Source organism: Kitasatospora sp. NPDC057015 (assembly GCF_042673745.1).
In the GTDB taxonomy this organism is placed as follows: Bacteria; Actinomycetota; Actinomycetes; order Streptomycetales; family Streptomycetaceae; genus Kitasatospora.
Map to the genome: position 1 here is coordinate 56,316 of NZ_JBHUSG010000008.1, position 57,325 is coordinate 113,640.

Annotated in this window: 43 protein-coding genes and 1 tRNA gene (1 of these 44 running past the window's edge); 21 read left to right on the forward strand and 23 right to left on the reverse strand. The window is 73.2% G+C overall.

All coding sequences use genetic code 11. From position 1 onward, the window contains the following. On the reverse strand, nucleotides 1-3,901 hold the 5' portion of the coding sequence (locus tag ACFTWP_RS10400; protein ID WP_380263965.1) for a tetratricopeptide repeat protein. 104 nt of this gene lie to the left of the window's left edge; 3,901 of the gene's 4,005 nt are visible here — the first part of the coding sequence; the start codon lies at nucleotides 3,899-3,901; the stop codon falls past the left edge of the window. A gap of 122 nt (nucleotides 3,902-4,023) precedes the next feature. Continuing rightward, nucleotides 4,024-4,389, reverse strand: a complete 366-nt coding sequence (locus ACFTWP_RS10405) for a hypothetical protein (RefSeq protein ID WP_380263966.1) — start codon at nucleotides 4,387-4,389, stop codon at nucleotides 4,024-4,026. Nucleotides 4,390-4,651: 262 nt separating this feature from the next. Between ACFTWP_RS10405 and ACFTWP_RS10410 the strand changes: the two genes are divergently transcribed. The 3 genes from ACFTWP_RS10410 to ACFTWP_RS10420 all read left to right on the forward strand — a co-directional run bounded on the left by ACFTWP_RS10410 (nucleotide 4,652) and on the right by ACFTWP_RS10420 (nucleotide 9,256). Further along, nucleotides 4,652-5,509 (forward strand): alpha/beta fold hydrolase, encoded by an 858-nt coding sequence (locus ACFTWP_RS10410; protein WP_380263968.1) that lies wholly within the window; start codon nucleotides 4,652-4,654, stop codon nucleotides 5,507-5,509. A gap of 354 nt (nucleotides 5,510-5,863) precedes the next feature. After that, entirely contained in the window at nucleotides 5,864-7,948 is a 2,085-nt protein-coding gene (locus ACFTWP_RS10415) for a glycosyl hydrolase family 28-related protein (RefSeq protein ID WP_380263969.1), read from the forward strand. Between the two features lie 198 nt (nucleotides 7,949-8,146). Further along, nucleotides 8,147-9,256 (forward strand): hypothetical protein, encoded by a 1,110-nt coding sequence (locus ACFTWP_RS10420; protein WP_380263970.1) that lies wholly within the window; start codon nucleotides 8,147-8,149, stop codon nucleotides 9,254-9,256. Between the two features lie 51 nt (nucleotides 9,257-9,307). Here ACFTWP_RS10420 and ACFTWP_RS10425 read toward each other — a convergent pair whose 3' ends face one another. The 4 genes from ACFTWP_RS10425 to ACFTWP_RS10440 all read right to left on the reverse strand — a co-directional run bounded on the left by ACFTWP_RS10425 (nucleotide 9,308) and on the right by ACFTWP_RS10440 (nucleotide 11,348). After that, nucleotides 9,308-10,120 carry an SDR family NAD(P)-dependent oxidoreductase gene (locus ACFTWP_RS10425; RefSeq protein WP_380263972.1) on the reverse strand — a complete coding sequence of 271 codons (813 nt, stop codon included), beginning with the start codon at nucleotides 10,118-10,120 and terminating at the stop codon, nucleotides 9,308-9,310. Nucleotides 10,121-10,253: 133 nt separating this feature from the next. Then, entirely contained in the window at nucleotides 10,254-10,811 is a 558-nt protein-coding gene (locus ACFTWP_RS10430) for a DinB family protein (protein ID WP_380263974.1), read from the reverse strand. Then, nucleotides 10,808-10,990: a hypothetical protein gene (locus ACFTWP_RS10435; RefSeq protein ID WP_380263975.1), complete on the reverse strand. Its 183-nt coding sequence runs from the start codon at nucleotides 10,988-10,990 to the stop codon at nucleotides 10,808-10,810. Before ACFTWP_RS10435 ends, ACFTWP_RS10430 begins: the two co-directional genes overlap by 4 nt. Nucleotides 10,991-11,060: 70 nt before the next feature. Beyond that, nucleotides 11,061-11,348 carry a hypothetical protein gene (locus ACFTWP_RS10440; protein WP_380263977.1) on the reverse strand — a complete coding sequence of 96 codons (288 nt, stop codon included), beginning with the start codon at nucleotides 11,346-11,348 and terminating at the stop codon, nucleotides 11,061-11,063. 296 nt (nucleotides 11,349-11,644) lie between these two features. On the opposite strand from ACFTWP_RS10440, the gene ACFTWP_RS10445 reads away from it, so the two are divergent. After that, on the forward strand, nucleotides 11,645-12,238 hold the full coding sequence (locus tag ACFTWP_RS10445) for an AAA family ATPase (RefSeq protein ID WP_380263978.1): 594 nt from the start codon (nucleotides 11,645-11,647) through the stop codon (nucleotides 12,236-12,238). Continuing rightward, on the forward strand, nucleotides 12,232-13,155 hold the full coding sequence (locus ACFTWP_RS10450) for an alpha/beta fold hydrolase (protein ID WP_380263981.1): 924 nt from the start codon (nucleotides 12,232-12,234) through the stop codon (nucleotides 13,153-13,155). Before ACFTWP_RS10445 ends, ACFTWP_RS10450 begins: the two co-directional genes overlap by 7 nt. A gap of 67 nt (nucleotides 13,156-13,222) precedes the next feature. On the opposite strand, the gene ACFTWP_RS10455 is transcribed toward ACFTWP_RS10450, so the two are convergent. The 5 genes from ACFTWP_RS10455 to ACFTWP_RS10475 all read right to left on the reverse strand — a co-directional run bounded on the left by ACFTWP_RS10455 (nucleotide 13,223) and on the right by ACFTWP_RS10475 (nucleotide 19,220). Then, nucleotides 13,223-13,645 carry a hypothetical protein gene (locus ACFTWP_RS10455; RefSeq protein ID WP_380263982.1) on the reverse strand — a complete coding sequence of 141 codons (423 nt, stop codon included), beginning with the start codon at nucleotides 13,643-13,645 and terminating at the stop codon, nucleotides 13,223-13,225. Between the two features lie 508 nt (nucleotides 13,646-14,153). Next, complete coding sequence (locus ACFTWP_RS10460; RefSeq protein WP_380263983.1) at nucleotides 14,154-15,050, reverse strand: RNA polymerase sigma-70 factor; 897 nt, start codon at nucleotides 15,048-15,050, stop codon at nucleotides 14,154-14,156. A gap of 113 nt (nucleotides 15,051-15,163) precedes the next feature. Further along, entirely contained in the window at nucleotides 15,164-16,369 is a 1,206-nt protein-coding gene (locus ACFTWP_RS10465; RefSeq protein ID WP_380263985.1) for an NAD(P)/FAD-dependent oxidoreductase, read from the reverse strand. Between the two features lie 285 nt (nucleotides 16,370-16,654). Beyond that, nucleotides 16,655-18,073 (reverse strand): hypothetical protein, encoded by a 1,419-nt coding sequence (locus tag ACFTWP_RS10470; protein WP_380263986.1) that lies wholly within the window; start codon nucleotides 18,071-18,073, stop codon nucleotides 16,655-16,657. A gap of 199 nt (nucleotides 18,074-18,272) precedes the next feature. After that, nucleotides 18,273-19,220 carry a helix-turn-helix transcriptional regulator gene (locus tag ACFTWP_RS10475; protein ID WP_380263987.1) on the reverse strand — a complete coding sequence of 316 codons (948 nt, stop codon included), beginning with the start codon at nucleotides 19,218-19,220 and terminating at the stop codon, nucleotides 18,273-18,275. 63 nt (nucleotides 19,221-19,283) lie between these two features. Here ACFTWP_RS10475 and ACFTWP_RS10480 point away from each other — a divergent pair, with 63 nt between their 5' ends. After that, nucleotides 19,284-20,240 carry an alpha/beta fold hydrolase gene (locus ACFTWP_RS10480; RefSeq protein ID WP_380263988.1) on the forward strand — a complete coding sequence of 319 codons (957 nt, stop codon included), beginning with the start codon at nucleotides 19,284-19,286 and terminating at the stop codon, nucleotides 20,238-20,240. A 2-nt stretch (nucleotides 20,241-20,242) separates the two neighbouring features. Here ACFTWP_RS10480 and ACFTWP_RS10485 read toward each other — a convergent pair whose 3' ends face one another. Beyond that, entirely contained in the window at nucleotides 20,243-21,361 is a 1,119-nt protein-coding gene (locus ACFTWP_RS10485; protein WP_380263989.1) for a Scr1 family TA system antitoxin-like transcriptional regulator, read from the reverse strand. Nucleotides 21,362-21,499: 138 nt separating this feature from the next. Between ACFTWP_RS10485 and ACFTWP_RS10490 the strand changes: the two genes are divergently transcribed. From ACFTWP_RS10490 to ACFTWP_RS10505, 4 genes are all read left to right on the forward strand, one after another. Continuing rightward, nucleotides 21,500-21,952: an ATP-binding protein gene (locus ACFTWP_RS10490; RefSeq protein ID WP_380263990.1), complete on the forward strand. Its 453-nt coding sequence runs from the start codon at nucleotides 21,500-21,502 to the stop codon at nucleotides 21,950-21,952. Beyond that, the gene (locus ACFTWP_RS10495) at nucleotides 21,949-22,206 is read left to right on the forward strand and encodes a hypothetical protein (protein ID WP_380263991.1); all 258 of its coding nucleotides are present in this window, start codon (nucleotides 21,949-21,951) and stop codon (nucleotides 22,204-22,206) included. The genes ACFTWP_RS10490 and ACFTWP_RS10495 overlap by 4 nt, the downstream gene beginning before the upstream one ends. Nucleotides 22,207-22,396: 190 nt before the next feature. After that, a complete protein-coding gene (locus tag ACFTWP_RS10500; protein WP_380263992.1) occupies nucleotides 22,397-23,797 on the forward strand; it encodes a histidine-type phosphatase in 1,401 nt (466 codons plus the stop codon). Between the two features lie 149 nt (nucleotides 23,798-23,946). After that, on the forward strand, nucleotides 23,947-24,894 hold the full coding sequence (locus ACFTWP_RS10505; RefSeq protein ID WP_380263993.1) for a 2-dehydropantoate 2-reductase: 948 nt from the start codon (nucleotides 23,947-23,949) through the stop codon (nucleotides 24,892-24,894). Nucleotides 24,895-25,109: 215 nt separating this feature from the next. On the opposite strand, the gene ACFTWP_RS10510 is transcribed toward ACFTWP_RS10505, so the two are convergent. Next, on the reverse strand, nucleotides 25,110-26,249 hold the full coding sequence (locus ACFTWP_RS10510; RefSeq protein ID WP_380263994.1) for a glycosyltransferase: 1,140 nt from the start codon (nucleotides 26,247-26,249) through the stop codon (nucleotides 25,110-25,112). Between the two features lie 176 nt (nucleotides 26,250-26,425). On the opposite strand from ACFTWP_RS10510, the gene ACFTWP_RS10515 reads away from it, so the two are divergent. Continuing rightward, the gene (locus tag ACFTWP_RS10515) at nucleotides 26,426-26,968 is read left to right on the forward strand and encodes a transposase (RefSeq protein ID WP_380263996.1); all 543 of its coding nucleotides are present in this window, start codon (nucleotides 26,426-26,428) and stop codon (nucleotides 26,966-26,968) included. Between the two features lie 44 nt (nucleotides 26,969-27,012). Here ACFTWP_RS10515 and ACFTWP_RS10520 read toward each other — a convergent pair whose 3' ends face one another. Further along, nucleotides 27,013-27,948 (reverse strand): PfkB family carbohydrate kinase, encoded by a 936-nt coding sequence (locus tag ACFTWP_RS10520; protein ID WP_380263997.1) that lies wholly within the window; start codon nucleotides 27,946-27,948, stop codon nucleotides 27,013-27,015. Nucleotides 27,949-28,179: 231 nt separating this feature from the next. Here ACFTWP_RS10520 and ACFTWP_RS10525 point away from each other — a divergent pair, with 231 nt between their 5' ends. Next, nucleotides 28,180-29,907, forward strand: a complete 1,728-nt coding sequence (locus ACFTWP_RS10525) for a TerD family protein (RefSeq protein WP_380263999.1) — start codon at nucleotides 28,180-28,182, stop codon at nucleotides 29,905-29,907. Nucleotides 29,908-29,960: 53 nt separating this feature from the next. Here ACFTWP_RS10525 and ACFTWP_RS10530 read toward each other — a convergent pair whose 3' ends face one another. Further along, nucleotides 29,961-30,698 carry a maleylpyruvate isomerase family mycothiol-dependent enzyme gene (locus ACFTWP_RS10530; protein WP_380264000.1) on the reverse strand — a complete coding sequence of 246 codons (738 nt, stop codon included), beginning with the start codon at nucleotides 30,696-30,698 and terminating at the stop codon, nucleotides 29,961-29,963. 147 nt (nucleotides 30,699-30,845) lie between these two features. On the opposite strand from ACFTWP_RS10530, the gene ACFTWP_RS10535 reads away from it, so the two are divergent. From ACFTWP_RS10535 to ACFTWP_RS10545, 3 genes are all read left to right on the forward strand, one after another. Then, the gene (locus ACFTWP_RS10535; protein ID WP_380264001.1) at nucleotides 30,846-31,550 is read left to right on the forward strand and encodes a hypothetical protein; all 705 of its coding nucleotides are present in this window, start codon (nucleotides 30,846-30,848) and stop codon (nucleotides 31,548-31,550) included. A gap of 160 nt (nucleotides 31,551-31,710) precedes the next feature. Beyond that, nucleotides 31,711-32,391: a DUF6445 family protein gene (locus tag ACFTWP_RS10540; RefSeq protein WP_380264002.1), complete on the forward strand. Its 681-nt coding sequence runs from the start codon at nucleotides 31,711-31,713 to the stop codon at nucleotides 32,389-32,391. Nucleotides 32,392-32,705: 314 nt separating this feature from the next. Continuing rightward, the gene (locus tag ACFTWP_RS10545) at nucleotides 32,706-34,091 is read left to right on the forward strand and encodes a serine hydrolase domain-containing protein (protein ID WP_380264004.1); all 1,386 of its coding nucleotides are present in this window, start codon (nucleotides 32,706-32,708) and stop codon (nucleotides 34,089-34,091) included. 142 nt (nucleotides 34,092-34,233) lie between these two features. Here ACFTWP_RS10545 and ACFTWP_RS10550 read toward each other — a convergent pair whose 3' ends face one another. Next, the gene (locus ACFTWP_RS10550; protein ID WP_380264005.1) at nucleotides 34,234-37,806 is read right to left on the reverse strand and encodes a ricin-type beta-trefoil lectin domain protein; all 3,573 of its coding nucleotides are present in this window, start codon (nucleotides 37,804-37,806) and stop codon (nucleotides 34,234-34,236) included. A gap of 368 nt (nucleotides 37,807-38,174) precedes the next feature. Between ACFTWP_RS10550 and ACFTWP_RS10555 the strand changes: the two genes are divergently transcribed. Both ACFTWP_RS10555 and ACFTWP_RS10560 read left to right on the forward strand, forming a co-directional pair. Further along, nucleotides 38,175-44,828, forward strand: a complete 6,654-nt coding sequence (locus tag ACFTWP_RS10555; RefSeq protein WP_380264006.1) for an RHS repeat-associated core domain-containing protein — start codon at nucleotides 38,175-38,177, stop codon at nucleotides 44,826-44,828. Beyond that, entirely contained in the window at nucleotides 44,821-45,261 is a 441-nt protein-coding gene (locus ACFTWP_RS10560) for a hypothetical protein (protein ID WP_380264007.1), read from the forward strand. Before ACFTWP_RS10555 ends, ACFTWP_RS10560 begins: the two co-directional genes overlap by 8 nt. 160 nt (nucleotides 45,262-45,421) lie before the next feature. On the opposite strand, the gene ACFTWP_RS10565 is transcribed toward ACFTWP_RS10560, so the two are convergent. Next, nucleotides 45,422-45,823, reverse strand: coding sequence for a PPOX class F420-dependent oxidoreductase (locus ACFTWP_RS10565; protein ID WP_380264008.1), 402 nt, complete (start codon nucleotides 45,821-45,823; stop codon nucleotides 45,422-45,424). Between the two features lie 198 nt (nucleotides 45,824-46,021). Here ACFTWP_RS10565 and ACFTWP_RS10570 point away from each other — a divergent pair, with 198 nt between their 5' ends. Continuing rightward, a complete protein-coding gene (locus ACFTWP_RS10570; RefSeq protein WP_380264009.1) occupies nucleotides 46,022-48,466 on the forward strand; it encodes a Tex family protein in 2,445 nt (814 codons plus the stop codon). 120 nt (nucleotides 48,467-48,586) lie between these two features. Here ACFTWP_RS10570 and ACFTWP_RS10575 read toward each other — a convergent pair whose 3' ends face one another. Then, nucleotides 48,587-49,333, reverse strand: a complete 747-nt coding sequence (locus ACFTWP_RS10575; RefSeq protein WP_380264011.1) for a TetR/AcrR family transcriptional regulator — start codon at nucleotides 49,331-49,333, stop codon at nucleotides 48,587-48,589. A 116-nt stretch (nucleotides 49,334-49,449) separates the two neighbouring features. Here ACFTWP_RS10575 and ACFTWP_RS10580 point away from each other — a divergent pair, with 116 nt between their 5' ends. Together ACFTWP_RS10580 and ACFTWP_RS10585 are read left to right on the forward strand one after the other, a co-directional pair. Continuing rightward, nucleotides 49,450-50,100 carry an NADPH-dependent FMN reductase gene (locus ACFTWP_RS10580; RefSeq protein WP_380264012.1) on the forward strand — a complete coding sequence of 217 codons (651 nt, stop codon included), beginning with the start codon at nucleotides 49,450-49,452 and terminating at the stop codon, nucleotides 50,098-50,100. 694 nt (nucleotides 50,101-50,794) lie between these two features. Continuing rightward, nucleotides 50,795-51,184, forward strand: coding sequence for a transglycosylase family protein (locus ACFTWP_RS10585; RefSeq protein WP_380264014.1), 390 nt, complete (start codon nucleotides 50,795-50,797; stop codon nucleotides 51,182-51,184). A 229-nt stretch (nucleotides 51,185-51,413) separates the two neighbouring features. Here the strand turns inward: ACFTWP_RS10585 and ACFTWP_RS10590 are convergent, their stop codons facing one another. The 4 genes from ACFTWP_RS10590 to ACFTWP_RS10605 form a co-directional block, all read right to left on the reverse strand. Then, nucleotides 51,414-51,980, reverse strand: coding sequence for an NUDIX hydrolase (locus tag ACFTWP_RS10590; RefSeq protein ID WP_380264015.1), 567 nt, complete (start codon nucleotides 51,978-51,980; stop codon nucleotides 51,414-51,416). A gap of 124 nt (nucleotides 51,981-52,104) precedes the next feature. Continuing rightward, the gene (locus ACFTWP_RS10595) at nucleotides 52,105-52,518 is read right to left on the reverse strand and encodes a RidA family protein (protein WP_380264016.1); all 414 of its coding nucleotides are present in this window, start codon (nucleotides 52,516-52,518) and stop codon (nucleotides 52,105-52,107) included. 140 nt (nucleotides 52,519-52,658) lie between these two features. After that, nucleotides 52,659-54,350, reverse strand: a complete 1,692-nt coding sequence (locus ACFTWP_RS10600) for a serine/threonine-protein kinase (protein WP_380264018.1) — start codon at nucleotides 54,348-54,350, stop codon at nucleotides 52,659-52,661. 441 nt (nucleotides 54,351-54,791) lie between these two features. After that, nucleotides 54,792-54,860: transfer RNA gene (locus ACFTWP_RS10605), tRNA-Ala, on the reverse strand. A gap of 97 nt (nucleotides 54,861-54,957) precedes the next feature. Here ACFTWP_RS10605 and ACFTWP_RS10610 point away from each other — a divergent pair. Then, on the forward strand, nucleotides 54,958-55,608 hold the full coding sequence (locus tag ACFTWP_RS10610; protein ID WP_380264209.1) for a LysE family translocator: 651 nt from the start codon (nucleotides 54,958-54,960) through the stop codon (nucleotides 55,606-55,608). A 94-nt stretch (nucleotides 55,609-55,702) separates the two neighbouring features. Here ACFTWP_RS10610 and ACFTWP_RS10615 read toward each other — a convergent pair whose 3' ends face one another. After that, on the reverse strand, nucleotides 55,703-57,211 hold the full coding sequence (locus ACFTWP_RS10615) for a carbohydrate binding domain-containing protein (RefSeq protein WP_380264020.1): 1,509 nt from the start codon (nucleotides 57,209-57,211) through the stop codon (nucleotides 55,703-55,705). Nucleotides 57,212-57,325 lie beyond the last annotated feature (114 nt).

Here is a 57,325-nt window from a genome sequence, read left to right on the forward strand (position 1 = left end):
GGTGCGGCAGCAGCTGTTCCAGGGCGTCGGCCGCCCCGGCGGCGTCGCCCGCCTCGCCTCGCCACCGGGCGAGGCTGACGTAGGTGGTCAGGGTGTCGGAGTGGCCGGGTCCCAGTACCCGCCTCCGGTCGGCGAGCACCTCTTCCAGGGCGGCGGCGGCGCCCACGGTGTCCCCTGCCTCGCCCCGGCAGTAGGCGAGGTTGTGGCGGATCATCAGCGTGTCCGAATGGTCGGGGCCCGGCACCCGCAGCAGGTCGGCGAGGAACTCCTCCAGGGCGTCGGCTGCTCCGGCGAAGTTCCCGGCCGCTCGACGCCAGACGGCCACGTCGATCCGGGTCCTTCGGGTGTCGGGGTGGTCGGGCCCGAGCACCCGGACGCGGGCGGCGAGTAGTTCGGCGTGGGCCGCGGCTGCTCCGGCGGAGTCCCCGGCCTCCGCGCGCGCCTGGGAAAGGTCCTTGCAGGCCTCCACGGTGTCCGGGTGGTCGGGACCACTGGTCTCCAGCAGCCGGAGACGGAGCTCCTCGAAGGCCGCGGCCGCGCCCGAGGGATCGCCGGCCACCTTCAGGATGGAGGCCAGACGGCCGAGGGTGCTGAGGGTGTCGGGGTGGTTCGGGCCCAGGACGCGGGCCTGGGCGTCCAGCAATTCCTCGAAGGCGGCGGCCGCTCCCCGATCGTCCTCCGCCTCCAGCCGCCAGTAGGCGAGGTTGGTGCGGGAGTGCAGGGTGTTCGGGTGGTCGGGGCCCAGCACCCGCAGCCGGTCGGCCAGCACCCTCTCCAGGGTTGTTGCCGCGCCCGCGGGGTCTCCGGCCTTTCCCTGCCAGTAGGCGAGGTCACTGCGAGCGGTCAGGGTGTCGGGGTGGTCCGGGCCCTGGAGGCGGGTCAGCCTGGCGCGGAGCTCCTCGAAGTGGGTGATGGCGCCGGTCGGGTCCCCGGCCGTCCCACGCCACGAGCCGAGACTGCGAAGGGTGGTGAGCGTGTCCTTGTGGTCGGGGCCGTGGATCCGGGTCCGGTCCGCGAGCAGATCCTCGAAGGCGGCGGCAGCTCCGGCGGCGTCCCCCGCCTTGCCGCGCGACGAAGCGAGGTTGTGGCGGGCGGCGAGGGTGTGCGAGTGGTCCGCACCCCACATGCGCGACTGGTCGGTGATCAGCTCCTCGAACACGGCCGCCGCCTCGGTGGCGTCGCCCGCTCTGCCCCTCCACCAGGCGAGTCTGTTGCGGACGGCCAGGGTGTCGGGGTGGTTCGGTCCGTGCACCCGCGTCTGGTCCGCGAGCAGGTGCTCGAAGGCCGCGGCCGCACCTGCCGCGTCCCCGGCGTCCCCGCGCCAGGACGCGAGGTTGTTGCGGGCGGTGAGGGTTTCCGGATGATTCGGCCCCAGTACGCGCAGCATGTCCGGAAGGAGGTCCTCGTAAGCGGCGACCGCCCCGGCGCCGTCCCCCGCCTCCCCTTGCCAGGCAGCCAGGTTGTTGCGGACCGTGAGGGTGTCGGGATGGTCGGCGCCGAGCACCCTGACGGAGTCCGCGAGCAGTTCCGTGAGAGCGGTGACGGCTCCCGCGGGGTCACCGAGGTCGCCTCGCCGACGGGCGAGGTTGTTGCGTGCGTCGAGAGTGTCCGGGTGGTCGGGCCCCAGCACCCGCAGCAGGTCGGGGAGCAGGGACTCCAGGTCGGTGGCTGCGCCCGCCGCGTCCCCGGCGTCCCCGCGCCAGGCGGCCAGGCTGTAGCGGGCGGTCAAGGTTCTCGGATGGTCGGGGCCGTGGATCCGGGTCCGGTCGGCGAGCAGCTCCTCGAAGGCGGCGACCGCGCCTGCCGCATCACCGAGCTCGCCCCGCCACCGGGCGAGGTTGCCGCGCGTGGTCAGGGTGTGCGGGTGGTCGGGGCCCAGGAGCCGCAGCAGGGCGGGGAGCAGCTCCTCGTGGGCGGCGACCGCCCCGGCCGCGTCACCTGACATGCCGCGCCAGAGGGCGAGGTTGTGCCTCACGGTGAGGGTGTCGGGGTGGTCCGCCCCCAGCACGCGCAGCATGTCGCTGTGGAGTCGTTCGAAGGCGGCGGCGGCCCCTGCCGCGTCGCCCGCCTCGCCTCGGTTGTAGGCGAGGTTGTTGCGCACGGCGAGGGTCCGCCGGTGGTCGGGGCCGTGGATCCGGGTTCGGTCGGCGAGCAGCTCCCGGTAGGCGGCGACCGCCCCGGTCGCGTCACCCGTCTCGCTCCGCCAATGAGCGAGGTTGCCGCGGGCCGTCAGGGTGTGGGAGTGGTCGGAGCCCAGCACGCGCACCAGGTCGACCAGCACGTCGGCGAGACCGGCGACCGCGCCTGCGGCGTTGCCCCTCTCGCCCTCGCAGGTCGCGAGGTTGATGCGGGCCGTCAGGGTGTCGTGATGGTCCGACCCCAGGTGGTGCTCGGCCTCGGCGGCCATCCGGCCGAAGTGGTCCCGGGCGTTCGTGGCCTGCCCGCTCTGCAGGAGGCTGACGCCGTGGCGGTGGAGCAGCAGATGGGGGCCGGGCCGGTACAGGGCCTCCCCGGCGTGGTGGATCAGCACGGAGGCGTTGCTGCGCAGGCTGTCGGCGAGGGCGGCGTCGCGCTCGATGTCGGGCCAGGCGGCGACCAGCGCGTCGCCCGCCGTGCGTGCGAGCCGGTCGCGGTGGTCGGGGGTGAGCGGGTCGCGGGTGGCGCGTTGGATCAGCTGGTGCACGCGGACGGCGTGGTGAGGGGTCCGGTGCGTGAAGTCGAGCAGGCTCAGACGGTGCAGGGTGCGCAGGGCGTCGACCGCCTCTTCGGCTGTCACCGCGACGGGCTCCGCCCCGCCGTTCCCGGGTGTGCCCAGGTGTGCGAGGGCGGGCGGGCTGGTCAGGACGGCGTCCGGGATGCCGCTGGGGGCGAGTACGGCGGCGAGCTGGAGCATGGGACGGGCCAGCCCCTGAGGGCGGAGCTCGTCCGCGCGCTCGATGGACAGTGACCACGCGGCGGCGACGGGGACGGGGTAGTCGTCCGGCAGCGAGCCGGATTCGGGCAGCAGACTGGTCAGGGTTCGGGCACGGTCGGCCAGCCGGATGCGGTAGTCGGCGATGCTGAGGTCGGGGGCGTCGCCCAGGTAGGCGCGGGCCTGGGACAGGGCCAGCGGGAGGTGACCGAGGTCGGCGGCCAGGTCTTCGAGGTCCTCGGCCGTCTCCTCGCGGCCTGCGCCGGCGAGGGCGGATGCGAGGTAGGCGGTGGCCTGTCCGACAGTGAACATGCCGATGGGTACCAGGCGTCCGCGGCTGGTGAGCGAGGTGTCGCGGCGCCGGGTGGTGACCAGGGTCTGGCCTCCGGGGGCGGCGGGCGGCCACAGACCGGTGAGGTCCCCGGGATCGGCGACGTCGTCCAGGACGATCAACCAGCGGCAGGAGCGATCGGGCGCGGGGTCGAGCCAGGCCAGGAACTCCTGCGCGGCCTGCTCGCTGTCGGCCAGGTCGGCGCCGAGCAGGTCGGCCGCCGCTCGGGCGTACGCGTCGACGACGCCGCGGCGGGTGGATGCGGTCACCCAGATCCGGAGGTCCGTGCGGCCGGCGCGCCACTGGCGCTGCGCGTGTTCGGCGGCGACCTGGGTCTTGCCCACCCCGCCGGTCCCGACCAGCACCACGGTTCCTGCGTCCGCGAGGGCCCCGCGCAGTACGGGGTCCTGCTCACCGCGGTCCTGGAGGAAGCCGGCCGGCGGGGGCGGCGCGCCGATCTTGTGCGGCAGCGGCACCAAGGGTCGTGCGGATGTGTGGAAGTGGGCGATCCCGCTGACGGCTATGGAGTTGGGCCCGATGGCGAACGCGTCGCCGCTGTTCGACACCAATGGTCCGGGGATGCCGTCGAAGGCGGGGCCGCGAAAGCCGGTGACGGCGTGTCCGCCGTCCGAGGCCAGAGCGTTGCCGGTGTCGGACACCTCGGTCCTGGCCGGCTGATCGCCGGCCTCCTGCCGAGTCGGAACCGGCGGGGTCGCCGCCCGGCCGCTCCACCATCCCTTGGCCTTCTTCACGCCTTCCCCCGTCTGGCCGTCGTCACGGATCAGCTGTGGTCGACACCGGTGCTCGCAGTACTTCCCTGGCCGTCGGCCGTGGCGTTCCCGGTCCGCTCCGCCCGGGCACCTCCGCCGCCCGAGCTTCCGGGGTGGCGCACGCCGGTCCTGGCCACGCCGCCTCCGGTGGCCGCGGCCGCCCCGGTGTCGGTGGCGCTGTAGAGCGGCCCGGGGCCCGAGGCGGTGGCCCGGTGCTGGAGCACGGCCCAGACGAAGGCGGCGACGCCCACCGCGCCCTGGACCGAGGCGCCGACGAGTTGCCCGGTGTCAGGTCCGTCCATCAGCCAGAACACCGGTGTCGAGGCGATCCCCGCCACGGCCACCACGATCACGGCGACGATCCATCCGCGTGACATGTCAGTCCCCCTCCATCGGGCTGACGTGGCGTCAGCCGATGCGATCACTCCAACGTACTCGGTGATTCCCCGGCGACGACACCTTCACTCGCGTGCCCGCCGCGTGTGGGGGCATTCTCCGCGCTGGGGGACTCATCCGTGATATCGGGGCAGCCGAGGCGGCTCGGTCGCGGGCGGCCGGGTCCCAGGCGCCGGTCGGCGGCGAGCCTGCGGCCCGCTCTCGGGCGGCCGGGCACCATGGGACGGGAGAGGAGGCGCGGCGATGCCCGAGCGCGTGGTCGTGACGGACGGCGTCGAGCTGTGCGTCGAGTCGTTCGGCGACCCGGCGGATCCGCCCGTGCTGCTCGTCATGGGCGCCGGGGCCTCGATGCTCTGGTGGGAGGAGGGCTTCTGCGAGCTGCTCGCCGGGGGCGGGCGCTTCGTGATCCGGTACGACCACCGCGACACCGGCCGTTCGGTCACCTACGAGCCGGGCCGCCCCGGGTACACCGGCGCGGACCTGGTCGGTGACGCGGCCCGGGTGCTCGACGCCCACGGGATCCCGGCCGCGCACGTGGTGGGTGTCTCGGCCGGAGGGGCGTTCGCGCAGTTGCTCGCGCTGGACGCCGCCGATCGTGTCCTCTCCCTCGTCCTGATCAGTACGTCCCGCGCGGTGCCGGGCGGCGGGGAGCTTCCTCCGCCGACCGGGGAGTTCACGCGGTTCGTGTCGACCGCGCACGTCGACTGGTCGGATGCCGACTCGGTGGTCGACCACCTGGTCGCCTACGCGCGCGTGCTGGCGGGGGGTCGGCGCCCGTTCGAGGAGGCGGCCGTCCGCGGTCTCGTCCGTCGCGACGTCGAGCGTGCGCGCGACTTCGCCGCGGCCCGCAACCACGACCTGCTGGAGGGCGGCGGGCTCTCCGGGGCGTCGCCGTCCTCGATCGCCGTGCCCACGCTGGTGATCCACGGGACCGCCGATCCGATGTTCCCGCTCCGCCACGGTGAGGCGCTCGCCGAACAGGTGCCCGGAGCAAGGTTGTTGGTTCTGGAGGGTGCCGGCCACGGGGTCGAGCGCGCGGACTGGGCGACGGTGGTCGCCGCAGTCCTCGACCACACCGCCCCCGGTGGTGGGGCCGGGTGAGGTAGCGCGGCCCGTCGCGTCCGGCGACCGTCACCGGGCCCGGACCGTCACCGGGCCCCGCCTGGTGGCGGTGGCGCGCCAGGGTGGTGCCCGGATCAGGCCGTTGGCATGGCCGCGGCGGACGATGTCGCAGGCCGGGGCCCGACCGGCCACGTCGGCGGGGGTTCGCAGCGCGCAGAGCGGTGCAAAAAACGGCGATGGTGTCGAGTTTTTGTGACACCCGAACGCAAGTCATTGGCAGAAGTCTTGTGGAGTGGAGCATGCGGGCCCTACTGTCGCCTCACCTTCATGGCGTTCGCGGTGCCTCGAAGCGTCTCCAGGTACCCCACCCTCCCGAGAGAAACGAGCAGAGCGATGTCACGGAACGTCACAGGAACCCGGACCGGGCGGCGGACGGCGGCGGGCGCCGGCAGGGCGGCCGGCGGCGCGGTAGCGGCCGTGACCGCGGCGACCGTCGGTCTCGGCGTCCTGATGACCGGCCCGGCCTTCGCCGCCGGGGCGGGCACGGCGGCGGGCGGCGCCCAGGCGCCGGTGGTCACCCGGGCGGGCCTGGACCCGTCGCTCATCGCCGGCCGCGGCGCGCGCGTCGGGTTCGCCGAGCAGGAGGCGGAGAACGCGGCCACCAACGGCGCGGTCATCGGCCCGGACCGTACCGCCTACACGCTGCCCGCCGAGGCCTCCGGCCGCAAGGCGGTCAAGCTGGCGCCCGGTCAGTACGTCGAGTTCACGCTGCCGGCGGCGGCCAACGCGCTCACCGTGCGGTACAGCATCCCGGACGCGCCGGGCGGCGGCGGCATCACCGCGCCGCTGGACGTCACGGTGAACGGGAAGAACCGCACCACGGCCACCCTCACCTCGCAGTACTCCTGGCTCTACAACCAGTACCCGTTCAGCAACGACCCGAACGCCGGCCTGCTGCACCCCGACTGGTGGATCACCGAGTGCGGCTGCGTGCCGGCCGCCACCACCCCGGCGCCCGAGATCGCCAAGCCGTTCCGCGCCAACCACTTCTACGACGAGCAGCGGCTGCTGCTCGGCCGCAGCTACCGGGCGGGCGACAAGGTCCGGCTGACCGTTCCGGCCGGGAGCACCGCCGCCTGGACGGTGATCGACCTGGTCGACTCCGAGGTGGTCGGCCTGCCGCACGTCGAGCTCGCCGCGGCCAACGTGCTCGCCTTCGGCGCCGACCCGACCGGCCGGCGGGACTCCGCCGACGCGATCGACCGGGCCATCGCGTTCGCGCAGCGCACCCACCTCAAGGTCTACATCCCGCCGGGCACCTACCAGGTGAACCGTCACATCGTCGTCGACGACGTGACGATCGTGGGTGCGGGCAGCTGGTACACCGTCATCAAGGGCCACCAGGTGGACCTGGCCACCCCCGCGCCGGACGGGTCGGTGCACACCGGGGTCGGCTTCTACGGCAAGGACGCCGCGGCCGGCGGCAGCCGCAACGTCCACCTCTCCGGCTTCGCGATCGAGGGCGACGTCCGCGAGCGGATCGACACCGACCAGGTGAACGGCATCGGCGGCTCGCTGAGCGACTCCAGCATCGACGGCCTGTACATCCACCACACCAAGGTGGGCCTCTGGTTCGACGGGCCGATGAAGAACCTGCGGATCACCCGCAACGTGATCGCCGACCAGATCGCGGACGGCCTCAACTTCCACACCGGGGTGACCGACTCGCTGGTGCAGGACAACTTCGTCCGCAACTCCGGCGACGACGGCCTGGCCCTGTGGTCCGAGAAGATCGCGGACGCGCGCAACACCCTCGACCACAACACCGTCCAGACCCCGGTGCTCGCCAACGGCATCGCGATCTACGGCGGCACCGACAACACCGTCTCCAACAACCTGGTCGCCGACCCCGTCCGCGAGGGCAGCGCCATCCACGTGGGCTCCCGCTTCGGCGCGGAGGCCTTCACCGGGAAGCTGGCGATCACCGACAACACCACCGTCCGGGCCGGGACGTACGAGCTGAACTGGAACATCGGCCTGGGCGCGATCTGGTTCTCCGCACTGGACAAGAGCATCGACGCGGACATCCGGGTGACCGGGGACAACTTCCTCGACAGCACCTACAACGCGATCATGCTGGTTGCCGACTGGCCGGTGAAGGACCTGTACTCCATCACCAACGTCCACTTCAAGGACATCAAGGTCGACGGCACCGGCACCTCGGTGGTCAGCGCCCGCGCGGCCGGCTCCGCCACGTTCGAGAACGTGGACGCCCGCAACGTCGGCGCGGTCGGCGTGAACAACTGCGGGACGTTCCACTTCACGCCCGCCGGTTCGGAGTTCGCGCTGAACGACCTCGGCGGCAACGACGGCGGCGGCACCACCGGCCCGTGGCTGGCCGGCTGGGAGCTGCCGAACACCATCACCTGTGACGACCGCCCGCCGGTGGTCGCCCCGCCGGCGCCGTCCGCCTGGTGACCCGCGACCGGTGACACGCGACTGGTGAACTGCCACCGGTGACCCGCTACCGGTGACCTGTCCGGCGCCCCTCGGCGGGGCGCCGCGGCAGGCCCGGCCGCACGTGCCGTACCGCACCGCCACGGGGCGGTGCGGTACGGCACGGTCGCGCGCGGGGCCCGCCGATCCGCTGTCGGGGGCGGCCTCTAGGCTGCGCGGATGGTGTTCGATCGAATCAGTTTCCACCGCCCCGGACGCAAGCCGCTCCAGCCCGCCCTGGGGGCGGAGTTCGCCCGGCTGGAGGCGGCCGTCGCCGCCGAGGACGCCGCCGGGTTCGAGGCCGCCTTCCGGTCCCTCCAGCAGGCCGTGGGCCGGGCCGCGCCCGCCGACCTGAGCACGGCCGGCCCCAGGCTGGCGGGCATGCTGGCCGCCGTACCGCCGTGGCCGCGCGCCTACCTGGCCGTGACGACGGGCGCCTGCGTGGAGAACGGCGCCGACCCGGCGGCCTGCGCGGAGCCGATCCTGACCGGCGTACGGGAGGCCCTCGAAGGCGCCGTGCGGTTCGCGGACCTCTGGCAGCAGGCCGGCGGCGGCGAGGAGTTGCCGGAGCCGCAGGACGACGCCGATCCGGGCGAGGCGGCGGAGCTGCTGCTCGCCGGGGCGGACCCGGACGCACCGGAGGCCCGCGAGGTCCACCGGGCCGTCGCCGCCTGGTGGACCCTGCACCTGTGGGAGATGGCCTCGGTCGCGGTGCTCTCGCACGCCGCCGTCCGGCGGGCCTTCGCGGACTCCGGGGCGCTGTCCGAACTGCTGCGCCTGGCGGACCGCTACGCCGAGGTGCACCACGAGCTCAAGTGCCTGACGTACGCGGCGGCGACGCTCGACGAGGAGCCGCTGCTGGTGCTGGACCGGCCGTCCGGCACCGGGTACCTGATGCGGATGAGCGGGGTGGTGGACAACTTCCAGCTGCACACCCTGCTGGCGCACGTCCTGATCGCCGGGCGGCACCTCGGTGGCGAGGCTCCCGACCGGGCCGCGGTGGACGCCTGCCGCTCCGCGGACGTGCCGCCGGAGCAGCGGCCGGTCACCGTCGGCTCCTTCAATCTGGTGGCCGGGGACGGTTCGTGGATCTGGAACGAGGGGACGCCCGGCGACATCCCGGTCCTGGACGGTGTCCGCACGCTCGTCCTCGACCCGCCGTCGTACCGGCGCAGCTGGCCCGCCGGCCGGTTCATCCCCGGCATCAGCGGGGACCTCACGATGGTCCGGGTGCTGACGGGGCAGGAGAGCGCGGCGGCGCTGGCGAAGGTCTCCCCGGCCGCCCGCTGACCGCGCCGCCCACTGACCGCGCCGACGGTGGTCCGGCCACCGTCCCGCGGCTCAGCCCCCGTGGCGGGGGTCGATCCGGAAGCCGAAGGCGGCCGTGCCGGGGTCGAGGGCCGTGACCCCGCCGTCGACGGTGAGGACGGCGCCGTTGACGAGGCTCGACGCGGGGGAGAGCAGCCAGCCGACGGCTTCGGCCACCTCGCTCGGCTCACCGGGGCGGCGGGCGGGGGTGAGGGCGGTCGCCTCCCGGTAGGCGTCCTCGACGCCGCCCGGCAGGCCCTCCTCCTCGGCGAACCGGGCCATCCGGCGGTCGGCCATCTCGGTCCGCACCCAACTGGGGCAGACGACGTTGGCGCGCAGCCCCCGGTGGCCGTAGTCGACGGCCAGGGAGCGGCAGAGCTGGAGCAGGGCGGCCTTGGAGGTCGCGTACGCGGCGTTGCCGACGCCGTTGCGCAGCGCGGACACCGAGGCGACCGCGACCACGGCACCCCGGGACTCCAACAGGTGCGGGAGGGCGGCCTGTTGGAGCAGGAAGGGGCCGGTGACGTTGATCCGCATGACGGCCTCCCAGTCCGCCAGCGAGAGGTCGCCGACGGCGCCGCCGCGGCCGATGCCGGCGTTGAGGACGAGCCCGTCGAGCCGCCCGAACCTGGCCACGGTCGCCGCCACGAGGTCGGCCACGTCGGCGGGGTCGGCGGTGTCGGAGGGGTGCGCCACCGCGCCGGTCTCCTCGGCGACCAGGCGCAGCGGCTCGGGCCGCCGTCCGGAGACGACCACCTGGTGGCCCTCGGCGCGCAGCAGCCGGGCGGTGGCCGCGCCGATGCCCGTACCGCCGCCGGTGACGACGACTACTCGCTGGTCGGCCATGTTCGACTCTCCGGTGCAGGCGGGGCGGGGAAGTCGATCATAGGCGGATGACGGTGCGTCAGGGCCACTGCACTCCAGGGGCGTCAGGGGTGGCATGCCCCACGACGGCGCTCGGCGGGCCGCGGCCGGCCGCTCAGAGGCCCACCGCGCCGTCGATCCGCTCGCGCAGCAGGTCGGCGTGTCCGTTGTGCCGGGCGTACTCCTCGATCATGTGGACGATGACCCAGCGCAGGGACACCTGACCGCGCCAGGAGTCCTCGCCCACCAGGTCGAGGTCCGGCGCGGCGGCCACGAAGGCGTCGGAGAAGGCGACTTCGGAATGCCAGGTCCGCCAGGCCTCCGCGACGACCGCGGGATCGGGCACCGCGCCGTCGAAGTCGTGGTCGGGCTCGGCCGGCGAGGAGAAGCGGGGCGGCGCCTGCTGCGCGGCCATCGTCCGCCGGAACCAGCGTCGCTCCATGTCCGCGAGGTGCCGGACGAGCCCGAGCAGCGAGAGGGTGGACGGCGCGGCCGAGCGCCGGGCCAACTCCGCCTCCACACCGGTGCACTTGAGCTCCAGGGTGGCCCGCTGGGCTTGCAGGAAGGCGAGCAGCAGGGCGCGTTCGTCGCCGGTGGTGGGCGTGCTGAACCGGACGTCCGACTCGTCGCCGGTGAACAGTTCGGCCCGCCTGTGCGGTGGTCGGTCGGTCATGGCGACATTGTCCACCCGCTCCCGCCGCGCGTGCCCGCTCCCGCCGCGCGGCCGACGACCAGGATCGGCGCGCTGCCGGCGGCCTCCAGCAGGTAGTCCGGGCGGCCCTTGAGCATGCCCCAGCCGACGACGTTGCGCAGGTTCTCCCAGGACTTCTCACCGCCGTAGAGCGAGCGCACCGGCCCCGGGGTGAGGTCGGCGGCCGACCGGCGGCGACCCGCGCCGGCTCTGGGCGGAGATCCGCGCCGGCTACCGGCGGCTGCCGGCGGGCCGGGACAGTGCCAGGCGGATCAGTGCCACGATCGCGCCCGGGCCGAGCAGGGCGGCGGTGAGCAGGGGGACCTGCCACCAGGTGTCCGCGTTGCCGTCCCAACGGCTGCGCTGGGAGGCGTCCTGGGCGTAGAAGAAGATGATCACGACCGCGAAGAGCGAGAGGCCCACCAGGGTGCCGAGGAAGGCCCGGCGCACCGGCCCGGATCCCAGCGGCAGCAGCGCGAGGGCCAGCCAGACCACGGGCACCAGCAGGGACACACTCATCTGATCCTCTGATTCCCTTGGAAAGCAACGGCGTTGGAGCTCCGGCCCGGCAGCTCACCCGGAGTCACGGTACCCAGTACGGCCCCGAGCCATGCCCTCTCCGGCCGAGGCCCACGTAGACTGGCGGGGCATCGGCGTCCGGACACGCCGTCAAATGGAGTGGGTACTCCTCCTCGCCCCCGCGCTTCGCCGCGGGCGGACCGCGTCCTCGCCGCTTCCTCCCGGCGATCGCCGATCACACCATCCGACGAAGTCGAGTCGGGTGGCTTCCACACCGAGCCAGGACAGGGGCAACGATGAAGCGCTACATCCTGACGGGCACCCCCGGAGCGGGGAAGACGGCGATCCTGCGCCACCTGGAGTGCGACGGCTACACCGTCGTCGAGGAGGCGGCGACGGATGTCATCGCCTTGCGGCAGGCCCAGGGCGACCCCGAACCGTGGACGGAGCCGTCCTTCGTGGACGCGATCACCGAGCTGCAGCGCCGACGGCAGGAGCAGGCCGCAGCCCTGCCCGGTGACGTGCAGATCTACGACCGCTCGCCCGTCTGCACCTACGCCCTGGCCACCTTTCTCGGCCGTCCGGTCACTCCGGCCCTGGCCCGTGAGCTGGAACGGATCCGGGCCGGACGGGTCTACGAGAGGACGGTCCTCCTCGTCCGGAACCTGGGCTTCGTGAAGGCGACCGACGCGCGGCTGATCACCTTCGAGGACGCACTGCGCTTCGAGCAGGTCCACGAGGCGGCCTACGCCTCGCTCGGCTACACGTGCGTGCCGATCGGCCCGGGGGCGTTGCCGGACCGGATCTCGGCGGTTCGGAAGCTTATTGAGGATCCCTCATCACCACTGGTCACAGCGGAGCCGCGCGGCCCTAGGCTCGGCGCATGGTGAAGACGACGGAGACCGACCTCCGACTGGCCGACGGCCGCACGCTGCACGTGTACGAGGCGGTGGAGGAAGGGGACGAGGGGGCGGAGGCGGGCCTGGTGGTCTTCTGGCACCACGGGACGCCCAACGTCGGGGCGCCGCCGCGGCCGCTGTTCGCGGCGGCCGCCCGGTACGGCGTCCGCTGGGTGTCCTACGACCGCCCCGGGTACGGGGGTTCGACTCCGCGGCCGGGTCGGGACGTCGCCTCGGCGGCGGGTGACGTGGAGGCGGTCGCCGACGCCCTGGGGGTGGAGCGGTTCGCGGTGATGGGGCACTCGGGCGGCGGCCCGCACGCGCTGGCGTGTGCCGCGGTGCTGCCGGAGCGGGTGTGCGGGGTGGTCTCCGGGGCGGGGCTGGCGCCGTTCGACGCGCCGGGGCTGGACTGGTTCGCCGGCATGGCGCCCGTCGGTGCGTCCGAACTGCGGGCCGCCACCAGGGGCCGTGCGGCGCTGGAGGAGCAGCTCGGGGTGACCGAGTACGACCCGGGGATGTTCACCCCGGCCGACCACGCCGCGCTGGCGGGCGGGTGGGCCTGGCTGGCGGAGGTGGCGGCCAGGGGGCTGGAGGCGGGTGTCGACGGCATGCTGGACGACGACCTGGCGTACGTCAGCCCGTGGGGGTTCGACCCCGGGCTGATCACCGCGCCGGTGCTGCTGCTGCACGGCGGGGAGGACCGGATCGTGCCCGAGGCGCACGGCCGCTGGCTGGCCCGGCACTGCCGGACGGCCGAGCTCTGGTCCCGTCCGGGGGCCGGTCACATCTCCGTGCTGGACGCCGCGGGGGACGCGTTGGGCCGGCTGGCCGCCCTCGCGACGGGCGGCACGCCGCCCGTGGAGCTGTCGGCCGCGGAGCCGCCGGCGGACGGCGCCGCCGCGGGGTGAGCCGGCGCGGGGTGAGCCGGCGCGGCGAAGCTCCCCGGTCCTGGACCGGGGAGCGGGGGGTTCGGGCTCAGGACAGCGTCCGGAAGGCGGGCGGCCCGTCGGGCCTGGGCCTGATGATGTCGACCCGGCGTTGCTGCGGCGGGCGGCCGGTCTTCTCGCGGCGGGGGAGTTCGAGGACCTGGGTGCCGGCCGCGGTGAGGAACTCGGTCACCGAGTCGGCGGTGCGCTGGTCGAGGGAGAAGACCCAGCGGCCCGGGACGAGCACGGTGTCGATGCGCTCCACGGCCGCGAGGGCGAGCAGCCGCCGCAGCTCGGGCTGGATGGCCCGGGAGGAGACACCGTTGTCCAGGAAGAGCCGCGGTGCGCCGAGGCCGAGCCGGCGGGCGTGCTCCTCCAGCGCGTGGGCGTGGGCCGCCATCTGCCAGTCGTCGTAGGGGTAGCAGCGCAGGTACGCCGCCGTCGCAACCCGGTGGGTGCGGCTGGTCGTCATCGTCGCTCCTCGTCGAGCGGGCCGGCCGTGGTGGGCCGGTGATGACCTCCTCGGAGTCCGGCGACCGGCCGGCCACCGAGGGTGACCGCTGGTCGGGGGGAGTACGGGGACGAGGAGGCGAGTGGGTGGGGGCGCGGGCTCGTGCGGTCCCGCGGTGGGTCTGACCGGGTGGTCAGGGGTGGGCCGGGACGCGCCGGCGCAGGGTGACCGCGATCGGCGGTGTGACCTGGGGCGCTGCGAAGGGCGTCCGGTCCTGGGACGTCCCGCCGACGGGCTCGGTTACGGAGGGCAGCGGGGTGAGCGGTGTCGGCCATGTCCCGTAATCCTCCGGTTCGCGTCTCATGGTGGACCAGAGTGTCCGTATATGTCTAGACCAACAATCCTGCAACTGCGGCCACTGAGTGTGACCGGGGGCGTGACCGGGGGCGGGAGCGGGGACGGAGCGGCGCCCGCCCGCCCGTCGCCCGCGGACCACGCGCCCCGCCCCGCCCCCGCCCGTCCGGGCCCGTCAGCGCAGGGTGAGGGTCGTCTCCGACTCGACGTGGGACAGCTTCTCGGGGTTGCGGACGTAGTAGAGGCCGGTGATGAGGTCGCCCTCCACCCGGAGCGCCATCACGCCGTCGATCTCCCCGTCCAGGTGGATCAGGAGCGCCGGGTTGCCGTTGACCACGGTGGGGCGGACGGCGATCGGGAGTTCGTTCTTGCCGAGGCCGCCGATCAGCAGGCGGGCCACCTTCGAGGCGCCGATGACCGGCCGCGGCGCGGCGTGCTTGATGCCGCCGCCGTCGCCCATCAGGACGACCTCCGGGGCGAGCACGTCCAGCAGGCCCTGGAGGTCCCCGTTGTCGAGCGCGCGCCGGAACGAGTCGAGAGCGGCCCGGGTCTGGCTCGCGGAGACGGTCTCGCGGGGGCGGCGGGCGTCGACGTGCCGGCGGGCGCGGTGCGCGATCTGGCGGACGGCCGCGGGGGTCTTGTCGACGGCGGCCGCGATCTCCTCGTAGTCGACGGCGAAGACCTCGCGCAGGACGAAGACGGCGCGCTCGGTCGGCGACAGCGTTTCGAGCACGAGCATGACGGCCATCGACACGCTGTCGGCGAGTTCGACGTCCTCGGCCACGTCCGGTGCGGTGAGCAGCGGCTCCGGCAGCCAGGATCCGACGTAGGCCTCCTTGCGGCGGCTCAGCGTGCGCAGCCGGTTGAGCGACTGGCGGGTGGTGATCCGGACGAGGTAGGCGCGCCGGTCGTCGACCTTCTCCAGGTCGACCTCGACCCATCGCAGCCAGGTCTCCTGGAGGACGTCCTCGGCGTCGGCCGCCGATCCGAGCATCTCGTAGGCGACGGTGAACAGCAGGTTGCGGTGGGCGACGAAGGTCTCCGTCGCCGGGTCGGTCGCTCGGTCGTTCACGTCTCGTCCTTCTCCCTGGCGGCCGGCCCCGGGGTCGGGGCGCGGCCGCACGATACGCGGTCCGGATCCGGTCGTGATCCACGGATCCGGCCGCCTCGGTCCGCCGGTGGCTCTCAGGCCGTGCGTTCGGCGACGGCCGGTGCCCCGGCGCGCCCGGCCCGCAGCAGCTCCCGGCGCTTGGCGCCCCCCGACACGCGGTGCAGGCCGTACGCCCCGGGCTTGCGCGCCTCGCCCGCCAGGTGCTTGACGATGCTCCTGCACACGAGCTCCTTGAGCTTCGCGCCGGGGCGGCCGTCGACGTGGAACCAGAGCGCGACGTCGGACCTGTGGGCGAACTGGAAGATGCCGTCGCGTCGGCCCAGGCTGATGCACTGGCCGGCGAACACCTGGTTGAGGGTCGAGGGCTGCTCACCCGCGATCCGGCTCAGTACGGTGTCGGCGGCCCGCGCGCCCAGCGGCATCGCGGCCTGGCAGCTCATCCGCAGCGGCAGGCCGGACGGCGCCGCCGAGTCCCCGGCCGCGACGATGCGCCGGTCGTCCACGCTGGTCAGCGTCTCGTCAGTGAGCAGGCGGCCCAGGGCGTCGGTGCTCAGTCCGCTGCGCGCGGCCAGGTCCGGCACGCCGAAGCCGGCGGTCCAGACGGTCACCCGGCTGGGCAGCTCGCGGCCGTCGGCGAGCCGTACGGTGTCGCCGGTCACCGCCGTGACCTTGGTGCCGGGGCCGTCGAGCACGGTCACGCCGAGCGCGGCGAGCCGCCGGGCCACCGCGCGTCGTCCGCGCCGGTGCAGGTAGGGGCCGAGCACCCCGCCGCAGGCCAGGGTCACGGTGCGGCCCGCCTCGGCCAGCTCGGCGGCGGTCTCGATGCCGGTGGGGCCGGCTCCGACCACCGTCACCGGGGCGGTCGCCGGAGTGGCGTCGAAGACCGGCCGCAGCCGCTGCGCGTCCTCCAGGGTGGCGATGGGGTAGGCGTGCTCGGCCGCCCCCGGGACGCCCGGGTCGGCGCTGCCGCTGCCCACCGCGTAGACCAGGTAGTCGTAGTCGAGCGTGCCGCCCGAGGCCCGGGTCACGGCGCGGCCGGCCGCGTCGATCGTGGTCACGGTGTCGACCACCAGTCGGACGCCCTCGGCCAGGACCTCCCGGTAGTCGACGACCGCGCTGTCGGTCCCGCCCACCAGCTGGTGCAGGCGGATGCGGTGGACGAAGTCCGGGCGGGGGTTGATCAGCGTCACGGTCACGTCGTCGCGCTGCGTCAGTCGGTTGGCCGCCATGACGCCGGCGTATCCGCCGCCGATGACGACCACTTCGGTGTTCGCGCCCATGATGTCTCCTTCGTTTCCAGCGGTTCGAGCACAAGACACCGCAGGAAGGATCGCTGTGACACCATGTGACGCAGATCACGTCGCGGGGGCCCCGGGTGGGTGCCGGACCCGCCCGCGGGCCGGGGGGGCGGGTGGGGGCGGGGGGGGGGGCGCGCGCCGGGGGGGCCCCCCCCCCCCCCCCCCCGGGGGGGGGGCGCCCCCCCCCGGGGGGGGGGGGGGGGGGGGGGGGGGGGGGGGGGCCCGCGGGCGGGGGCCCCCCCCCCCGACCGCACGTGGCCGGCCCCGTCAGAACAGCGGGAGCCGGCGGAGGAAGACGTCGGGGTGGCCGTCGGTGTCCTGGGGGACGAGCGTGCCGTCGTCCGAGCTGAACAGGGCGGACGTCCCGAGCGCGTCGATCGCCGCGAGGTAGGAGGAGCCGGTGGACTGGCTGCCGTCCGCGGCGAGGCTGACCCGCTCCACCGCGCCCGTCCACAGGTCGCGCCGGAAGACGTCCTCGGCCTGGTTGGTGTCCCCGGCGACCAGGTTGTCGGCGTAGGAGGAGAAGTACACCCGCCGGCCGTCGGCCGAGATCGCACCGTCGTAGGAGGGCCCATTCGACGGGGTGCCGTCGGCCGCCGCACTGACCAGCCTGACCCGGCCGGTGGTCAGGTCGCGGACGAAGACGTCGATCTGCGCGTTGGTGTCGCCGGGCACCACGTCGGGGGAGTTGGTGGTGAAGACGGCGTACCGGCCGTCCGCGCTGAGCGCCCCCGAGTTGGCCCAGGTCAGCTCGCCGTTCCCGCCGACACTGCCGCCCACGGTGCGGCCGGCCCGCAGGTCGCGGACGTAGAAGGGGTAGACCCGGGGCTTGGTGATCTGCGGGTCGCCCGCTCCGGCGCGGGCCGCGAACCGCTGCCCGGCCGGTGCGGCCGACGCTGCCGAGACGCTCTCGGCGGGGGTCGGCTCCCCGGGGAGCAGGTTGCCCGCGCGGGAGATGAACCCGACCTTGCCGCCGTCCGCCGAGATGACCGGCTGGGTGGAGGCGCGGTCGGCCTCGCTCCCGTCGGCGCCGACGGTGGCCCTGGTGGTGGTGCCGGTCCACCGGTCGGTGACGAAGATGTCCGCCACCCCGTTGGTGTCCCCGGGCACCAGGTCGCTGCGGCCGGAGGCGAAGGCCACGTAGCGGCCGTTCGCACTGATCGCGGGCGAGTCGGAGCCGCCGGGCTGCTGCTGGGCCGGGTCGCCGGTGGTGAGCCGCTCGGTGCGCCCGGTCAGGCGGTCCCGGACGAAGACGTCCGAGGTGCCGTTCGCGTCGCCGGCCACGAGGTTGTCGGCGTACGAGGTGAAGGCGACGTACCGGCCGTCCGCACTGGCGGAACCGCCGACGGAGGCCAGGTTGCCCTGGACGCCGCCCGTGCCCGTGCTGACCCGCTCGGTGCGCCCGGTGCGGACGTCCCGGACGAACACGTCGTAGTAGCCGTTGGTGTCCCCCGGCACCAGGTTGTCGGCCTCCGAGCTGAACACCGCGAAGCGCCCGTCCGCGCTCAGCGACTCGCCGAACGCCTGGGCGTTCGCCCGGATCCCGCCCGCGCCGACGCTGATCTGCTCGGTCCGCGGGCCCCCACCCGCCGCCTGCGCCGGTACCGCCGTCGCCGCCATGGCGACCGCCGCCACCGCGACCGCGCAGCGGGCGGCCAACTGCCTGGTCCGTCCTGATCCGTTCATCGTGCCCCTCCCCTGGTGGAGCTCCCCCCGACGGGCGCGGACCGGTGAATCGGTCGGCGCCCACCGATGACGAGCCGTCCCCTCGGCCGCCTGATCGGCCTCGGCTCCCGTCCAGCTTCGCCGTAACTCCGTTTCTCCGTAGGGGGTTTCGCGAGAGTGGCCGAAAGGGTGGGCGGGGTGGGAAGGGGAGTCGATCAGCTCAGCGGTAGCGTTCGACGAGCGCGTTGCCGATCGAGGCCAGGTGGGCTCGCACGTTCGGAGGGCCGGTTACCTCCAGCCATTCGACGAGCCCGGCGAGCTCGCCGGCGAGGGTGTACTCGTCGCGGCCGCGGATGACGACCTCGATGCGGCCGTCGACCGTGGCGCCTCCCACTTCGAGTCGATCGCCGAGTCCGATCCGGAGGATGCCTATGCCGTGGGGTGTGCAGAGCGCCTGGATCTCCAGGGGCGTTCGCCTGCGTTCGACCTCGTCGGCGATCTCGCGCCAGCTCCCGGCGAGGTCGAAGTCCTCGGGCCGGTTCACCGGATCGTCGGTCGGGTCGGCGGACGACACGCGGTCGATCCGGAAGGTCCGCCGGCCGGCCTCGGTACGGGTGACGAGGTACCACGACGGGCCCTTCGCGACGATGCCCAGCGGGTGGACGGTTCTCGTCGTCTCGGTGCCTCTGCCGTCGATGTAGCCGAGCCGCACCTGGACGCCGCGGATCACCGCGTCCTGGAGTTCGTCGAGGAAGCGGGGCGGTCGGTGCTCCACCTCGTTCGCCCCCCACTGTCGCGGGTCCCTCACCAGTGACGACGCCGCCGCCTCGGCCTGCACGCGGAACGGCTCCGGCAGGGCGTGGACGAGCTTGCGCAGAGCCGCTTTCACGGCTGGTGTCGCGGCCGAGGCCGGGCCGGCGACCAGGAACAGGGCGCGGGCCTCACCCGCGGTCAACCCCGACAGGTCGGTGCGGGCGCCGCCCACCAGGCGCCAGCCGCCGCCTCGGCCTTGCGTGGAGTACACGGGCACCCCGGCCATGGCCAGGGCGTCGAGGTCGCGGCGGGCGGTGCGCTCGGAGACCTCCAGCTCCCGCGCGACCTCCGCCGCCGTCACCTGCTCGCGCCGTTGCAGCAACAGGAGGACGGCCACCAGCCGGTCGGTTCGCACGCCGAAGAAACTCTCACAGAAACCGGTCATGAGGTGACCGGTTTCGGGCGGCAGGATGGCGACATGACCTCAACCGATTTCCCCGAGCCCACGCTCATTCCGGTCAACGGCGTGGAGCTCGAAGTCTTCGAAGCGGGCCGGGAGAACGCGGGAAAGCCCATCGTGCTCTGCCATGGCTGGCCGGAGCACGCCTTCTCCTGGCGTCACCAGATGCCCGCCCTCGCCGCGGCCGGCTACCACGTCATCGCCCCGAACCAGCGGGGTTACGGCCGCTCGTCCCGCCCGGCCGAAGTGACGGACTACGACATCGCACACCTGTCGGGCGACCTCGTCGCGCTCCTCGACCACTACGGCTACGAAGACGCCACCTTCGTCGGCCATGACTGGGGCGCGTTCGTCGTCTGGGGCCTGACCCTGCTGCACCCCGACCGCGTGAACAAGGTGATCAACCTGAGCCTGCCCTACCAGGAGCGCGGAGAGAAGCCCTGGATCGAGTTCATGGAAGCCGTGCTCGGCGGCGACTTCTACTTCGTCCACTTCAATCGGCAGCCGGGCGTCGCGGACGCCGTCTTCGACGACAACGCCTTCCGGTTCCTCCGCAACCTGTACCGGAAGAACGAGCCCCCCGCGGAGCCCCAGCCGGGCATGGCGCTGATCAATCTCGCCAGGGCGGAAACACCACGCGGAGAGCCCGTCCTGAGCGACGGCGAACTGGCCGTCCTCGTCTCCGCCTTCGAAACGTCCGGGTTCACCGGCACCATCAACTGGTACCGGAACCTCGACCGCAACTGGCACCTGCTGGCGGACGCGGACCCGATCATCCACCAGCCCACCCTCATGATCCACGGCGACCGGGACCTGGTCGCGAGGTCCGAGAACCTGGCCGCGTTCGTACCGAACGTGGAAGTGGTCAGCCTGGACTGCGGCCACTGGATCCAGCAGGAAAAGCCCGAGGAGACGAACCGGGTGATCACGAAATGGCTGGAACAACAGGACCGGCCGAGCAGGCGGACCGGCTGAGATCAGTGGTCGGCGGGGGAGAACCCGCCGTTGCGGACGCCGGCCACGAAGGACTGCCAGGCGACGGCGGGGAAGACCAGGGCGGGGCCCGAAGGGTCCTTGGAGTCACGGACGGGGACGACGCCGGGGACGTTGTCGGCCACCTCGATGCACTGGCCGCTCTCGGCGTCGCTGTAACTTGCCTTGCGCCAGGAGGCCTTGGAGTAGTCGGGAGTGGTGGAGTTCATGTTGAGCAGTCCTTCCATCACACTACGGATCAGGTGTGCGCTGTCCTGGGCCGAGAGCGCCTTGGCCCGGAGCAGATCATACCTTTGCTGCCAGTGTTGGACCTGTTTCGGATCTTCGACAAAGCGGCCGTGCGCCAGGCTTTCGGAGTAGGCGCGCTTCTTTCCGTCGGGTGAGGTGAGGAGGATCAGAGAAGTACCGAACTGGACATGCTCGCCCAGTACGAAGGGGGCGACCTGGATCGTCACGTTCGGCTGTCGTCCCACCCGCAGCAGATGTCGTAGTTGATTGCACATCACCTGAGGACTGCCCACGGTCTGGCGAAGCGCGGTCTCCGCAAGGATCACCGTGAGCACCGGCCCATCGGGGTCGTTGAGCCGATGCTGACGGACGAGTCGTGCAGTCACCCGCTCCTCGATCAACTGCGGATCGTCTGCGGCCTGTCCGATTGAGATCAGAGCCCGCGCGTACGCCTCCGTCTGCAGGAGTCCTGAGATCCAAGGTGTCTGGTACTCCTGGATGCTCACCGCTTTCGCCTCGATGCCCACGAATCGCTGGAACCAGTCGGGATGGTCGACCTGCGCGTACCAGTCGACCTCCTCCCAGATCTCCAGCAACTCCCCGCCGGTCTCCAGGATCCGGTCGCACGCCGTCACCAGGTCGTACTGCGGCACCCGGCCGCCGCTCTCGATCCGGGTGAGGTGCGGGCGGCTGCACGGGATGCGGCTCGCCAGGTCGTGCTGCGACATCCCCCGCGCCTCGCGGGTCCGTCGCAGCAGGGTCCCGAACAGGGCGGCGGCACTCGATCGCAGGTGGGGTCCGCTGGGCGGTACGCGGGTCAAGGTGGGTCCCCCGGGTGTCAGAGAGGCCGGTGACACCGGCTGATCACTCGTCACGGTAGCCGCAGTGGTCGATGCTTGGTGGCAGAACGAGACAGTCTGCTCGCTCTGCGTGACCTCGCACGCCGGGTACTGCCGGTGCGCGCCGGATCACGCCCCCTCACGTCTTCCCGTTCCTGCGGAGGTGGCTGCGCCATGCCCGAGACCCTCGACAGACCACCACCACCCGCGGTGACGGGTGAGTTCACGGCCTGGCTGCCCCGCCACCGCCGTTCGGCCGGCGCCGCCAGACGGCTGCTCCGGGACTTCCTGGCCGGACTGGAGACGGGCAAGCGGTACCTGGACGTGGGCGAGCTGCTGGTCAGCGAGCTGGTGGCGAACGCGGTCGAGCACGCGCGGGTACCGTCCTGCCGGCTGGTCGGGGTGCGCTACGAGCTGGCCGCCGACCGTTTGCGGATCGAGGTGCACGACGGCGGCAACGGCCGGCCCGCGGCCGGCGAGGTGCCGGTCGAGCAGGAGTCCGGGCGGGGGCTCTGGCTCGTCCGGGAGCTCTCGACGGCCTGGGGCTGCCACCCGCGGGAGGGCGGGACGGGCACCTGCGTCTGGGCGCTGCTGGCTCCGGACGGCGCCCCCGGGGAGGCGGCGTGAACAGGAGGGGACCGGCGGCCCTGTGGGCGGCGGTGATGCGCACTCAGGACGCGGGCGGGCCGCGGACGCTCAAGGAGGTCATCGGCCCGGTGCGGGCCTACCTGCTGTGGGCGCTGGACGCGGACGCGCCGTTCGAGGGGGCGGCGGTCTTCGCCGGCGAGATCGCCCAGCGGGGGCGGGCCGCGGTCCGGTTCCGGGTGGAGCTGGTCGCGGTCGAACCGGGCGGGCGGGTACGCGCCGCCACCGACGTGTGACGGCCCGGCTGCCCCGGGCCGGTGCGCCGGCCCCCGTGCCGGCCCCTCGCCGGACCCGGGGGATCCGGTGCCGTCCGGGTGAGTTGCCCACCTGTGCACCCCGATGACACCCGCAGAGCATCGACCGGCCATCCGGACCGGGTGGGATCGGCCCGCTCCGTCCGATTCCGAACGACACTCTGGACCCCCCATGCGACGCACCCTCTCCCGTGCGGCGGCGCTCGCCGCCACCGCCCTGCTGTCCACAGTGATCGCGGCCCCCGCCCAGGCGCACTCCGGCCCGTCGGCGGGCGCGGCGTTCGGCACCCCGGCCGGGGCCACCACCAAGGCGCCCTACCGCCCGTTGCAGAGCGTCAGGAGCCTCCAGCAGGCGCCGGCCGGCTACACGGCGGTCTTCACCGAGAACGTCTCCCGGCACGGCGCCCGCGCCCTCAGCGACAGCGAGGACGGCGACCTGCTGCTGAAGCTCTGGCAGCAGGCCGCGGACGAGCACGCGCTGACCCGCCTGGGCCGCGGCTTCGGCCCCGACGTGCAGGAACTCCTCGACGCCAACGCGAAGGTCGGCTACGGCGCCCTGACCGGCCAGGGCCGGCAGGCGCTCCAGGACACGGCCGAGCGGATGGAACAGCGCCTGCCCGGCCTCTTCCACCGGATCTCCGCCGGCGCCGCCGACCCCGCGGGCCGGGACCGGATCGACGTGGTGAGCTCCGGCCAGCCCCGGGCGGTCGACTCGGGGACGGAGTTCACCAAGGGCCTGGTGGAGGGCGACCCGGCGCTTGCGGCGGCCGTCGACCCCGCCAGGACGGACACCGCCCTGCTCTACTTCCACAAGTCCGCCGCCAACAAGGACTACACCGACTACGTCAAGAAGGACCCGGCCCTCGCCGCCACCCTCACCGCGATCCGGGACCAGCCGCGCAGCCACCAGGAGGCCCGCCGCGTCCTGGAGCGGATCTTCACCGGCCCGTTCGTCGACCGCCTCGCGGCCGGCGGCTACCCCTTCGCGGGCACCGAGGTGGACGTCGCCCAGGCCGTCTTCAACCTGTACAGCGTCACCGCCGACCTGACGGAGGAGGGCGACTGGCACTTCGGCCGGTACATCGGCTCCGACCAGGCCGCCTGGTTCGGATACCTCGACAACGCCGAGGAGTTCTACGCGAAGGGGCCGGGCTTCGCGGGCCGGGACATCACTTACCGGATGGCCGGAGTGCTGCTCGACGACCTCTTCCGCAAGGTCGAGGAGAAGCGGGCGGGCACCGGCACCCTGGCCGCCGAACTGCGCTTCACCCACGCCGAGGAGATCATCCCGCTCGCCGCGCTGATGCAGCTGCCCGGCAGCACCGCGCAGGCCACCGAGGCGGCGCCCTACACCTACGCCGACAACGCCTGGCGCGGCGCCACGGTGGCCCCGATGGGCGCCAACATCCAGTGGGACCTGTACCGCAAGGGCAACAAGTACCTGGTCCGGATGCTCTACAACGAGAAGCAGACCGCGTTCAAGCCGGGCTGCGAGCCCGTGTCCAAGGGCAGCTACTTCTACGAACTCGACGAGCTGGAGCGCTGCTTCGGCCGGCCGGCCCAGGCGCACTGACCGGCGGCCGGTGGCCGGGCGACGCGCAGCCGCGCCGCCCGGCCCGGGGAATAGCCGGCCACCCGGTTCCGTTGGGCGGTGCACCGAACAGTTGATCATGCGTCGCCACCGCAGCAGCAGGCGGCGGCACGGAACGGGGGAGCAACAGAATGCGGATTCTCGTCGTCGGGGCAGGGGCCACCGGTGGGTTCTTCGGCGGGCGGCTGGCCCGGGCCGGCCGGGACGTCACCTTCCTGGTGCGGCCCCGCCGGGCCGAGGTGCTGCGGGAGCGGGGGCTGCGGATCGCCGGACCGGGCACGGAGGAGGAGGTGCTGCGGCCTGCGCTGGTGCTGCCCGGCGAGCTCGACGGGGTCTACCACCTGGTGCTGCTCTCGGTGAAGGCGCACGCCCTGCCCCACGCGCTGGCCGACGTGGCCCCCGCCGTCGGCCCCGACACGGCGGTACTGCCGTTCCTCAACGGCCTGGCCCACCTGGACACCGTCGCCGAGCGCTTCGGCGGCACGGCGGCACTCGGCGGGGTGGTCAAGGTGATCGCCACCCTCGACGCCGACGGCGACGTCCGGATCCTCGACACCTTCGACGGCGGCAAGGTCGGCGAGATGGCGATCGGCGAGCCCGCCGGCGGCTCCACCGCCCGGATCGAGCGGCTGGGCCGGGAGCTCTCCGGCGCGGGCTTCGGCCTCACCGTCTCCACCGACATCCGCACCGCGATGTGGCACAAGTGGGCCTTCATCAGCACCCTGGGCGCACTGACCACACTGATGCGCGGCACGGTCGGTGACGTCGTCGCCGCCGGCGGCGCCTGGCTCGGCCCCGCACTGCTCGCCGAGACGGCCGCCGTGGCGAAGGCGGCCGGCCACCCGCTCACCGAGGCGCAGCTGTCCGCAATCACCGCCGGCCTGACCCTGGTGGGCTCCACCGACACCGCGTCGCTCTACCGCGACACGGCCGCCGGCCTGCCCACCGAGGGGGAACACATCCTCGGCGACCTGACCGCCCGGGCCCGCACCCTCGGCGTCGGGACCCCGCTGCTGGACCTGGCCGCCCTCCAGCTCCGGGTCCACGCCCACCGGCTGACGGCCGCCGCCGGACACTGACCGCCGGCCGTCCCGCGCGGACCCCGGTACCCGCCGGGGCCGCCCGGGCCGGACGTACCGGGCCGGACGTTCCGGGCCGCTGCGAACCCGCCGCCAGTGGAGCCACCCGCTCCCACGGATGATCAGGCACAAGATCATCCGACACGGGCGGCACTCTGCCGTCCGCAACCCTCAACTGCCGAGCCCCTGAACCGAACTCACTCTGAAACGACCAGTCAGGGTGTCAGCCCGTCGGGCCCGACGGGGTAGCGGGCGAGGATCTTCTTCCTGGCGTCGGCGGACGGTCGGTGGAAGTACACCAGCTCACGCGTCGTCCCGGCGCACTGCGCCGGCCCGGCCAGCACCGCCCGCTCCGTGTCGTCCAGGACCAGCAGATCGCGTTCGGCGGCCAGCCCGGGCAGCCGGGCGAGGACGTCCAGGGCATTGTCGTCGTCCACCTCCAGCAACGCGTACGAGGTCGGTTCGGGCAGGCGGCCGGCCAGCGCCCGCGCGGCGTACTCCATCCGGACCGTGCAGTCCAGCCAGCCGAGGGCGCGTTCCGCCTCCGCCGGGTCGAACGCCCGGCAGATGACCTGCTGGATCGCCACATCGGCCGCCCCCGCGTGCCTGGCGACGAAGTGGTCGAGGTTGGTGCGCCACTGGCCGAGCATCTCCGCCGTGACCTCGCGCTGCGTCTGGTAGGACAGCGCCTCCGGCTGGAACGCGAACGCCAGCCCCCGGCGCCGCAGCCGGTAGCCGAGCTCGGAGTCCTCCAGGCCCCAGCCCAGGAAGCCCTCGTCGAAGCCCCCGACCGCGAGCAGGTGCTCGCGGCGCACCGACAGGTTGCAGGTGAACGCGTAGTGCCAGCAGGTCTCCAGGTTGTCGAAGTTCTCCGAGAACTCGGCCAGCAGGAACTCCCGGCCGTCCCATCCGACGATCTCCGGCAGCGCGTCGAGCGAGAACTCCCGTGCCAGGCGCTCGTCGTCGATCTCCCCCTCGGCCATGTCGCCCCGGGGGCCGGCCACGACCAGGTCGGTGCGGAGCCGGTGGTACCGGGCGTGCGCAGCGAGGAAGCCGGGTTCGACGACCTGGTCGGCGTCGACCAGGACGACCACGTCGCCGGAGGCCGCGCGGATCCCGGCGTTGCGCGCCGCCGCCCGGCCGGAGGCCGAGGTCCGCGGCAGGAACAGGTACTCCAGGGGGTAGGGCGGGGCCAGTGCGGCGAGGAGTTCCCCGGTGCCGTCGTCGGAGCCGTCGTCCACCACGACGACTTCGAACGAGTCGCCGGCGTCGAGCTCGCTGAGGGCGAGGCACGACAGCAGTCGCCGCACCTGCGGGCCCGCGTTGTAGGACGGGACGACCACGCTGATGTTCATCGTGACCCGACCAGGCGTGCGCTCACTTCGACTCCCCGTCCCGGTGTTCCACCGCGGCCGAATCCCGCTCGCGCCAGGGTCCCACAGGGCCGGCGGGCCGGGCTAGGAGCCGGTTCGAGGTTCCGATCTTGGTGGGGTTCGGTCGTCGGCCCGCGTCTCTGGTAGAACTCGGAGTCGTGGCGCGTTTTGACGTGACGGATGCCGAGTGGGCCTTGATCGAACCGCATGTTCCGGTGGCTGCCACCGGGCCTTTGCCGCGGCGGGTTCGGGAGCAGTTCAACGGGGTGTTGTGGCGGTTCCGCACCGGTAGCGGCTGGCGGGACGTGCCCGAGCGCTACGGGCCCTGGACGACGGTGTACTCCCGGTTCCGCGGTTGGGTGGCCTCGGGGTTCTTCGAGAGCCTGACGGAAGCGTTGATCGCGGAGGCCGCCTCGCGCGGGAAGGTCGGGCTGACGCTGGTCAGTGTCGACTCCACGATCGTACGGGCCCACCACGAGTCGTCCGGGCTGGCGGTCGCCGGCGAGACCCTCGATGCACTCGAACAGGCCCTGACTGAGGAGATGGGGGTCCCGCTGCCGCAACAGCAGGCTGTGCTGCGGGTGACGCGGAGCCGACGCCGGACACCGTCGGTGACTCCGCACGGTTTCGTGCCCAGGCACGCCGTAGGCGCAGGGCCCGGGCCGCGAAGGCCGAACCCGGCCGGTCCCGGGGTGGCCTGAGCAGCAAGAACCATGCGGCGGCCCCCGCTACCCGGCCGGCCCCGCTACCCGGCGAGCTCCCGTCCGCGCCACGCGGCCAGCTCCGCCGCGGCCGGCGGGTTCGCACCGGCCCGGGAGACCGTGACGGCGGCGGCGAGAGCGGCGTGCCGCAGCACCTCGGCCAGCGTCGCCGCGTCCAGGTCGGCGAGGGCGGCGCGGCCCGCCGCACCGAGCAGGGAGCGGGCGGCCAGCGCGTCCAGGGCGGCGGACATGAAGGCGTCGCCGGCGCCGACCGTGTCCACCACCGTGGTGCGGACGGCGTCGACGGCCACCTTCGCCGAAGCCGTGAAGGCCACCGCGCCGTCACCGCCCCCGGTCACCACCACCACGCCCGGGCCCAGCGCCAGCCAGCGCGCCGCGACCCGCCCGACGGGCTCGCCCGGGTACAGCCACGCCACGTCCTCGTCACTGGCCTTCACCAGGTCGCTCAGCCCCACACAGTGCTCCACCCGGGCCAGGGCCTGCGTCCGCCCGCCCGACAACTCCGGCCGGATGTTCGGGTCGTAGCTCACCGAGGCGCCCGGCCGGAGCCGCTCCGCCAGGGCCAGCACCGTCGCCGCGCCCGGCTCGCGCACGGCGGCGACCGAGCCCAGGTGCACGTGCGCCGGCTGGTCCGGCAACCCGACCGGCCGCAGCGTCCACTCGAAGTCGAAGGCGTACGAGGCGCGGCCCTCCCCGTCGAGGGTCACCACCGCGGTCGGCGTCCGCACCCCGGGCTGCCGGTCCGTCAGCACCCGCACCCCGGCGTCGCGCAGGCGCGCGCCGATCAGCCCGCCCGCCGCGTCCTCGCCCAGCTGGGTCAGCAGCGTCGCCGGCCGGCCCAACCGGGCCAGCCCGTAGGCGACGTTGGCGGGGCTGCCGCCCGGGTGCGGGACGTCGGCCCGGCCGGGCGTGCGGACGATGTCGGCCACACACTCGCCGATCACCAGGAAGTCGGTCATGGCCTCGCGCTCCAGAGCCGGTGGACGTCGGCGGCCTGGCCGCCGGAGGGCTGCCCGGCCGAGCGGTCCGGGCCGGTGTCCGGACCAGGGTAGGCCCCGCGGGGGCGGTGCGGGCCCCGCCCGGGCGGCGGCCGGGCACCCGGTTCCGCCGGCCCGGCCTGGGCGGGGCGGTGATGGCGCTACGGTGGTGGCGACGCAGGGCTGTGGAGCACAGGGAAGGTCTGGCCGCTGATGGTGATACCGAAGGGTGCGAACGTGCCGTTGACCGCGGTCGGCGTCCGCGTCGAACTCGGCTGGCAGCCCGGGCCGGGCGTGCCGGACGCGGACGCGTCGGCGCTGCTGCTCTCCGGCGGCAAGGTCCGCTCGGACGACGACTTCGTGTTCTACAACCAGCCGCAGGACGCCTCCGGCGCGGTCCGCCACCTCGGCAAGCGGCAACTCCCGGGCGCGGTCGTCGACTCGCTGACGGTGTCGCTCGACGCCCTCGACCCGGCCGTGCAGACGGTGGTGCTCGCGGCCTCCAGCGACGGCGGGGTCTTCGGCAGCCTGCCCGGGCTGCACCTGCGGGTGCTGGACGCGACCTCCGGCGAGGAACTCGTCCGCTTCGAGGACACCGGCGCCAGCACCGAGACCGCCTTCGTGCTCGGCGAGCTCTACCGGCGCGGCGGCGGCTGGAAGTTCCGCGCGGTCGGCCAGGGTTACGACTCCGGGCTGGCGGGGCTGGCCACCGACTACGGCATCCAGGTCGACGAGGAGCCGGCGCCCGCCGCCAGGGCCCAGGCCCAGGCCCCGGCACCCGTGCCGGCCCCGACCCAGGACCTGCCCGAGACCCAGCCGCAGCTGTCGATGCCGGGGCCCGCCCCGGCCCCCGTCGCGCCGCCCGTGCCCACCCCGCCGCCGCTGCCCGCCCCGGAGCAGCGGCAGTGGGACTCGCCGCAGACCGTCGTCTTCACACCGGCCGCCCCGGCACCGGCCGCCCCCGCGCCGGTGGCCCAGGAGCCCGACCACTTCCGCCTCCCGGACCCGCAGCAGCACGCGGCCCCGCCGCAGCCGTACGCGCCGCCGCCGTCGCTGTCCCCGTACCCGCCGCAGCCGCTGCCCTCGGCGCCGGATCCCCGGCAGTTCGCCGCGCCGCCGCAGCAGTACGCGCAGCCGGCCCCGCCCCCGGCGGTCCCGCAGGGCGCCCAGCCGACCGCACCCCCGACCGGCCACGGGCAGACCCCGACCGGCTACGGGCAGGCCCCGGCCGGCTACGGGCAGGCCGCCGCCACTCCGGCCGCGCCGCTCAACCTCAGCAAGGTCTCGCTCACCGCGAAGGACCCGGTGCTCTCGCTGACCAAGCACGGCGCGACCGGCGGCCTGATGCGGGTCAACCTCAACTGGACGCCGGCCGGGGCCGCCGCGCCGAAGGCGCCGGAGCGCGGCGGCTGGCTGGCCAAGCGGATGCGGGCCGCCCAGGGGCCCGGCGCCGCCCCGCAGGACACCGCCCGGGACCTCGACCTCGCCTGCCTCTGGGAGCTCCGGGACGGCAGCAAGGACATCGTCCAGGCGGTCGGCCAGAAGTTCGGCAACCTGTACGCCCCGCCGTTCATCCAACTGGCCAACGACGACCGCACCGGCTCGGTGGCGACCGGCGAGGACCTCTGGATCAACCTCGACCGGGTCTCCGAGATCAAGCGCCTGCTGATCTTCGCCTTCGCCTTCGACCTCCGCCCGCTGACCGGCCTCAACGGGCTGGCCACGCTCTTCCCCGCCGCCGGCCCGCCGGTGGAACTCGCCCTCGACGGCTGCGAGTTCCCCGCCAGCAGCTGCGTGGTCGCCCTGCTGGAGAACGACGGCACCGGCCTCACCGTCCATCGGCAGGGCCAGTACTACCAGCGGACCCCGGAGTTCTCCGACCACCAGTTCATCGACCAGGCCTACGGTTGGGGCCTGACCTGGGTGGACGGCAAGAAGTAGCCGCCCGGCCGGGCGGGGTGACGACCGACCCGCCCGGCCCGGCGGCCCCGCCGTCAGCCGCGGACGAACGCGGCCAGGTAGGCCTTCAGCGCGTCCCGGTCGCCGAAGACCTCCAAGCGCTCGGCCGGGCGGCGGCCCCAGAGCAGGAGCAGCAGGTCCGAGGCGGTGCCACGGACGGCGGCCGCGCCCTTGCCGTGCTCGCGGCCCACCCGCCAGGCGCCGTCGACGGCCCGCAGCGTCCACTCGCCGCCGCCCTCGCCCCCTTCGCCGTCCGTCGCGTGCAGGTGCAGGCCCGCCTCGGCCAGCCCGGCGGGCGGCGTCGACGGCAGGAAGTGCGCGAGCAGTTCGTCCACGCCGTCCACCGCGAGGGTCCGCTCGACCGGTTCGTCCCGGCCGGCGGCGTTCTCCGCGTCCCAGGTGTGCACGGCGGTCTCCTGGGCCATCCGCCGCTGGATGAACCCGCCGTCCCTGCGGTCCGCCCAACTCCAGCGGGGAGCCGTGGGATCGAGCTGCTCCAGGGTGGCGGCGCAGCGCTCGGCCCCCGCGGAGAACCAGCCGATCAACTCGTCGTCCGAGGGCCGCGGCGGCGCGGAGTGCTCCTCCGGGCCGGCGATGCCGCCGGAGGCGACCAGCCACCAGAACCGGTGCACCACGCCGGTGTGCCACACCAGGTCGGCCACCGTCCACTCCGGGCAACTCGGCACCGCTGCGGTGAGACCGCCCTCGGCGGCCGCGGCGGCGAGACGCGCGCTGTCGCGTCGGAGGGCGGAGATGTAGTCCGTCTTGTCCATGCCGCTGACGTTAGTGCGGACCGGTCTCCCGCAGCACCGAATATCGCCGCCGACGCGGGGCCCCGGGAGGGCACCGGCCGCAGCGCGGACGGGCCCGGGCCCGCCGACGGCCGGGGAGCTGACCGGGCGTCTGGCAGGATGCCGTCCATGCGACTCGACCCGATCGCGGCCGTCGCCTGGGCGACCTTCCCCCGTCCGCGGCACCCCCGACCGCAGGACGACGTCGCGGCGGACCTGCGGGCGCTCGCCACCGCGACCACGCTCAACCAGGCCGCCGACGCGACGACCCTGCTGCTCGACGGCGCCCTCATCGACGACCTGGCGGGCGAACTCCTCCCCGCCGCCGTCGCCGCCGGGCCGATCCTGCTGGACATCGTCGAGCACGCCCACCCGAGGGCCCGCTCCGGCGCACTGGACCTGCTCCACCGGATGCTGGTCATCCCGCCCACCCCAGAGTTCCCCCGCGTCGACACACCCCGGGGCCCCAACCCGCGCCTCTGCTGCGCCGTCGCCGACCAGATCCGCGACCGACGGGCGATGCTGCGGGAGCACGGTGCCCCGGCCCGGAGGGTCCTCGCCGCCGCCGACACCCACTGGCGCTTCGAGATCCGGGAGACGGCCGTCGACGCCCGCGGGGTCACCGTCCTCGGCCTCCTCGCCGGACGGCTGCCGGTCCACCCGAGCGGCGCCGAGTCGCACCGGGGGAGCACCGTCCTCCCCGTCCCCGCGGTCGAGGCCGAGTACGCGGGTGAGAGGGGCGAAGCCCTCCTCCTGCTGAGGGCAACGGACGCGGGCGCCGTCCCACCGGGCACGGTGCTCCGCCCTGCCGACTGCGGCCGAGACCAGGACTGAGAATCCGCCACCACCGGCCCCGGCGGCCGGTCGCCGCCGTGGTCGCCGCCGGAGGAGTGCCTGGCCTCCGGACGGGCCGCCTGTACATGCCACCTTTTTTGACGAACGTTGACCAAAACGGGGGCGAGTACTGGTCGGGCCCGTCCGTAGGGTCGCGGGTATGCCCTCATACCCCCGGAGGCCCTCGGGGCTCCCAGTCCTGCCCTACCGCAAACCCACGCCGGGGCGGGACTACTGGATCCTCGACAACGTGCTGCCCGACGTCGACGCCGTCCGCGCCCGGGTCCTCGCCCGCGACGACTGGGCCGAGGGCTACCCGCACAAGCCCGAGAGCTGGCCCGGACTGCGGACCATGCCCGGCCTCGAACCCGCCGAACTCGCCCACGTCGAGAAGCTGGTGATGCGGGCGACCGGCGCGAAGAGGCTCTGGCCGGAGACCGCGCCCGGCGGCGCCACCCTCAACCACAACTGCGTCCAGGTGGTCGGCAAGGACGAGTGCGAGCCCCGCCCGCACACCGACTCCCGGGCGCTCTGCCGCTACGCCGCCGTGCTGTACCTCAACCCCGAGGTGCCGCCGGACACCGGCACCAGCTTCTACCGGCAGAGCCTGCCCGGCGGACGCCTGGGCGGCAACCAGGTGACGGCCCCGCACAACAACCTGGTGGACGCGCTGGGCACCCGGTTCGTCCCGGCGGACGCCTTCACCGAGGACGTCCGGGTGCCGAACCGCTACAACCGCCTGCTGCTGTACACCTCCAACCTGATCCACACCGCCACCGGCTACTGGGGCGCCACGCTGGAGGAGAAGCGGATGACGGCGGTGTTCTTCTGGATGGCGTGACCTGCGCCGCGCGCCCGCACCCGCACGAGGGGTGACCGGAAGGCCGGACCAGCAGGCCGGACCGGCGGGCGCGGACCACCGGGCGCGGACCGGCCTGGCCGGAACCCGACGGACCGTCCGCCCCGCAGCTCCGGTGCGACCGGCCCCGGGCCGGCGGCCCCGAGCCGGTTTCGGCCACCCCTCCTCAATCGGACGGACCCGGCGCCCTCCCGCAGGGGGACACCGGACGGGTCCGCAGGACGATGCCCGCCCCACCGGGCCGGTGCGAGCCTGGCCCGGAGGCCGGAGGGGACCGGCCCGAGGGAGGGAGCACCATGTCCGACGTACAGGCACCCGGCGTACCGGCAACCGGCCTACCGGTACTCGACGTTCGGGGATCCGACGACGCGCAGGCGGCCGGCACCCGGCCGGCGGCCCCGCGCGCCCGCCGCCGCGGGACCCGGATCGCCGCCGGCGTACTGGCCGGGGCCGCGCTGCTGGCCTTCGCACCCACCGCGACGGCCGCCGGCGCACCGGCCGGGCCGGACGGCGGTGTCGCGGCGGCCGAGGCCGGGCGGGGCGACGCCGCGGCCCTGCGCGCCGCGCTCGACGGGCTCGTCACCGAGGCCGGCGTCTCGGCCGCACTGGGCGAGGTCCGCGACCGGGGCCGGGTGGCCTGGCGCGGTGCCACCGGCCTCGCCGACCTGGACACCGCGGCCCCGGCCCGCGCCGACGGCCGGTTCCGGATCGGCAGCGTCACCAAGACCTTCGTCTCCACCGTCGTCCTCCAACTCGTCGCCGAGGGAAGGGTGACGCTGGACGCGCCGATCGAGCGGTACCTGCCCGGCGCGGTGCGCGGCGGCGAGGGCATCACCGTCCGCCAGCTGCTCAACCACACCAGCGGCCTCTACGACTACCTGGGCGACCCGAGCGTCTACTTCCACGACCAGGACGACCTGGACACCTGGCTCACCACCGGACGCCGGACCACCTACCGGCCGCAGCAGCTGCTGGACATCGCCAACCGGTACGCCCCCGGCTTCCCGCCCGGCCAGCAGTGGAGCTACTCCAACACCAACTACATCGCGATCGGCATGATGATCGAGAAGATCACCGGCCGCACCTGGAACCAGGAGGTCGAACGGCGGATCATCCGCCCGCTCGGCCTGGAGCACACCTCGATGCCGACCACCGGGACCGTTATCCCCGGCCGCCACGCCCACGGCTACCTCAAGCGGGCCTCGGGAGAGCGGGTGGACGTCACCGAGCTCAACCCCTCGGTGGCCTACGCCGCCGGGGCCGGCATCTCCACCACCGACGACCTGGCCCGGTTCAACGCCGCCCTGCTCGGCGGCCGACTGCTGCGCCCGGCGCAGCTGAAGGAGATGATGACCACCGTCCCGACGGACGACGGCGGCCGGTACGCGTACGGGCTGGGGCTGGCGCGGCAGACGCTGCCCTGCGGCGACTTCTGGGGCCACGACGGCGGGATCGCCGGCTACACCACCTTCCTGATCGGGGACGCCGCCGGCCGGCACCAGGTGGTGCTGTCGGTGAACCCCTACGAGGGTGCGGATCCCGCGCGCGCCCTCGCCGCGCTGGACACCTACCTGGTCACGGCGGCCTGCGGCGCCGACACGCCCGTGCCGCCGGCGCCGAAGTCCCCGGCCGCGTCCGGTGCCCGTGCGCAGGCCCTGGAGCCGGTGCCGGGCCTGCGCTGAGGCGGGCCCCCGGGGCACGGGGCTCGGGGCCGGTCTCGGCCGCGCGAGGTACGGGGGAACGGGCCGGGCCCGCCGCGCTGGGTGCGCGGCGGGCCCGGTGGTGCGGGTGGTGCGGGTGGTGCGGGGGTGAGAACCGTGCGGGTCAGGCGATCCGCAGGCTCGACAGCCAGCCGCCGGGCAGCGTCTCGTGCGGGCCGAGCTGGACGGGCGACTGCCAGACCTGGTCGGTGTACGGCATGCACTGCCAGAGGATCAGCCGGGTGCTGTCCGCCGTGCTGCCCGCCGGCGAGGCCAGGCACCAGTTGACGCCGCCGAAACCGTCGTAGCCCCGGTTCTGCAGGTGGCCGTCCGGCAGGCCCAGCCACTGCTGGTTCGGCGAGCCGTTGCAGGGCGCGAGCACACCGAGCGCGTTGGAGTTCGGCGGCACCGTGATGTCGAGGCACTTGCCCAGCGTCATCAGACTGTTGTTGTTCCAGGTCCAGTGCTGGTTGTCACCGCCGAGGCAGGTGAACAGGATGACGTCGGTCTGGGCCCAGGCGATGTCCACGCACTTGTTGCCGATGCCGGTGATGCTGCCGGAGAGCGAGCTGCTGAAGCCGTTGGCGCCGTCGCCGTGCCAGAAGCGCATGGCGCCGTCGACGGTGACGCCGACCAGGTCGACCTTGCCGTCGAGGTCGAGGTCGCCCGGCGCGGAGAGGCTCTTCAGGGCGGCGGTGCCCCAGCCGGTGGTGCCCAGCGGCACCCGGGTCGAGCCGGAGCCCAGGCTGGTCGCGCCGGTGGCCGGGACGTACGGGTACATCCGCAGGCCGTCCGTGGTGGAGGTGCGGGAGCGGGCGATCAGGTCGGGGTTGCCGTCACCGGTGAGGTCCACCGCGCGGATGATCTCCATGCCGTTCCACCCGGAGCTGCCGACCTCCTGCGGCGCGCTGAAGGCGCACTCGCCGTCGGTGGTGAGGCAGGCCCGGCCGTAGATGGCGTACAGCTTGTCGTTGGCCACCACCAGGAGATCCTGGAGGTTGTCCTTGGCCGTGGAGGCGGCGGAGGTGCCGATGTCGCCGGCGGCGGCGAGCTGGGTCACGTCGGCCCAGCCGAAGGGGGCGCCGGCGGTGAGCTTCGGGTCGACGACGCTGGTGCCCATGGTGCTCTGGAACTGCACCGTGCCCGCGCTGGGCCCGCCGCCGTCGTTGGCGTAGATGTAGAGCGCCCGCCGCGTCGGGTCGGCGATGGCCGGCTGGATCGCCAGCACGTCCTGGGCGCCGTCGTCCCAACTGGCCTGGGGCTGACCGGCCGCGGGCTTGTCGGGGACGCCGTCGTTGACGTAGTCGCCGCCGCGGGCCACCAGGGCGCTCTGCCAGGCCGGCGGCTCGGCGGAGAGCGGATCGGTGCCCCGGGCGAAGCTGGAGGTCACCAGGCCGGTGGCGTTGTCGACGGAGGCGGTGCCCTTGTAGAAGTAGAGCCGCTCCTCGTCGCTCGTGGTGCCGACCAGGTCCACGTAGCCGTCGTTGTCGAAGTCGCCCGCGACCTTGGGCGCGGCGGCCGGCCGGGTCGGGTAGAAGCGGTACGCGGCGGTGGAGGAGCGGTTGCCGGCCGCGTCCACGCTCGCCGCGTACAGGGTGTGCAGCCCGGCGCTGGCCGGTGTGTAGGACGGCAGGGTGACGAGGGCGCCGGAGGTGGTGGCGACCGTGTTGTTGAGCGTGTCCGTGTCGTACGAGTAGACGTACTTCACCACGTCGGCGTCGCCGCCCCCGTTGAGGGTGAAGTTCGTCGCCGTGCCGGCCGGGGCGCCGAACCGCTGCGCCGGGTACTGCGCGGAGGCGACGGCGGGCGGGTTCTCCGGGCCCAGCGGGTCCACCTTGAAGTGGCACGGGACGGCCGGCACGCCGGGGGAGGCGTCGGTGCCGTCCTCGGCCCGGACCTGCCAGCGCAGGCTGATCGGCCGGTTGGTCGGGATGTACTGGGCCGGGATCGGGAAGCTCACCGGGGTGCCGCTGTTGACGAAGCCCGAAGTCCAGTCGGTCAGCAGGGTGTTGGTGTCGTCGTCGGCCAGCCAGAAGTGCGCCCGGACCTGGTCGCCCTGCGGGTCGCTGACGGTGGCCTGGAGCTGGATGAGGTTCGTCCCGGTGGTGGCGCCGAGGACGGTCGCACCGGTCGCGGCGGTCGCGCAGACCGTCGACGGGTTGGTGCCGTAGGCCGTCGGCGCGTCCGGCGGGTAGTTGTAGGTGACGACCAGCTTGGGGTTGTTGTCGAACTTCTTCCAGCCGTACGTGTCGCTCTCGTTGCTCGCCCGCAGACCGAGGGTCAGGCTGGGCGACTGGTACTGCACGCCCGCCATCACGGCGTTGTAGGCGTTGAAGTAGACCCAGTCGTCACCGCAGCCGTGCGCCTCGTTCCCCTTGGCGACGTTCTGGGTGTCGGACCAGCCGCCCCAGCCCGGCTGGTTGTTCCAGTTGGTGCCGGAGTTGATCGCGCCGGTCCACCAGAGCTCCACCGGCCGCGCCGAGCAGCTCCAGGCGTGCGTCTCCACGATCTCGAAGCGGGCGCTGATGATCCGCACGCCCGGCCGGGTGAAGTTCCAGCTGTCCATCTGGAAGAACGACCGGCTGGTGCCGCCGTCCTGGTCCTCGTGGCCGACCCGGGCGATGTCGTTGGCGTTCCAGTAGGCCTGGTTCGGGTAGCTCTTGTCGACCCTGGTCCACGCCTGGCGGCCGAAGGCATTCACCGACGGGTCGATCACCAGCGGGAACTCGGTGTCGGCGGCGGTGAGCAGCCGGGCGTCGGGCTTGACCTCCAGGGTGTCGCCCACCACGGAGATCGGCAGGTGGGCCGTCCGGTCGGTCGGGTCGGGGGCCTCCTCGGCGGGGATGTCCTGCGGCCCGGGCGCGGCCGGTTCGGCGCCGTCGCCCGCGGTCGCCGCCGCCCCCTTGGCCGCGGTTCCCTTGGCGGCGGGGCTCTTGGCCGCGGTGTCGGCGGCCGCCGCTGCGTCGCCGCGCGAGTCCCACATCAGCGCGCTGGGCCCGGCCCAGACGGTGGCGCCGGTGGTGTCCTTGATCTCCAGCCCGCCGCCCTCGCCGGTGGAGACGGCGACGTTCTGACCGTCGAGACGGAACTTCAGGTCGGCCAGCCGGGGGTCGAGCGCGGCCTGACGGGTCTTCACCACCAGCACCTGGGTGTACCCGTCGCCGGTGGCGGTGACCTTGAGGTCGACGTCCGGCAGCACCGCGGGGTAGGTCGCCGTGGCGCCGTCCAGCGTCGGCGCGGGCAGGGCGTCGGGCCAGCTGATGCTGAGCCTGCGCGGCCCCTTGGCCAGGGTGATCAGCGGCTTGCCGCCGCCCCCGGAGAACGCCACGTCCACGGCGGAGGCCGCGGGCCGCACCGTTCCGTCGGCGGCGGCCTTCAGCGTGGGGTCGACCGGGGTCCAGCCGCCGCCGGTGCGGATCCGGACCGGCCGCAGGTGCTGGGTGACGGTGTGGCTGCCGTCCGGATTGACGACCTGCTCGCTGGTCTCGCTCCGGGCCGCGAGGAGTTCCACCGGCTGCCCGGTGCGCGCGGCCTGCTGCCGGGCGCTCTCCGCCTCGGCGGCCGGGGCGCTCTGCCCGGAGTCCGATCGCGGGGTGATCGCGCCGGCCGGTGCGGCGGGGATCCCGGCGACCGACAGGGCCAGGCCGCCGACCAGGAGGGGTACGAGCCCCCGACCGCCGATTCTTCTGAATCTCACGTAATTCCTCCGGGTGAATATCGAATAGCAGGAACACCCTACTCACTGCGGTGGAAATCTGCTCACCACATATGATTCGGACAATCCTTGCCAGGTGCGACAAAAAAACGGATTGATGTCACCATTTAGGTGGCATGTCCGATGTGGCCTGTGCTTCCCCGGTGCCTGATGGTGCATCACTTGTCCTGGTAGAAAGCCTCTCATGACGTTCAGTTTGCTATGTCTGAATTGTTCCGAGGGCGCCCGTGGGTGAAATGTCGGGCCGCGGAAATGCGCCGGGAAAAAGGGGTGGGCAGGGTACTTGCCGCCCTGATACGTTCCACGGGCCGCTGATCACTGTGGGGGGTTGCGACGTGCCTGTAACCGGCATGAGGACGTATTGGAAGTCGGGGATATCGGGGATCTCCCTGCATCGCCGTCCGGTCGCGGCGCTCGCCGTGACGGTGGTGTCGGCACTGGGCTTCTCGCTGCTGTCGCCGATGCCCGCACTGGCCGCCGGGAAGAAGCCCCCCGCGCCGCGCGCCCTGCAGAAGGACGCACCGGTCAAGGGCGGCCCGGTGGCCTCCAAGCCGTTCGACGAGGCCCGGCTGGCCGAGAACAGATGGCCCGGCCCGGGAGCGGTCAGCTGGCCGACCGCGCAGTCCGTCGAGGTCGAGCCGGCCGCGGCGTCGACGTCCACGGCCAAGTCCGCCGGGGCCGCGCCCCCGGCCGGGCAGCAGGCCGGCTCCTCGCCGATCCGGATCTCACCGGCCCGCAGCGAGGGCGCCCCCGGCGCCCAGGCCGCCGCGGGTGCTCAGGCCGTCGCGGGCGCGCCGCCCAAGGCCGCCACCCCCGCCCGGATCCGGGTGCAGACCCTCGACCGCCCCGCCACCGAACGGGCCGGCGTCCAGGGCCTGCTGCTCGGCCTCGCCCGCGCCGACGGCGCCGCCGCGCCCGGCACCGTCACCGCCGAGATCGACTACTCCGGCTTCAAGAACGCGTACGGCGGCGACTGGGCCTCCCGGCTCACCCTGGTCGAGCTGCCCGCCTGTGCGCTCACCACGCCCGAACTGGCCGAGTGCCGCACCAGGAAGCCCGTCCCCACCGCCAACGACCTGGCCGGCGCCAAGCTCACCGCCGAGGTGGGCCTGGAGGCCGCACCGGTCGCCGCGACCGGACCCGAGGCGCGCGCCGCCGCCCCCGCGAGCTCCGGCGTCACCCTGCTCGCCGCCGAGGCCGGCGCCTCCGGCAGCGGTGGCACCTACGCCGCCACCTCGCTCTCGCCGTCCGGCTCCTGGCAGGTCGGCGGCTCCGCCGGGGACTTCACCTACTCCTACCCGATCGAGGTGCCGCCCTCGCTCGGCGGACCCTCCCCGCAGGTCGGCCTGACCTACTCCTCCGGCTCGGTGGACGGCCGCACCGTCGCCACCAACAGCCAGGCCTCCGCGATCGGCGACGGCTGGGAGGTGGGCGCCGGCGGCTACGTCGAGCGCCGCTACCGCCAGTGCGCCGACGACAAGGGCAAGAACCTCGCGAACCAGCTGCCCAACAACACCGCCGACACCGGGGACCTCTGCTACGCGGGCCCGGTCGTCGCGATGTCGCTCAACGGCCGCTCCACCGAACTGATCCTGGACGACGCCAGCGGGCAGTGGAAGCCCGCCAGCGACGACGGCAGCACCGTGGAGCTGAAGACCGGCGCCGCCAACGGCGCCTACGGCGGAGAGCACTGGGTGGTCACCACCCCCGAGGGCACCCGCTACACCTTCGGCAAGGGGCAGCTGCCCGGCTGGTCCAGCGGGAAGACCGAGACCAAGTCCGCCTTCACCGAGCCGGTCTACGGCAACCACCCCGGCGAGCCCTGCCACGCGGCCACCTACGCGGCCTCGCAGTGCGCCAACCTCGGCTGGCGCTGGAACCTCGACCTGGTCGAGGACGTGCACGGCAACGCGATGTCGTACTACTACGAGCCCGAGACCAACAACTACGCCCCCAACATGGGCAGCGCCGCCGTGAGTTACGTGCGCGGCGGCCAGCTGAAGCGGATCGACTACGGCCTGCGGGCGGACAACCTCTACGCCACCGCGCCCGCCCAGGTGAACTTCGCCACCGACGAGCGCTGCACGGCCAACTGCGGCACCTTCGACGCGGCGCACGCCACCAGCTGGCCGGACGTCCCGTTCGACCAGGTCTGCTCGGCCGCCACCTGCACCCAGCACACCCCCTCCTTCTTCAACCGCAAGCGGCTGACCGCCATCACCACCCAGGTCTGGAACGGCAGTTCCTACCAGGAGATCGACACCTGGAACCTGGACCAGGAGTTCAAGGGCGCCGGCGACGCCTTCTCACCGGCGCTGTGGCTCAACGCCGTCACCCGCACCGGCAAGGCTGCCGGGGCCGGCATCGGCGGCGCCGCCGTCAAGCTCCCGCGCACCGTCTTCACCGGAAAGCCGATGGCCAACCGGGTCTGGGGCGGCACCGACCCGCTGCCCTACCTCGCCAGGCTGCGGATCACCGCGGTCGGCCTCGACTCCGGCGGCCAGATCGACGTCACCTACTCCGACCCGGAGTGCCGCCGCGAGGCGCCGGCCGTGCTGCCGGGCGCCCTCGACCAGAACACCCTGCGCTGCTTCCCGGTGCACTGGACGCCGCCGCAGAGCCAGGTCGCCCACGACGACCTCTTCCACAAGTACGTGGTCACCCGGGTCGACGAGAGCGACCGCCTGGCCGAGGCCCGCTCCAAGACCACCCGGTACGAGTACCTCGGCGGCGCCGCCTGGCACTACGACACCAGTGAGGGCACCGACGACGCCGACCGCACCTGGAGCGACTACCGCGGCTACGGCCGGGTCCGCACCCTGCACGGCGACGCCGGCCAGGGCGACCAGGTCACCCGGACGGAGTCCGTCTACTTCCGCGGGATGAACGGCGACAAGCTCAAGAGCGGCACCCGCAGCGTCACCGTCGCCGACTCCCAGGGCGCGGCCATCGCCGACGAGGACGGCCTCACCGGCACCCTGCGCGAGAGCATCACCTACTCCGGCGAGAACGGCACCCCCACCGGCACCGTCTCCTACGAGCCGTGGCGCTCGGACGCCACCGCCACCCGCAACCGGGCCGGCACCCCGGGCCCGCTGAAGGGCTACCGGCGCGACACCTCCAAGGTCGTCTCCCGCACCCTCGTCACCACCAGCTCGGCCGGCGCCACCGCCTGGCAGAGCACCGAGCTCGGCAAGACCTTCGACGCGCTCGGCCGGATCTCCACCGTCAACGACGAGGGCGACCCGACCCGCGCCGACGACGACTCCTGCACCCGCTTCTGGTACACCGACAGCGGCGGCCGGATCAAGGACAAGGTCTACCGGACGGAGAAGGTCGCGGTCGACTGCGCCACCACTCCCGTCTACCCGGCCGACAGCGTCCAGGACGCCCGGATCTACTACGACGACTCCGCCAGCCTGACCGCCGCACCCACCCGCGGCCTGGTCACCAGGACGGAGGAGGTCGCCTCGTACAGCGGGCAGACCGCGCAGTACCAGACCCTCACCCAGGCCGGGTTCGACGCCAACGGCCGCCCGCTGACCTCGACCGACGCCTACGGGGACACCACCCTCACCAGCTACACCACCAACACCAACGGCCTCACCACGTCCATCACCACCAAGGTGCCGATGGACCGCCCGGCCACCAAGTGGCTCACCAGCGTCACCTACCTGGACGGCCTGCGCGGCGACCAGACCGGCTCCGAGGACGCCAACGCCAACCGGACGGACCTGGAGTACGACGCGGCCGGCCGGCTCGCCAAGGTCTGGCTGCCCGCCTGGACCAAGGCCGCCCACCCCACCCAGCCCAGCAGCAGCTTCGGCTACGCCCTGCCGGTCGACGCCACCAACAACGTCAACGCGCCCGTCTCCTCCAGCAGTTCGACCCGGATGGAGGCCGGCGGCTACCGCACCTCGTACCAGGTCTTCGACGGCCTCGGCCGGATCCGGCAGACCCAGGAGCCCGGCGCCAAGTCGACCAGCACCACGGTGACCAACCGGATGGTGGCCGACACCTACTACAACTCGCTCGGCGCGGTCACCCAGACCAACCCGCCGTACCTGGTCGAGGGCGCCCCGGGCGGGGCCGTGACCAAGACCCCCGACAACAAGATCCCCACCCAGAACGGCTTCCTCTTCGACGGCCAGGGCCGCCCCACCGACGAGATCACCTACTCGCTCGCCGTCGAGAAGTGGCGCACCACCACCACCTACGGCGGCAACTGGGCCGCGACCGTACCGCCGGACGGCGGCACCCGCACCCTGGTGGTCAACGACGCCACCGGCCGCCCGACCGAACTGCGGCAGTACCACTCGCAGAGCGCCGTCCCGGCCATCGACGCCACCGCCACCGCGTACGACACCACCCGCTACACCTACACCAAGCGCGGCGAGCAGGCCTCCGTGGTCGACGCCACTGGTGCCAACACCTGGAGCTGGACGTACGACCTGCGCGGCCGCCCGGTCGAGACCAACGACCCCGACAAGGGCCGGTCCACCGCGAGCTACGACTTCGCGGGCCGCATGCTGACCAGCACCGACGCGCGCGGGAAGACCCTCCAGCCGCAGTACGACGTCCTCGGCCGCAAGACCGCGATCAAGGACGCCGGCACCGGCACCACCCTCGCCACCTGGACCTTCGACACCGCGACCAAGGGCCTCGGCCTGCCCGCCTCGTCGACCCGGGTGGCCGGCGGAGCCTCCTACAGCACCGCCGTCACCGGCTACAACGCCGCCGGTCAGCCGCTCGGCACCACCGTCACCATCCCGTCCGTCCCGGGCGAGGAACTGCTGGCCGGCAGCTACAGCACCAGCATGTCCTACACCTCGGTCGGCGCCCTCGGCTCGACCCTGCTCCCCAAGGCCGGCGGCCTGCCGGTGGAGAACCTGGTCTTCGGCTACTCCTCGATGGGCCAGCCCACCTCGCTGACCGGCGCCACCTCGTACGTCCGCGGCACCACCTACAGCGACAGCGGCGAGATCCTCGCGCACGTCGTCGGCAGCGCCGCCAACCCCATCACCCAGGCCTACTACTACGAGACCGGCACCCACCGCCTCACCGACTCCGTCGTCTCCCGCACCACCGGGACCGTCGCCGAGATCTCCGCCACCAACTACAGCTACGACAAGGCCGGGAACATCACCGGCATCAAGGAGACGGCCGACACCGGAGCCGTCGACCAGCAGTGCTTCCGCTACGACTACCTGCGGCGGATGAACGCCGCCTGGACGGCGAAGACGGACTGCGCCACCACCCCGACCGCCGCCAACGCGGCCACCACCGTCGGCGGCCCGGACGCCTACTGGAACACCTACGGCTTCGACGTCACCGGCAACCGGATCTCCGAGACGGTCAACGACCCGACCGGCGACACCACCAAGAACATCAACCGCACCCTGGCCTACCCCGCGCCCGGCGCGGCCCGGCCGCACGCCTCCACCTCCACCACCTCCACCGGCCCCGGCGGAACGCGCCTGGACGAGTACGTCTACGACGCGGTCGGCAACCAGATCACCCGGCGGATCTCCGGCTCCGAGCAGACCCTCGAATGGGACGTCGAGGGCCACCTCGCCAAGGTGACCGAGGGGCCCAAGACCACCTCCTACCTCTACAGCGCCGACGGCTCCAGGCTGATCAAGCGCGCCCCCGACGGCGTGACGCTCTACCTCGGCACCACCGAGCTGAAGCTCACCGGCGCGGGCACCCCGTCCGCCGCCGTCTGCGGCACCCGCTACTACAGCCACGGCTCCTCGCCCACCCTGGTCCGCGGCTGCGACGGCAAGATCGCCATCCAGACCGCCGACCACCAGGGCACCGCCCAGCTCTCCATCGACAGCGCCACCGGCACGGTCACCCGCCGCAAGTCGATGCCCTTCGGCGGCGAGCGCGGCACCGCCCCCACCCTGTGGCCCGGCACCAAGGGCTTCGTCGGCGGCACCAAGGACGACTCCACCGGCCTGGTCCACCTCGGCGCCCGCGAGTACGACCCCGCCACCGGCCGCTTCGTCTCGGTGGACCCGGTGCTCGACACCGGCAACTCCCAGTTGATGAACGCCTACGCGTACTCCAACAACTCGCCGGTGACCAGCAGCGACCCCAGCGGCCTCTACTGCGACAGCTGCAACGACGGCCAGGGCTGGCCGACCCCCAACGGCTACGAGGACGACGGCGGCGGAGGCACCGACGACGCCGACCCGCCGATTCCCGCGCCGCCGGCCGACAAGGTCGAGGAGGCCAAGAAGACCAAGAAGAAGACCCTGGTCGACGTCGTGATCGAGGCCGGCGGCGAGATCCTGATGGAGGTCCTCGGGATCAACGACATCCGGGACTGCTTCACCAAGGGCTCGATCGGCGCCTGCGCCTCGATGATCATCGGCGTCATCCCCTGGGGAAAGATCTTCAAGGCCAAGAAGATCGTCAAGGCCCTCGACAAGGCCTACGACGCCTACCGCTCCTTCGAGAAGCGCCTCACCGAGGCCAACGCCATCCTCAAGTGGGCCGACGACGCGGCGGCGTACGCGTCACGGAAGGCGGACGACCTCAAGGCGGCGCTGGCCAAGAAGGGGACACCGGAACCGCCGGGGGCGGGGAAGGTGGATGACGCGCCGGCAACGGAATACGCTGGCGGTCACGAGGGCAACGTCTGGGCTGATGATGCCGCGGTCGAAGCTGCCAACGGGTCGTCGTCCAATTCCCGGAAGCGGGCCCTGGCGGCAACACTTGCAGAGGACTTTCAGGATCTGAAGCTCACGCACGTGCCCCAGTACAGCCCGACGGTCAACACGGGTATGGCGACGGAAGGGGTAGGTACGCAGATTGGCCGGAAGCGGTTCTCAAGTCGGAATGACCTCCGGAACACCATCGTTCATGAGGAGCTTCACCACCGCTGGTTCGCGAGGAACATGGAGAGGCCGCATCACCCCAGGGACGGCTCGGGTACGTCCAAGCAGTTCTACGCCACGGTGGATCGGTACATGGCCATGAGGGGCTGGAGTGACTGAGCAAGGCGTCGCGTTCGAAATTGTCTGCAACAACTGCGGTGCAGTCGCATCAGGCTGGAAGGGCGAGGTGGTTCGGGGCGGCCGTCTGACCTGGGTGTACGAATGGGACTGCCGCAGCTGTGGACTGGTCAGCGATGACGGCGGGGACGGTATGGCTCCGCCGGAGATCAGGGCCGCGATCATCCAGAAGTTCGGTGTGCAGAGAATCTCCGTCGCCGAAGGCGGGACAGGAAGCGTCGCACTGCTGAAGGCCATCCGGGCCGCTTACGGATTTACGATGCCGCAGGCCGCAGCCGTACTGAAGGACCTGCGAGGCGAAGGCTTCGAAGCAACCAGTGCGGAGATCAACTACTTGTCATCCGTCCTGGAGGGTTCTGGAACGAAACTCGTGATTGGCAGTACCCCTGCGGTGCCGGGTGCCCCACACGTCTGATGCACCGTGCTACGACGCCCGTGTCGTACTGGGGGAACTGGTGGAGCGCGTCAGAGCGAGCAGCGGACGCCTGACAGCGGTTGAACCTGAGGCCGGCTGCCAGGCGGGAGGCGCCCCCTGCTCCTCGAAGGATCACTCGTCCCGAGAAGCAGGGCGCGCTTCACCCCGCGAGCGTGATCCGGATCCCGACCGTCCCCTTGTCGCCGCGCCGCAGCTTGCTGCCGGCCAGGGTCAGCACGCCGAGCAGGCCGTACTTGCGCCGCAGCAGGGTGCGGTAGGCGGCGGTCTCGGCGGGGGAGAGGATCTCGGCGGCGGCGGGGACGGACTCGCCGGTGGGGTTGCCGCGGACGTCGCAGGGGCCGACCAGGACGTCGGCGCGGTTGCGGATCCGCTTGACCTTCCAGGAGTCGGTGACCGTCCAGACGCCGAGGGCGTTGCCGTCGCGGACGACCCAGACGGGCGTGGCGACGGGGGTGCCGTCCTTCTTGTAGGTCGTCACCAGCAGGTAGCTCCCGGCGGCGAGGCGGATGATGCGTTCGAGCTGCTCGGGTGTGGCGTCCATGGGCGGAAGTGTACGGGGGAGGGGTCGCCGTCCCCGTACCGGGACGTCGGCGCGGGGGAAGGTCGACGGCCCGGAGACGGATGTCGGAGCCCTCGCCCGGGCCGGGGGCTGCCAGAATGCTGGGCGTACATGTTGGGCGTACACGCTGGACGTACGGCGACAGCAGACGCGGCGACACTGGAGAAGGTGACCGGCTTAGTGAGCACGGCAGTCGAACAGGCGGCCCAGCGGGCAGTAGAGCGCAAGATCGCCGAGGAACTCGGCGTCCGCGAGGGGCAGGTGAAGGCCGCGGTCGACCTGCTCGACGGCGGCTCGACCGTCCCCTTCATCGCCCGGTACCGCAAGGAGGCGACCGGCGAACTCGACGACGCCCAGCTGCGCGCGCTGGAGGAGCGGCTGCGCTACCTGCGCGAGCTGGAGGAGCGGCGCAGCGCGATCCTGGAGTCCGTCGAGGCGCAGGGCAAGCTGGACGACACCCTGCGCGCGCAGATCCTCGCCGCCGACTCCAAGGCCCGGCTGGAGGACATCTACCTCCCGTTCAAGCCCAAGCGGCGCACCAAGGCGCAGATCGCCCGCGAGGCCGGCCTGGAACCGCTCGCCGACGCGCTGCTCGCCGACCCGGGCCTCGACCCGCAGGCCACGGCGGCCGGCTACCTCAACGAGTCGGTGGCCGACCGCGCCGCCGCGCTGGAGGGCGCCCGGTCGATCCTGGTCGAGCGCTTCGCCGAGGACGCCGACCTGATCGGCACCCTGCGCGAGCGGATGTGGACCCGCGGCCGACTGGTCGCCACCGTGCGCGGCGGCAAGGAGCAGGACGGGGCCAAGTTCTCCGACTACTTCGACTTCGCCGAGCCGTACACCAAGCTCCCCTCGCACCGGATCCTGGCGATGCTGCGCGGCGAGAAGGAGGAGGTCCTCGACCTCGAACTCTCGCCCGAGGACGGCCAGGACTCCGGCGACCTGCCCGGCCAGAGCGACTACGAGCAGCGGATCGCCGCCCGCTTCGGCGTCGCCGACCACGGCCGCCCCGGCGACAAGTGGCTGGGCGACACCGTCCGCTGGGCCTGGCGCACCCGCATCCTGGTGCGGCTCGGCATCGACCTGCGGACCCGGCTGCGCCAGGAGGCCGAGGACGAGGCCGTCCGGGTCTTCGCCGCGAACCTGCGCGACCTGCTGCTCGCCGCCCCGGCCGGCACCCGCGCCACGATGGGCCTGGACCCGGGCTTCCGCACCGGCGTGAAGGTCGCCGTGGTGGACGCCACCGGCAAGGTCGTCGCGCACGACACCATCTACCCGCACCAGCCCGCCAACAAGTGGGACGCCTCGATCGCCACCCTCGCGGCGCTGGCGAAGAAGCACGACGTCGACCTGGTCGCGATCGGCAACGGCACCGCCTCCCGCGAGACCGACAAGCTCGCCGAGGACCTGATCAAGCGGCACCCGGAGCTGAAGCTCACCAAGGCGATGGTCTCCGAGGCCGGCGCCTCGGTGTACTCGGCCTCCGCGTACGCCTCGCAGGAGCTGCCCGACCTGAACGTCTCGATCCGCGGCGCGGTCTCCATCGCCCGCCGCCTGCAGGACCCGCTGGCCGAGCTGGTCAAGATCGACCCCAAGTCGATCGGCGTCGGCCAGTACCAGCACGACCTCAGCGAGCTCAAGCTCTCCCGCTCGCTGGACGCGGTGGTCGAGGACTGCGTGAACGCGGTCGGCGTGGACGTCAACACCGCCTCCTCCCCGCTGCTCACCCGGGTCTCCGGCATCACCGGCACGCTGGCCGACAACATCGTGGCCCACCGCGACGCCAACGGCCCCTTCCGGACGAGGCGTTCGCTCAAGGACGTGGCCCGGCTGGGCCCGAAGGCCTTCGAGCAGTGCGCCGGCTTCCTGCGCATCCCCGGCGGGGAGGACCCGCTGGACGCCTCCAGCGTGCACCCCGAGGCCTACCCGGTGGTGCGCCGGATCCTCGCCGCGACCGGCGGCGACCTGCCCTCGCTGATCGGCAACAGCACCGCCCTGCGGGCGCTGCGCCCCGGCGACTTCGCCGACGACACCTTCGGCGTCCCGACCGTCACCGACATCCTCGGCGAGCTGGACAAGCCCGGCCGCGACCCGCGCCCCGCCTTCCGGACCGCCACCTTCAAGGAGGGCGTCGACAAGATCGGCGACCTGGAGGTCGGCATGGTGCTGGAGGGCGTGGTCACCAACGTCGCGGCCTTCGGCGCCTTCGTGGACGTGGGCGTGCACCAGGACGGCCTGGTGCACGTCTCCGCGCTGTCGAAGAACTTCGTCAAGGACCCGCGCGAGGTGGTCAAGCCCGGCGACATCGTCAAGGTCCGGGTCACCACCGTGGACGTGCCGCGCAAGCGGATCGGGCTGACGCTGCGGCTCGACGACGAGGTCGGCCGGCCGCAGGGCGGCTCGGGTGGTGCCGGCGGTTCCGGCGGGGGCCGCGACCGGGGCGGCGAGCGCGGGCCGCGCCCGCCGCGGCAGGACCGCCGCGGCTCCGGCGGTGGCGGCAACGGCGGTGGCGGCGCCCCGGCTCCGGCGGGCAACAGTGCGATGGCGGACGCGCTGCGCCGGGCCGGCCTGACCGGCGGCCCGGGCCAGGGCTCCGGCTCCGGCGGCCGCTCCGGGCGGCGCTGAGCACCGGCACATGGTGACGGGACGGGTCGGCGGACGAGGTGTCCGGCGGCCCGTCCCGCTGTGTTCCGCCCGTGCCGTCCGGGGTCCCGGTGCGGGCGGGGGCGGTGCCGGTCGGGCGGGTCAGATGCCCATCCGGGCGGCGATGCCGTCGAGCACGCAGTCCAGCCCGCTCTCGAACTGCCACTGCGGGTCGTCCTTGCGGGTGGCTTCCAGGGTGTAGGCGCGGAACACCGGATACCGGCCGGTGTCCATCAGCCAGGTCATCTGCGGAGCCAGGCCCGTCCTCGCCGCGTCCCCGCTGGACCAGCCCCGCTCCTGCATCAGCCGCAGGAGGGTGATCTCGGCCTCCACGGCGCCGTTGACGTAGGCGGTGACCGTCCGGAACACGGTCATCATGGCGTCGGCGTCCAGCCCCAGGCCGGCCAGGGTGGCCAGGGCCCGCTCCGGTACGGCGAGCTGGTTCGGGGTCAGCGCCGGTACGGCCGTCCGGGTGATCCAGGGGTGGGCCAGCAGCAGGGCCCGGCTGTCCAGGGCCAGGCCCCGCATCGCCTCCCGCCAGCCGGCGCCGGGATCGGGGGGCGCCAGCTCGCCGTAGACGGAGTCGACCATCAGGTCGATCAGCTCGTCCTTGCTGGCGACGTACCGGTAGGCGGCCATCGGGGCGACGCCCAACTCGGTGGCCAGGCGCCGCATGGTGACGGCGTCGAGCCCCTCGGCGTCGGCGATGCCGACCGCGACGGTGGCGATCCGCTGCGGGGTGAGGGCGGAGCGCGGGGCGGGGGCCGGCAGTTCGAGCCGCTCCCAGAGGGAGATCGGGGGCCCGCCCCCGCTCTTCGCCCGGCTGTCCGGTCTTTCGTCGGCGGGCATGGGCGGGCTCCTCTGTCCGAATGCGATGTATACACCGTATCAGTAGTGGACAACGTACACAGCGGTGTGTACGTTGTATTTCGACGGATACGGCGTACACATCGAGGGGGATTCCCATGACCACGGCGAACGGGATCGACAAGGGCGACGGTCGGGTCGATCAGGCCGACGGCGGCGGTGACGGCCGCCGCCTGCGGGTCGCGGTCATCGTCGGCAGCACCAGGGAGGGGCGGTTCGGCCCGGTCGTCGCCGAGTGGCTGCTCCGCCGGGCCGCCGAGCGCGAGGACCTGGAGGCCGACCTGGTCGACCTGGCCGAGACCCCGTTGCCCAGCGTCTTCCCGGCCTTCGGCGGCCCGGTGCCGGACGAGGTCGCGGCGCAGTTCGCCGCCGTCTCGCCGCGACTGGAGGCCGCCGACGCCTTCGTCATCGTCACGCCGGAGTACAACCACAGCTTCCCGGCCCCGCTGAAGAACGCCATCGACCTCCACAAGCAGGAGTGGCAGGCCAAGCCGGTCGGTTTCGTCTCGTACGGCGGCCGCTCCGGGGGGCTGCGCGCCGTCGAGCAGCTGCGGCTCGTGCTGGCCGAGCTGCACGCCGTCACCGTGCGCGAGACCGTCAGCTTCCACGACTACGGGGACAAGTTCGACGCGGAGGGGAACGCGGTCGAGTCGGCCGCCGAGGGCGCCGCCAAGGCGATGCTCGACCAGCTGACCTGGTGGGCGCACGCGCTGCGCGACGCCAAGCGCCTCCGCCCCTACGGCGCCTGATGCCGCCGACCGCCGGGCCTCGGGGAGCGGCTCCGGCCGCCGTGCCGGCCGGGCGGGACAGCGGCTGGACGTAGGCCCAGCCGGCCCCGGTCCCCGTCCTGCTCCCGGCCCCGGTCTCGGCCGCGGCCTGCCGACCGACCCCGGCCCCGCTGCGTGATCCCCCGTTCTGCGGTGTTCTGGGGGGTGGTGGGGGTGCGGGGTGTGGTGGTGGGGTTGCGGTGGGTGGTGGTTGTGGTGGGGGTCACGGGGGTGGGGGTGTGGGGGGTGGTGGGGGGTGGGGTTTCGGGTGCGGGGTGTGGGTGGGTGGTTGCGGTGGGTGGATGTGTGGTGGGGGTCACGGGGGGTGTGGTGTGAGCGGGGGCACGTGTGGGGGCTGTTCGATCATGGAAATGGGGTCATTTGGGCCCATTTCGGGTGTTTTTGCTTGATCGGTACGGGGGGTAACCGTGCGTTGAGCTGCGGGGACGGGGGATTGCTTGATGGTGGGCGGTCGGGTCCGTAGCTTCGTTGTTGTCGGTGCAACGAGCACCGCCCGGGTTCATCCCGCAGCACGGCCCCGCCGGTCCTGTTCGGCACGGTGCGTTGTTCACGCGCCGGGGTTGCTGCTCGCAGTCATGTCAAGGCGTTCGGACGTCGTGGCCCGTCAGGGTCTGGTTCCGTGTGCCTGCCCCGGGGTTCTGGAGAGGACTTGTGCATGATCTTCCGTAACGAGACCGCCGCTGCCGCCAAGACCGCCGTCAAGCGCAACCGGGTGCGGACGGCTCTGATGGCGGGCGCCGTGCTGGCCCTGCCGGTGGCCGGCCTCGTCACGGCGAACTCGGCGTCCGCGGCGCCGCTGTCGACCTGGGACAAGGTCGCGCAGTGCGAGGCGACGGGCAACTGGGCGATCAACTCGGGCAACGGCTTCTACGGCGGCCTGCAGTTCACCTCCTCGACCTGGGCGGCGTTCGGCGGCACCGCGTACGCGCCGCAGGCGCACCAGGCCACCAAGGCGCAGCAGATCGCCATCGGTGAGAAGGTCCTCGCCTCGCAGGGCCCCGGCGCCTGGCCGGTCTGCTCGGTGAAGGCCGGCCTCACCAAGTAACACCCCCGCCCGCCACCCCGGCCGGGCACCACAGCACCACCACAGCACCATCCCGTGACGCGCCCCACCCCCACCACCCCGGGGGCCAGGGGCGCCTCACGCGTTCCCCCACCTCAAGAACACCCGAACACCCGAACACCCGAACCCCCGAGCGCCAGAAGACCCGAACACCCGAGGACCCGAGAAGCCCACCGCCCGCCCGTAGGGTCGGCAGGGCCTCGGGCCGGCCTCAGTACCGGGAGTGCGACTCCACCGCGAGCTGCACGAGTTCACGCCACCAGCCCTCGCGGGCGCGAACCAGCAGGCGGCCCGCCTCCTCCGGATCGACCGCGCGCACCTCGACGACCTCCTCGCCGTCGTCGGGGTTGGTCGGCGCCGAGTCGACGTCGACCTCGGCCCAGCCCCACAGCCAGGCCTTCTCCGGATGCGGCTGCCACGGCCGGTACGGCACGGGGTTGTCCGTGACGCATCTGTGCGCGCCGATCCAGACCGGCGGGCCCGTCAGCCGGGCACCGGCCTCCTCGCGCAACTCGCGTGCCAGGCAGCTCTCGACGCTCTCACCCGCCTCCCGGGTGCCGCCCGGCAGGAACCAGTGGCCGCGGGCGTCGCGGCAGAGCACCACCCGGTCGCCGGAGAACCCGACCACGTGGATGTTGGTGATCAGGTCGTCCGGGGGCAGATCCGATGAGAACTGGGCGTCGTAGCCACCCCAGGTCCAGCGCTGCGGGGCATGCAGCAGCGGGAACCGGGAGGCCAGGTCGGTGAGTTCCGTCGCGGTTTCCGTGGTATCCGTCATTGACTGATCGTAGTGCTCAGGGACCTGCCACGTGAGTGCGTATCAGATCATTGGCATCTCGCGCGCGTCGCGTCCCATTCCCGGCCGGGGTGTGGTGCCGGTGGTGCCGGCAGTGGGAGTGCGGTCAGTCCGAGGGCTCGCGGACGATGGCGAGCGCCTCCACCTCCATGAGCAGGTCGGGGCGGAACAGTGCGGCCACCTGGACGGCCGAACTGGCGGGCAGGCGACCGGCGGCGAAGAACTCGTCCCGGACCGGCCGGATCGCGGGCAGGTGGTCGATGTCGGTGACGAAGTACGTCAGTTTGGCGACGTCCTCGAAGGTGGCGCCCGCCGCGGCGAGGCAACGGCGCAGGTTCTCGAAGACCTGCCGCGCCTGGGCGGCCGGATCACCCGGGCCGACGACCTCACCCCGTTCGTCCGTCGCCACCTGGCCGGAGACGGCGACCAAGCGGCCGGTGCCCGTGACCACATGGGTGTAGCCGGTGCCGGGGACGACGCCCTCGGGGGCCGCGATGTAGGTGAGCTGCGATTCGGTCATGCCGACATCCTCGCGCGCGGACCGCTCGCCGCTCCACCGGATTGAACGCGGATTGAACGCGCCCCCCGGGGAGCCCCCGCGCCGTGCGGCACCGGCGGCGGGGCCCGGACCGACCCCACCGCCGGTGTCCCGTCGGACGGTTACGGGATGGCCCAGAGGGTCAGCTCGGTGGTGTAGTCGAACGCGGTGCCGTTCTCGGCCACTTCGAGGATCTTCATCATCGCCAGGTTGCCCTTGCTGGTCACCGTGCACAGCACGGTGCCGGGCGTCAGGAGGGACTTCATCTCCTTCGCCCTGATGTTCGGGCTGAGCGCGTCGGCGCCGACGCCGGACCTGCACTCCGATGCCGTCTCGCCGGAGCTGATCCCGAAGGCCGTCCGGAAGGACATGTTGGTCTGGTCGCTGTGCGCGTCCTGGTAGACGATCTCCATCTCGTTGTCGCTGATGTCGGCGGAGATGGAGACGACCTGCGGGGTGTCCAGGTCGGTCCGGCTGAAGCCCGCGGTGGCCGGACTGCGGAGCGTGAACGGCTTCTTGAAGATCATCTGATACTCGCCGGTCGCCTTGGCCGTGGCCTTGCCGCCGGCCTTCCCGGACGGCACCGAACCCGCCGGGGACGGGGAGCCCGCCGAGGGTCCTGAGCCCGCGGAGGTGGCGCTGGCGGCGGGCGGCGGCGCCCCCTGCGCATTCTTGGCGCCGGCGTCCTTGCCCCACTGGGCGCCGAGCACCCAGGCGGTTCCGGCGACCAGGACGACGGCCGCCAGCCCGGCCGCCGCCAGGGCGGGGGTCCGCCGCCGGCGGGCGGCCGGTGCGGGAGCCTGGGGTGCTCCCTGGAGGCCGGGGACCGGGTAGGAGGGGGACGTGCCCTGGGACGCCGGGCCCGGGTAGGGCCGCGAGGGGGCACCCGTCGGTTGGGCGGGGTACTGCGACGGGGCCTGCTGATGCCCGGTCGGCAGGGAGGTGGGGTCGCCCGAGGGGTCGCCCAGCTCCTCCGAGGCCCGCTCGCGGCGGGCGATCGCGGCGGCGATCGGCTCCGGCAGCCAGCCGGTGAAGTCGCGCAGCGGCCGTCCGCTCGCCTGCTCGCACAGCTCGGCCAGTTCGGCGGGCGACGGCCGGTCGTCGGGGTGCGGGGCCAGGCAGCGTTCCAGGAGCTGCCGCAGCGGCTCCTGGTAGCCGCTCAGGTCCGGTGGCCGGGCCTCGGTGTTCGCGATCTTGGTGGCCAGGGTGATGGCGCCGCCCTCGCCGTACGGGTGCCGTCCGGTGGCCGTGACCGCCATGACCAGGCCGAGCGAGAACACGTCGGTCGCGGGGGTCAGCGGCTGCCCGTCGGCGTGCTCGGGCGACATGTACTGGGGGGTGCCGATCAGGCCGCCGCTGCGGGTCAGCTGGGTGGCGTCGGCGGCCCGGGCGATACCGAAGTCGATCACGGACGGGCCCTCGGGGCCGATCAGGATGTTGCTGGGCTTGAGGTCCCGGTGGATGACCCCCGCCGCGTGCACCGCCCGCAGGGCCTCGGCCGCGCAGCCCGCCAACTGCAGGGCGGCGGCGACCGGCAGCGGCCCGAACGCGCGCAGCACCTCGTCCAGCGGCAGCCCGGGGACGAAGGCGGTGGCGATCCACGGCTGCTCGCCGGTGGTGTCGTGGTCGACCACCGGGACGACGTGGTAGCCCCGGACCTGGCGGGCCGCGCGGGCCTCCTGCTGGAAGCGCCGGCGGAACTCCGCGTCCTGGGCGTACTCGCGGCGGATCACCTTCAGGGCGACGGGCTGCCTGCCGCGCGTGCGCGTCAGGTAGACGGATCCCATGCCGCCCTCGCCGATGCGGGCGAGCAACTGGTAGCCCGCGACCTCGCGAGGGTCGTCGGAGCGCAGGGGCTGGAGATAGCCGCTGCTGCCGTCGGTGTTGATGAGATCAGCCTCCCGGATTCGCCTTCCAGGATGCTAACGGCACCGTCGGGCGTGCGGCGCCGAACTTCTGAGGTTCCGTCACCACGTCCTCCGCACCGGATCGTTCCGATGCCGCAGCGCGCCCCGAGCCGCCCGTCGCACCTGGTCGGCCGCGCCCGGCGCGGGACGACGGACGGGACTTCCTTCCGGGCCGGTCGCAACTGCGCGCCTCCCGGTAGGAGAACGCGGCCACCTGCTGCGCGGTCGGGACGTCTGCGGCTCGCGATGTGCCGGCCGTCGACACGTCGTCCACCGATCTGTGTGCCGTCGAAGTTCTCGCTGCCGTACGCCCGTTGACCGGCGCCGCCGCCCCCGTGTCGTTCGTGCTGGTGGTCCCGACCGGATTCGAACCGGCGTATCCGCCCTGCGGAGGCGGTGCGGCTGCCTCTGCGCCACGCCCGGACAGCGCCGGGAGCGTGCTACGACTAGCGTGGGGGTGATCCACCGGCCCGTTCGAGCGGCCGGCGGACGCCAGGGGGAGGCGGGGATGACGGTGGTCGGTTTCGGGGCGGTGGCGGGGATCGCGGTGGTGGCGTTCGGGATGGTGCTCACCCCGGGGCCGAACATGATCTACCTGGTCTCACGGTCGGTCGCGCAGGGTCGACGGGCCGGGCTCATCTCACTGGCCGGGGTCGGGGCGGGCTTCCTGACCTACCTGTTCGCCGCCACCGCCGGCATCGCCGCGGTGTTCGCGCTGGTTCCCGAGATCTACCTCGCCCTCAAGCTGGCCGGCGCCTGCTACCTGCTCTGGTTGGCCTGGAAGGCCGTCCGGCCGGGTGGCGACTCGGCGTTCGCGCCGCGCGAACTGACAGCGGACCCGCCTGCCCGGCTGTTCGCGATGGGGCTGCTCACCTGCCTGCTCAACCCGAAGATCGCGATCCTGTACGTGTCGCTGCTGCCGCAGTTCGTCGACCCGTCACGCGGCCGTGTCGCGGCCCAGAGCCTGCTGCTGGGCCTGACCCAGATCGTGGTGGGGGTGACCATGAACGGCGTCTTCGTGCTGACGGCCGGTTGGGTGTCGGGCTTCTTCGGCCGCCGTCCGCTCTGGAGCCGGGTGCACCGCTACCTGATGGGCACGGCGCTGGCGGCCTTCGCGGTCCGGATCGCGGCCGACCGTTCGCAGGCGTTGGCCGCCGCGCCGTGACACCGTCGGTCCGGGTGCCCGTCGGGCCCGCACGGATCGGGCCGGGGCACGGGAGCGGGCGCTCCGGTGCCCCGGCCCGGGGTCGGTCCGGTCGTCAGCCGGTGTACTGCGCGAAGATCTTCGAGAACTCGTACGGCTGCTGGGCGATGTTGGTGCACTTGTAGAGCGCGCCGGTGCAGGCGTTGGCGTCCCGGGTGGCGTCCCAGAAGGCCAGCATCCCCAGGTGGTGCAGCTTGGCGAAGGCGACCAACTGCTGGGCGTCCGCCTGGTTGTAGATCTGGTGGTCGTCGTTCTCGCCGATCATCGGCGTGACACCGACGGCCGACCAGAGCTGGGCGTCGCTCTTGGCCGGGTAGAGCGCCTTGAGCTGGTTGTAGGTGCCCTGGGCGGCCTGGATCGCGGCGTCCCCGTAGTCGGAGCCGGCGCGGTAGTAGTCCATCGCCATCACGTTCACCAGGTTGACGTCCACCCCGGCGTCGCGGGCCGAGCGGACGATGGCGACGCCCTCGGCGGTCAGGCCCTCCGGCAGGACGGGCAGGGTGAAGGAGACCTTCAGGCCGGGGTTGGCCTTCTGCAGCTTGGCCAGTGCGGCCGAACGCCGGTCGTTGGAGGTGGTGTCGGCGATCGCCGCGCCCTCGATGTCGAAGTCGACGTACTTGAGGCCGTAGGCCTTGACGACGGCGTCGTACTCCGCGAACAGCGTGTCCACCGAGCTGCAGGCGGCGGCGAGTTCGGTGCCGCTGGCGCCGCCGAAGGACACCTTGACGTCGCCGCCGTTGGCCCGCAGGGCGTCGATCTGGTCCTTCGCCCAGCCCGTGCGCGGGTCGTACGCGTTGAACCAGCTGGCCTTGCAGCCGACGCTGGTGACGAAGCCCATGGTGAACGACTTGAGGTTGCCGGCGGTGGCCATCGCGGGCAGCGAGGGGGTCGGCCAGGCGCCCATGTCGACGTACGGCGCGGCCGGCACCGGGACGCTCGGCCCGGTCGGCGATGAGGTGGCCGTCGGGGAGGAGGTCGCCGTCGCGGTCGGGGAGGCGGTGGTCGGGGCGGGGCTGGTCGGCGGGGTGGTGGCGCCGCCGGGGCCGCTCAGCACCACGTCGTCGGCGGTGTAGGCCCCCTGGCCGTACCAGCCGTGCAGGTAGACGGTGACGCTGGTGGTCGCCGCGCCGGTGGTGAAACTGGTCGACAGCTGCTGCCAGTTGGCGCCGCCGGCGGTCCAGGTGGCCGGGTCCGTGACGCCGCTGCCGGTCGCCCCGAGGTAGACGTAGTTGCCCTGGACCCACGCACTCAGCGTGTACTTGGTGTTGGGCTTGACCGTGACGCTCTGGCCGCACTGGGCGGTGTCGCTGTTGCTCGCGGCCCCCTTGAGGGCGTACGAGCCGCTGTGCGCGGGGGTGTTGACGACGGAACCGGTGCCCGCCGAGCAGCTCCAGGCGCCGAGCGAGCCGCTCTCGAAGCCGGGGTTGGCGAGCAGGTTGGTGTCGGCCGCACTGGCGCTCACGGCCAGGGTGGCGAGGGTGCCGGCGGCGACTGCCGAGGCGGCGGTGAGGGCAAGGAGCTTGGCGCGCCGGGGAGTCGTCCGGCGGTGATGCGCGCGTGCCATGGGGGAGCCTTCCGGGACGGGGCTCGCCGTTGCCGGGCGCTCGTGGGGTGCGCCCGGCGGCGGGTCGTGGGGGTGGTTCCGAGCTGGGGGAGCGCGGTGCTAGCCATCAAAGTG

Bases quoted from the DNA above. Each gene is read 5' to 3' on its own strand.
- ACFTWP_RS10405 (WP_380263966.1), bottom strand. From the start codon at position 4,389: ATGTCACGCGGATGGATCGTCGCCGTGATCGTGGTGGCCGTGGCGGGG.
- ACFTWP_RS10410 (WP_380263968.1), top strand. From the start codon at position 4,652: ATGCCCGAGCGCGTGGTCGTGACGGACGGCGTCGAGCTGTGCGTCGAG.
- ACFTWP_RS10415 (WP_380263969.1), top strand. From the start codon at position 5,864: ATGTCACGGAACGTCACAGGAACCCGGACCGGGCGGCGGACGGCGGCG.
- ACFTWP_RS10420 (WP_380263970.1), top strand. From the start codon at position 8,147: ATGGTGTTCGATCGAATCAGTTTCCACCGCCCCGGACGCAAGCCGCTC.
- ACFTWP_RS10425 (WP_380263972.1), bottom strand. From the start codon at position 10,120: ATGGCCGACCAGCGAGTAGTCGTCGTCACCGGCGGCGGTACGGGCATC.
- ACFTWP_RS10430 (WP_380263974.1), bottom strand. From the start codon at position 10,811: ATGACCGACCGACCACCGCACAGGCGGGCCGAACTGTTCACCGGCGAC.
- ACFTWP_RS10440 (WP_380263977.1), bottom strand. From the start codon at position 11,348: ATGAGTGTGTCCCTGCTGGTGCCCGTGGTCTGGCTGGCCCTCGCGCTG.
- ACFTWP_RS10445 (WP_380263978.1), top strand. From the start codon at position 11,645: ATGAAGCGCTACATCCTGACGGGCACCCCCGGAGCGGGGAAGACGGCG.
- ACFTWP_RS10450 (WP_380263981.1), top strand. From the start codon at position 12,232: ATGGTGAAGACGACGGAGACCGACCTCCGACTGGCCGACGGCCGCACG.
- ACFTWP_RS10455 (WP_380263982.1), bottom strand. From the start codon at position 13,645: ATGACGACCAGCCGCACCCACCGGGTTGCGACGGCGGCGTACCTGCGC.
- ACFTWP_RS10465 (WP_380263985.1), bottom strand. From the start codon at position 16,369: ATGGGCGCGAACACCGAAGTGGTCGTCATCGGCGGCGGATACGCCGGC.
- ACFTWP_RS10470 (WP_380263986.1), bottom strand. From the start codon at position 18,073: ATGAACGGATCAGGACGGACCAGGCAGTTGGCCGCCCGCTGCGCGGTC.
- ACFTWP_RS10480 (WP_380263988.1), top strand. From the start codon at position 19,284: ATGACCTCAACCGATTTCCCCGAGCCCACGCTCATTCCGGTCAACGGC.
- ACFTWP_RS10490 (WP_380263990.1), top strand. From the start codon at position 21,500: ATGCCCGAGACCCTCGACAGACCACCACCACCCGCGGTGACGGGTGAG.
- ACFTWP_RS10500 (WP_380263992.1), top strand. From the start codon at position 22,397: ATGCGACGCACCCTCTCCCGTGCGGCGGCGCTCGCCGCCACCGCCCTG.
- ACFTWP_RS10505 (WP_380263993.1), top strand. From the start codon at position 23,947: ATGCGGATTCTCGTCGTCGGGGCAGGGGCCACCGGTGGGTTCTTCGGC.
- ACFTWP_RS10510 (WP_380263994.1), bottom strand. From the start codon at position 26,249: ATGAACATCAGCGTGGTCGTCCCGTCCTACAACGCGGGCCCGCAGGTG.
- ACFTWP_RS10520 (WP_380263997.1), bottom strand. From the start codon at position 27,948: ATGACCGACTTCCTGGTGATCGGCGAGTGTGTGGCCGACATCGTCCGC.
- ACFTWP_RS10525 (WP_380263999.1), top strand. From the start codon at position 28,180: ATGGTGATACCGAAGGGTGCGAACGTGCCGTTGACCGCGGTCGGCGTC.
- ACFTWP_RS10530 (WP_380264000.1), bottom strand. From the start codon at position 30,698: ATGGACAAGACGGACTACATCTCCGCCCTCCGACGCGACAGCGCGCGT.
- ACFTWP_RS10535 (WP_380264001.1), top strand. From the start codon at position 30,846: ATGCGACTCGACCCGATCGCGGCCGTCGCCTGGGCGACCTTCCCCCGT.
- ACFTWP_RS10540 (WP_380264002.1), top strand. From the start codon at position 31,711: ATGCCCTCATACCCCCGGAGGCCCTCGGGGCTCCCAGTCCTGCCCTAC.
- ACFTWP_RS10545 (WP_380264004.1), top strand. From the start codon at position 32,706: ATGTCCGACGTACAGGCACCCGGCGTACCGGCAACCGGCCTACCGGTA.
- ACFTWP_RS10555 (WP_380264006.1), top strand. From the start codon at position 38,175: ATGAGGACGTATTGGAAGTCGGGGATATCGGGGATCTCCCTGCATCGC.
- ACFTWP_RS10565 (WP_380264008.1), bottom strand. From the start codon at position 45,823: ATGGACGCCACACCCGAGCAGCTCGAACGCATCATCCGCCTCGCCGCC.
- ACFTWP_RS10575 (WP_380264011.1), bottom strand. From the start codon at position 49,333: ATGCCCGCCGACGAAAGACCGGACAGCCGGGCGAAGAGCGGGGGCGGG.
- ACFTWP_RS10580 (WP_380264012.1), top strand. From the start codon at position 49,450: ATGACCACGGCGAACGGGATCGACAAGGGCGACGGTCGGGTCGATCAG.
- ACFTWP_RS10585 (WP_380264014.1), top strand. From the start codon at position 50,795: ATGATCTTCCGTAACGAGACCGCCGCTGCCGCCAAGACCGCCGTCAAG.
- ACFTWP_RS10590 (WP_380264015.1), bottom strand. From the start codon at position 51,980: ATGACGGATACCACGGAAACCGCGACGGAACTCACCGACCTGGCCTCC.
- ACFTWP_RS10595 (WP_380264016.1), bottom strand. From the start codon at position 52,518: ATGACCGAATCGCAGCTCACCTACATCGCGGCCCCCGAGGGCGTCGTC.
- ACFTWP_RS10615 (WP_380264020.1), bottom strand. From the start codon at position 57,211: ATGGCACGCGCGCATCACCGCCGGACGACTCCCCGGCGCGCCAAGCTC.